This is a genomic window from Streptomyces tremellae, assembly GCF_039540215.1.
Lineage (GTDB): Bacteria > Actinomycetota > Actinomycetes > Streptomycetales > Streptomycetaceae > Streptomyces > Streptomyces tremellae.
Genome location: NZ_BAABEP010000021.1, coordinates 29,349 through 87,019 on the forward strand (window position 1 = coordinate 29,349; position 57,671 = coordinate 87,019).

Annotated in this window: 40 protein-coding genes, 4 pseudogenes and 1 CRISPR repeat array (1 of these 45 only partly in view); of the genes and pseudogenes, 21 read left to right on the plus strand and 23 right to left on the minus strand. The window is 72.3% G+C overall.

Going from position 1 to position 57,671, the window contains the following annotated elements; genetic code table 11:
- Nucleotides 1-379, minus strand: a pseudogene (locus tag ABEA77_RS16600) (hypothetical protein); the annotation flags it as partial.
- Between ABEA77_RS16600 and ABEA77_RS16605 the strand changes: the two are divergent.
- Together ABEA77_RS16605 and ABEA77_RS16610 are read left to right on the plus strand one after the other, a co-directional pair.
- Entirely contained in the window at nucleotides 318-854 is a 537-nt protein-coding gene (locus ABEA77_RS16605; protein ID WP_425588292.1) for an RNA polymerase sigma factor, read from the plus strand. The pseudogene ABEA77_RS16600 and the gene ABEA77_RS16605 sit on opposite strands and share 62 nt — an antisense overlap.
- Nucleotides 851-1,264, plus strand: coding sequence for a hypothetical protein (locus ABEA77_RS16610; protein ID WP_345647535.1), 414 nt, complete (start codon nucleotides 851-853; stop codon nucleotides 1,262-1,264). The genes ABEA77_RS16605 and ABEA77_RS16610 overlap by 4 nt, the downstream gene beginning before the upstream one ends.
- A 9-nt stretch (nucleotides 1,265-1,273) precedes the next feature.
- Here ABEA77_RS16610 and ABEA77_RS16615 read toward each other — a convergent pair whose 3' ends face one another.
- On the minus strand, nucleotides 1,274-2,149 hold the full coding sequence (locus ABEA77_RS16615; RefSeq protein ID WP_345647538.1) for a glycosyltransferase family 2 protein: 876 nt from the start codon (nucleotides 2,147-2,149) through the stop codon (nucleotides 1,274-1,276).
- A gap of 263 nt (nucleotides 2,150-2,412) precedes the next feature.
- Between ABEA77_RS16615 and ABEA77_RS16620 the strand changes: the two genes are divergently transcribed.
- Complete coding sequence (locus tag ABEA77_RS16620; protein WP_345647541.1) at nucleotides 2,413-3,288, plus strand: helix-turn-helix domain-containing protein; 876 nt, start codon at nucleotides 2,413-2,415, stop codon at nucleotides 3,286-3,288.
- 52 nt (nucleotides 3,289-3,340) lie between these two features.
- On the opposite strand, the gene ABEA77_RS16625 is transcribed toward ABEA77_RS16620, so the two are convergent.
- The 3 genes from ABEA77_RS16625 to ABEA77_RS16635 all read right to left on the minus strand — a co-directional run bounded on the left by ABEA77_RS16625 (nucleotide 3,341) and on the right by ABEA77_RS16635 (nucleotide 6,495).
- The gene (locus ABEA77_RS16625) at nucleotides 3,341-4,735 is read right to left on the minus strand and encodes an acyltransferase family protein (protein ID WP_345647544.1); all 1,395 of its coding nucleotides are present in this window, start codon (nucleotides 4,733-4,735) and stop codon (nucleotides 3,341-3,343) included.
- 117 nt (nucleotides 4,736-4,852) lie between these two features.
- Nucleotides 4,853-5,899: a zinc-binding dehydrogenase gene (locus tag ABEA77_RS16630; RefSeq protein ID WP_345647647.1), complete on the minus strand. Its 1,047-nt coding sequence runs from the start codon at nucleotides 5,897-5,899 to the stop codon at nucleotides 4,853-4,855.
- A 5-nt stretch (nucleotides 5,900-5,904) separates the two neighbouring features.
- Nucleotides 5,905-6,495 (minus strand): TetR/AcrR family transcriptional regulator, encoded by a 591-nt coding sequence (locus tag ABEA77_RS16635; RefSeq protein ID WP_345647547.1) that lies wholly within the window; start codon nucleotides 6,493-6,495, stop codon nucleotides 5,905-5,907.
- Nucleotides 6,496-6,707: 212 nt separating this feature from the next.
- Between ABEA77_RS16635 and ABEA77_RS16640 the strand changes: the two genes are divergently transcribed.
- Entirely contained in the window at nucleotides 6,708-7,562 is an 855-nt protein-coding gene (locus ABEA77_RS16640) for an alpha/beta fold hydrolase (RefSeq protein WP_345647550.1), read from the plus strand.
- Between the two features lie 9 nt (nucleotides 7,563-7,571).
- On the opposite strand, the pseudogene ABEA77_RS16645 reads toward ABEA77_RS16640, so the two are convergent.
- A pseudogene (locus ABEA77_RS16645) lies at nucleotides 7,572-7,961 on the minus strand (aldo/keto reductase); the annotation flags it as partial.
- A gap of 56 nt (nucleotides 7,962-8,017) precedes the next feature.
- On the opposite strand from ABEA77_RS16645, the gene ABEA77_RS16650 reads away from it, so the two are divergent.
- Nucleotides 8,018-8,158: a hypothetical protein gene (locus ABEA77_RS16650; protein WP_425588289.1), complete on the plus strand. Its 141-nt coding sequence runs from the start codon at nucleotides 8,018-8,020 to the stop codon at nucleotides 8,156-8,158.
- 116 nt (nucleotides 8,159-8,274) lie between these two features.
- Here the strand turns inward: ABEA77_RS16650 and ABEA77_RS16655 are convergent, their stop codons facing one another.
- Together ABEA77_RS16655 and ABEA77_RS16660 are read right to left on the minus strand one after the other, a co-directional pair.
- Nucleotides 8,275-9,144, minus strand: a complete 870-nt coding sequence (locus ABEA77_RS16655) for an arylamine N-acetyltransferase family protein (RefSeq protein WP_345647552.1) — start codon at nucleotides 9,142-9,144, stop codon at nucleotides 8,275-8,277.
- Between the two features lie 256 nt (nucleotides 9,145-9,400).
- The gene (locus tag ABEA77_RS16660) at nucleotides 9,401-9,859 is read right to left on the minus strand and encodes an SPW repeat protein (protein WP_345647555.1); all 459 of its coding nucleotides are present in this window, start codon (nucleotides 9,857-9,859) and stop codon (nucleotides 9,401-9,403) included.
- A 396-nt stretch (nucleotides 9,860-10,255) separates the two neighbouring features.
- Between ABEA77_RS16660 and ABEA77_RS16665 the strand changes: the two genes are divergently transcribed.
- Nucleotides 10,256-11,632: a S53 family peptidase gene (locus tag ABEA77_RS16665; protein ID WP_345647558.1), complete on the plus strand. Its 1,377-nt coding sequence runs from the start codon at nucleotides 10,256-10,258 to the stop codon at nucleotides 11,630-11,632.
- A 107-nt stretch (nucleotides 11,633-11,739) separates the two neighbouring features.
- Here the strand turns inward: ABEA77_RS16665 and proP are convergent, their stop codons facing one another.
- On the minus strand, nucleotides 11,740-13,302 hold the full coding sequence (gene proP, locus ABEA77_RS16670; protein WP_345647649.1) for a glycine betaine/L-proline transporter ProP: 1,563 nt from the start codon (nucleotides 13,300-13,302) through the stop codon (nucleotides 11,740-11,742).
- 805 nt (nucleotides 13,303-14,107) lie between these two features.
- Here proP and ABEA77_RS16675 point away from each other — a divergent pair.
- On the plus strand, nucleotides 14,108-15,499 hold the full coding sequence (locus ABEA77_RS16675; RefSeq protein WP_345647560.1) for a nucleobase:cation symporter-2 family protein: 1,392 nt from the start codon (nucleotides 14,108-14,110) through the stop codon (nucleotides 15,497-15,499).
- Between the two features lie 18 nt (nucleotides 15,500-15,517).
- A complete protein-coding gene (locus tag ABEA77_RS16680) occupies nucleotides 15,518-15,694 on the plus strand; it encodes a hypothetical protein (RefSeq protein WP_345647563.1) in 177 nt (58 codons plus the stop codon).
- A gap of 31 nt (nucleotides 15,695-15,725) precedes the next feature.
- Here the strand turns inward: ABEA77_RS16680 and ABEA77_RS16685 are convergent.
- Nucleotides 15,726-16,329 (minus strand): annotated as a pseudogene (locus ABEA77_RS16685) (HD domain-containing protein); the annotation flags it as partial.
- On the opposite strand from ABEA77_RS16685, the gene ABEA77_RS16690 reads away from it, so the two are divergent.
- The 3 genes from ABEA77_RS16690 to ABEA77_RS16700 all read left to right on the plus strand — a co-directional run bounded on the left by ABEA77_RS16690 (nucleotide 16,210) and on the right by ABEA77_RS16700 (nucleotide 20,783).
- Nucleotides 16,210-16,503, plus strand: a complete 294-nt coding sequence (locus tag ABEA77_RS16690; protein WP_345647660.1) for a hypothetical protein — start codon at nucleotides 16,210-16,212, stop codon at nucleotides 16,501-16,503. The pseudogene ABEA77_RS16685 and the gene ABEA77_RS16690 overlap by 120 nt on opposite strands.
- A 362-nt stretch (nucleotides 16,504-16,865) precedes the next feature.
- A complete protein-coding gene (locus ABEA77_RS16695; protein ID WP_345647565.1) occupies nucleotides 16,866-19,472 on the plus strand; it encodes an excinuclease ABC subunit UvrA in 2,607 nt (868 codons plus the stop codon).
- A gap of 411 nt (nucleotides 19,473-19,883) precedes the next feature.
- Nucleotides 19,884-20,783, plus strand: coding sequence for a S1 family peptidase (locus ABEA77_RS16700; protein WP_345647567.1), 900 nt, complete (start codon nucleotides 19,884-19,886; stop codon nucleotides 20,781-20,783).
- 74 nt (nucleotides 20,784-20,857) lie between these two features.
- On the opposite strand, the gene ABEA77_RS16705 is transcribed toward ABEA77_RS16700, so the two are convergent.
- The gene (locus tag ABEA77_RS16705) at nucleotides 20,858-21,103 is read right to left on the minus strand and encodes a hypothetical protein (RefSeq protein WP_345647570.1); all 246 of its coding nucleotides are present in this window, start codon (nucleotides 21,101-21,103) and stop codon (nucleotides 20,858-20,860) included.
- Nucleotides 21,104-21,665: 562 nt separating this feature from the next.
- Between ABEA77_RS16705 and ABEA77_RS16710 the strand changes: the two genes are divergently transcribed.
- From ABEA77_RS16710 to ABEA77_RS16725, 4 genes are all read left to right on the plus strand, one after another.
- Nucleotides 21,666-22,895: a sensor histidine kinase gene (locus tag ABEA77_RS16710; RefSeq protein WP_345647651.1), complete on the plus strand. Its 1,230-nt coding sequence runs from the start codon at nucleotides 21,666-21,668 to the stop codon at nucleotides 22,893-22,895.
- Between the two features lie 139 nt (nucleotides 22,896-23,034).
- Complete coding sequence (locus ABEA77_RS16715) at nucleotides 23,035-23,694, plus strand: response regulator (protein ID WP_345647653.1); 660 nt, start codon at nucleotides 23,035-23,037, stop codon at nucleotides 23,692-23,694.
- 420 nt (nucleotides 23,695-24,114) lie between these two features.
- On the plus strand, nucleotides 24,115-25,053 hold the full coding sequence (locus ABEA77_RS16720; protein ID WP_345647573.1) for a CPBP family intramembrane glutamic endopeptidase: 939 nt from the start codon (nucleotides 24,115-24,117) through the stop codon (nucleotides 25,051-25,053).
- A 50-nt stretch (nucleotides 25,054-25,103) separates the two neighbouring features.
- On the plus strand, nucleotides 25,104-26,129 hold the full coding sequence (locus tag ABEA77_RS16725) for a DUF2786 domain-containing protein (RefSeq protein WP_345647576.1): 1,026 nt from the start codon (nucleotides 25,104-25,106) through the stop codon (nucleotides 26,127-26,129).
- 40 nt (nucleotides 26,130-26,169) lie between these two features.
- On the opposite strand, the gene ABEA77_RS16730 is transcribed toward ABEA77_RS16725, so the two are convergent.
- The 9 genes from ABEA77_RS16730 to ABEA77_RS16765 all read right to left on the minus strand — a co-directional run bounded on the left by ABEA77_RS16730 (nucleotide 26,170) and on the right by ABEA77_RS16765 (nucleotide 38,177).
- Entirely contained in the window at nucleotides 26,170-27,843 is a 1,674-nt protein-coding gene (locus tag ABEA77_RS16730; protein ID WP_345647579.1) for an esterase-like activity of phytase family protein, read from the minus strand.
- Between the two features lie 122 nt (nucleotides 27,844-27,965).
- Nucleotides 27,966-28,133, minus strand: coding sequence for a DUF7919 family protein (locus ABEA77_RS34105; RefSeq protein WP_486389440.1), 168 nt, complete (start codon nucleotides 28,131-28,133; stop codon nucleotides 27,966-27,968).
- Entirely contained in the window at nucleotides 28,130-28,885 is a 756-nt protein-coding gene (locus ABEA77_RS16735; protein WP_345647582.1) for a hypothetical protein, read from the minus strand. The genes ABEA77_RS34105 and ABEA77_RS16735 overlap by 4 nt, the downstream gene beginning before the upstream one ends.
- 29 nt (nucleotides 28,886-28,914) lie before the next feature.
- Nucleotides 28,915-33,579, minus strand: a complete 4,665-nt coding sequence (locus ABEA77_RS16740) for a putative T7SS-secreted protein (protein WP_345647585.1) — start codon at nucleotides 33,577-33,579, stop codon at nucleotides 28,915-28,917.
- On the minus strand, nucleotides 33,579-34,238 hold the full coding sequence (locus ABEA77_RS16745) for a hypothetical protein (RefSeq protein ID WP_345647588.1): 660 nt from the start codon (nucleotides 34,236-34,238) through the stop codon (nucleotides 33,579-33,581). Before ABEA77_RS16745 ends, ABEA77_RS16740 begins: the two co-directional genes overlap by 1 nt.
- Entirely contained in the window at nucleotides 34,235-34,831 is a 597-nt protein-coding gene (locus ABEA77_RS16750) for a hypothetical protein (RefSeq protein ID WP_345647591.1), read from the minus strand. Before ABEA77_RS16750 ends, ABEA77_RS16745 begins: the two co-directional genes overlap by 4 nt.
- 70 nt (nucleotides 34,832-34,901) lie before the next feature.
- Nucleotides 34,902-36,110 carry an FAD-dependent oxidoreductase gene (locus ABEA77_RS16755; protein ID WP_345647594.1) on the minus strand — a complete coding sequence of 403 codons (1,209 nt, stop codon included), beginning with the start codon at nucleotides 36,108-36,110 and terminating at the stop codon, nucleotides 34,902-34,904.
- 136 nt (nucleotides 36,111-36,246) lie between these two features.
- Nucleotides 36,247-36,813: a GNAT family N-acetyltransferase gene (locus ABEA77_RS16760; RefSeq protein WP_345647597.1), complete on the minus strand. Its 567-nt coding sequence runs from the start codon at nucleotides 36,811-36,813 to the stop codon at nucleotides 36,247-36,249.
- 194 nt (nucleotides 36,814-37,007) lie between these two features.
- A complete protein-coding gene (locus tag ABEA77_RS16765; protein WP_425588290.1) occupies nucleotides 37,008-38,177 on the minus strand; it encodes a spore photoproduct lyase family protein in 1,170 nt (389 codons plus the stop codon).
- 372 nt (nucleotides 38,178-38,549) lie between these two features.
- Between ABEA77_RS16765 and ABEA77_RS16770 the strand changes: the two genes are divergently transcribed.
- Nucleotides 38,550-40,091 (plus strand): cryptochrome/photolyase family protein, encoded by a 1,542-nt coding sequence (locus ABEA77_RS16770; RefSeq protein WP_345647600.1) that lies wholly within the window; start codon nucleotides 38,550-38,552, stop codon nucleotides 40,089-40,091.
- 131 nt (nucleotides 40,092-40,222) lie between these two features.
- Nucleotides 40,223-41,584, plus strand: coding sequence for a C1 family peptidase (locus tag ABEA77_RS16775; RefSeq protein ID WP_345647603.1), 1,362 nt, complete (start codon nucleotides 40,223-40,225; stop codon nucleotides 41,582-41,584).
- Nucleotides 41,585-42,535: 951 nt separating this feature from the next.
- Here the strand turns inward: ABEA77_RS16775 and ABEA77_RS16780 are convergent.
- The 3 genes from ABEA77_RS16780 to ABEA77_RS16790 are packed head-to-tail and all read right to left on the minus strand — an operon-like array spanning nucleotide 42,536 to nucleotide 48,503.
- Nucleotides 42,536-47,230 carry a putative T7SS-secreted protein gene (locus tag ABEA77_RS16780; protein ID WP_345647605.1) on the minus strand — a complete coding sequence of 1,565 codons (4,695 nt, stop codon included), beginning with the start codon at nucleotides 47,228-47,230 and terminating at the stop codon, nucleotides 42,536-42,538.
- On the minus strand, nucleotides 47,230-47,892 hold the full coding sequence (locus ABEA77_RS16785) for a hypothetical protein (protein ID WP_345647607.1): 663 nt from the start codon (nucleotides 47,890-47,892) through the stop codon (nucleotides 47,230-47,232). The genes ABEA77_RS16780 and ABEA77_RS16785 overlap by 1 nt, the downstream gene beginning before the upstream one ends.
- A complete protein-coding gene (locus ABEA77_RS16790) occupies nucleotides 47,889-48,503 on the minus strand; it encodes a hypothetical protein (protein ID WP_345647610.1) in 615 nt (204 codons plus the stop codon). Before ABEA77_RS16790 ends, ABEA77_RS16785 begins: the two co-directional genes overlap by 4 nt.
- Before the next feature lie 1,710 nt (nucleotides 48,504-50,213).
- Here ABEA77_RS16790 and ABEA77_RS33995 point away from each other — a divergent pair.
- The 4 genes and pseudogenes from ABEA77_RS33995 to cas7e all read left to right on the plus strand — a co-directional run.
- A pseudogene (locus ABEA77_RS33995) lies at nucleotides 50,214-50,654 on the plus strand (hypothetical protein); the annotation flags it as partial.
- Between the two features lie 834 nt (nucleotides 50,655-51,488).
- A CRISPR array of direct repeats spans nucleotides 51,489-51,822; the repeat unit is 29 nt; unit sequence CTGCTCCCCGCACCCGCGGGGATGGACCC.
- Between the two features lie 371 nt (nucleotides 51,823-52,193).
- Nucleotides 52,194-56,831, plus strand: coding sequence for a type I-E CRISPR-associated protein Cse1/CasA (casA, locus tag ABEA77_RS16795; RefSeq protein WP_345647612.1), 4,638 nt, complete (start codon nucleotides 52,194-52,196; stop codon nucleotides 56,829-56,831).
- Complete coding sequence (gene casB, locus ABEA77_RS16800; protein ID WP_345647614.1) at nucleotides 56,828-57,535, plus strand: type I-E CRISPR-associated protein Cse2/CasB; 708 nt, start codon at nucleotides 56,828-56,830, stop codon at nucleotides 57,533-57,535. The genes casA and casB overlap by 4 nt, the downstream gene beginning before the upstream one ends.
- Nucleotides 57,532-57,671, plus strand: partial view of a type I-E CRISPR-associated protein Cas7/Cse4/CasC gene (gene cas7e / locus ABEA77_RS16805; protein ID WP_345647616.1) — the 5' end (the start) only. 1,129 nt of this gene lie beyond the right edge of the window; only the first 140 of its 1,269 coding nucleotides appear in the window; the start codon lies at nucleotides 57,532-57,534; the stop codon falls past the right edge of the window. The genes casB and cas7e overlap by 4 nt, the downstream gene beginning before the upstream one ends.

Consider the following 57,671-nt stretch of genomic DNA (forward strand, 5'->3'; position numbering starts at 1 on the left):
GGAAGGCCCAGCCCAGGCCGGTGCCCTCGGTCCCGGGGAACGCCGCCCCGAGGCCGGTGCCGTCCGCGCCGGGGAAGGCCCAGCCCAGGCCGGTGCCCTCGGTCCCGGGGAACGCCGCCCCGAGGCCCGTACCGTCCGCGCCGGGCAGGGCCGCCCCGGCCCCGGGCCACGCCGCCCCGGGCGCGTCCGCGCCGAGGCCGGTGCCGTCCGCGCCGGGCTCGCCCGTGTCGCCCGTGGCCGCCGGGCGCTGAGTGTCGGCGTCCGCCGCGTACCGGCCGGTCCCCGCACGCTCCCTCGTCGGGGGCGTGCGGGGCCTGCTGCTGCGCAGCCTCTCAGGGCGGCGCGAGCCCGCGCCCGTACCCCTCGCGGACACCGGCATCGACGCCCTGTACCACCACCGCAGGCTGCACCTCGTGCGGCTCGCGCTGCTGCTCGTGGACGATCTGCCGACCGCGGAGGACGTGGTGCAGGACGCGTTCGCCGCGCTCTACCGGCGCCACGGTGACCGGCTCGCGGAGCTCGACGACCCGGAGGCGTACGTCAGGCGCAGCGTCGTCAACGGCGCCAGGTCCGTGCTGCGCCGCCGCCGTACCGTACGGGCGTACGTGCCGGAGCGCGCGGGCCACGCGCCGCCGCCGGACGAGGACGTCCTGCTGCGCGAGGAGCACCGCGAAGTCCTCGGCGCGCTGCGGCTGCTGACGCCGCGCCAGCGCGAGGTGCTCGTCCTGCGCTACTGGTCGAACCTGACCGAGGCCCAGATCGCCGACACCCTCGGCCTGTCGCGCGGCGCCGTGAAGTCCACCGCGAGCCGCGCGCTCGACGCGCTGGCCCGCCGACTGGAGGCACCGCGATGACCGGCACGCGAAGCACCGCCACCGAGGACAGGCTGCGCGCGGCGCTCGCCGCGAAGGCCGCCACGGTGGACCGGGCCGACCTGCGCCGCGCCGCGCCCCCGCCCGCAGGGCCGCGCGTCGCCCGCAGGGCCCGTACGGCCCTGCTGTGCGCCCTCGCCGCCGCCGTGGCCGGCGCGGCACTCGCCCTGCCCGGCGCCCTCACCCACCACCAGGACCGGGAGCCCGCGACGCGCCCGCACGCCAGCACGCCGGCCCCCGAGCCCTCCGGGCCGCGCGGCCGCTCGCCCCTGCCCGTCCAGCCGGTGCCGGGCACCCCGGGCGCACCGGAGAGCGCCGCGCCGCCGGTAGGCAGCGGGGCACCGGAGAGCGCCGCGCCGCCGGTGAGCGGCGGCGCCCCCTCGCCCCGGTGAGCGCGCGGCTCAGATCACCGGCGGGCGGCCCAGTGCCGTCATCCGGCGCACCGTGCTCCACCGCATCGGGCGGCGCGTGCCGCACGCCGTGCGCACGCCCTCGCCGAATCCGGCGAACCAGGCGCGCAACCCCTTCACCGAGCGGGTGCGGGCGACGGTCAGCAGGATCCACGTGCCCAGGTAGAGGGGGACGAGCGGCGCGGGCAGGTTGCGCCTGGCCAGCCAGACGCGGTTGCGCGCGGTCATCCGGTAGTAGACCTCGTGCCGTGCGGGCGAGGTGCGCGGGTGCTGGAGCACCAGCTCGGGCTCGTAGCGGATCTTCCACCCCGCGTCGAGGGCGCGCCAGGCGAGGTCGGTCTCCTCGTGGGTGAAGAAGAACGCGTCCGGCCAGCCGCCGATCTCGTCGAGCATCGCCATCGACAGCGCGTGCCCGCCGCCGAGGAACGTGGTGACCTCGCCGCCGCGCATCGGGTCGTCGGCGCGCAGCCGCGGCACGTGCCGCCGCGCGGTGAAGCCCGTCTCGTCCGCGATGCGGAAGCTCACCACGCCCAGCTTCGGGTGCGTCTCGTAGAGGTCCGCGACCCGGGAGACCACGTCGGCGTCGATCAGCAGGCCGTCGTCGTCGAGGTCGACGAGGACGTCCACGTCGCCCGCCTTGCGCAGCTCCTCGATCGCCACGTTGCGCCCGCCCGCGACGCCCAGGTTCTCCGGGAGTTCCACGCCGATGACGCCCTCGGGCAGCTCGGGCAGCGGCGCGCCGTTGCCGACGACGACGGTCCGCCGTGCGGGCTCGCGCTGCTTGGCCACGGAGTCCAGCAGGGCCCGCAGTTCCGCGGGCCTCGTCCCCATGGTCAGGACGGCCACCCCCACACGTGGTCGCGTCACGCCGCATCACTCCGCTCTGTTCTGCTCCGGGCCCGGTCCTTCGAGCTTATCGGGCCCCCTCCACCGCGAGGTCACTGGAAGGTACCGTCCGCGACGCCGGAGGTTCACCTTTCCCACCGCGGACCGCTCTCCTTCCGTCACACCGCGACCGGCGCGGGAAGGCGGCGTGCCGACAAGCGGAACAATGCGCACCGCCCAGCTCTCCCCCTGGGCCCGCTGTGTCACACTGCCCGGGTGGCCGAGGGCGGAGTTGGGGTGGGGACATGAGCGAACCGCGTTCTGCACCGACGATCGGCCAACTGGTCATCAGCAGACAGCTGCGGGCCCTGCGGGAGGGCGCCGAGGTCAGCCGCGAGGAGGCCGCGAAGCTGCTGCATGTGACGGTCGCCACGATCCGCCGCATGGAGTCCGCCGAGGTCGCGCTGAAGATCCCGTACCTCCAGGTCCTGCTGCCCGCCTACGGTGTGCCGCCCGAGGATGTCGCCTCGTACGTCGAGCTGACCGAGGAGGCCAACAAGCCCGGCTGGTGGCAGCGGTTCCACGACGTCCTGCCCGGCTGGTTCGGCGGCTACGTGAGCCTTGAGGAGTCCGCCAAGACGATCCGCGAGTACGAGCCGCACTTCGTGCCCGGCGTCCTCCAGACCGAGGCGTACACCCGGGAGATCCTCACCACCACCGCCGTCGGCCAGCCCGACCCCGGCAGGGTCGAGCGGCAGGTCGCGCTGCGCATGCGCCGGCAGTCCCTGCTGACCAGACAGGAGAACCCGCCGAACTTCTGGGCCGTCATCGACGAGACGGTGCTGCGCAGGCCCGTCGGCGGCGCCGCGCTCATGGCCGAGCAGGTCGAGCGGTTGCTGGAGATCACCCAGCTGCCCAATGTCACGCTCCAGGTGGCGGCGCTCGCCTCCGGCCACCACCCCGGCACGTACAGCCCCTTCGTGCTGTTCCGCTTCGACGTCCCCGAGATCCCCGACATGGTCTACATCGAGTACCTGACCGGGGCGCTCTACCTGGACGAGGAGAACGAGGTCGCCGAGCACATGGAGGCCATGGACCGCATGGTCGCCATCGCCGAGTCCGCGACCCGCACCCGGCAGCTGCTCTCCGAGTTCCTCAAGGATCTGCGCCGGATGGCATGACGCCCGCGCCCCGGCCGCCCGCTCGGCCCGCGCCGCGCCGGCCACGCCCGGCCTACGCGGCCGTGGCCGTGGCGGGACGGCGCTCCCGGCCCACCGCCGCGTCGTCCGTGCGCCCCGCCCCCGGGCCGCGGACGGCCGCGGCCGGCCCGCGCCGCCGCCCGCGCCGGTTCAGCGGCCGCTCGACCAGGTAGTACGAGGCGGTCGCCGCGGCCGTCGAGGCGGCCAGCGTCGCCACCAGGTGCCCGCGCTGCACGCCCAGGTCGGCGAGGAGCCGGCCCAGCGGGTAGTGCCACAGGTAGAGCCCGTAGCTCAGGTTCCGGCCCACCCACGCGACCGGGGCGAGCGAGAGCAGCCAGGACAGCGCGGAGCGCGGCCGCAGTTCGAGCGCGGCGACCACCGTCGCCGACAGCAGCGCCGTCGCCAGGAAGCCGACCGTGTACCAGCTCTCGGTCCACGGGTTGTCCTCCGTCACGGGGACCTGCCAGACGATCAGCCCTAGCGCGCCGAGCGCCGGCCACGCGAGCCGCCCCGACCAGCGCCGCAGCGCCGCGAGCCGCGGGTCGTCCGCGCGCAGCCGCGCCACCGCGATCGCCAGCAGCGCCCCGGCGAGCAGCTGGTCGGCGCGGGTGTCGGTGCCGTTGTAGATGCGGTGCGCCTGGGTCGGGTCCCACAGCAGCCAGCGCCAGACCACCGGCAGGAAGCACAGCACACCCGCCCAGATCAGCACCGCGCGCGGACGCACCCGGCGCAGCAGGGCCCGCAGCAGCGGCGGCCACAGCAGGTAGAACTGCTCCTCGACGCCGAGCGACCAGTTCTGCGCGAGCAGCGCCGTGCCGTCCGAGTACGGCCCGGGCTGGGCCGCCCGCACGATGTTCACCAGGAACGTCACCGAGAGCAGTACCGACGTCCACGCCCCGTCGAAGCCGGCCAGGCTGGTGGCGCCCGCGAGCACCGCCGCCAGCGCGCACACCGTCAGCAGTGCGGGCACGAGCCGCAGCCACCGCCGCCAGTAGAAGCCGCCCATCGCGATGTCGCCGGTGCGCGCGTACTCCGCGACGAGCAGGCGGGTGATGACGAACCCGCTGATGGTGAAGAAGATGTCCACCCCGATCGAGCCGCCGGGCAGCAGACCGGGCTCCAGGTGGTAGACCATCACGATCCCGACGGCGAGCGTGCGCAGCCCGTCCACGCCCTGCACCCGGCTGGTGCGCCGGACCGCGGAGGGAAAGCCCCGCGTGCCGCCGGGCGCCGACGCCGCCAGCTTCGGGTGGACGGGCATGCCGTGGTGCGAGCCGCCCGCCGCCGCCCCGTCGGGCGCGTGCGCCGCGGGCGCGCTCCAGCGCGCGGGGAGTGTGTCGGGGGCGCGCCCCGGTCGTCTTCCGCCGGTGGCCGCCGCCTCGGTCGTACCGGCCGCCGCTGTCGTCTCGGTTCCAGGGGAGGGCTCCACGTCGTGCCCGTGCCCGGAATGCTCGATCCCACACGGCGCTCGCGAGCCATTAACTCAAAACTCAGATTGGGTAATCCGGTTGCCGTAGGGCTCGCCGCCCGGCTCCCCCGTACGACCTCACGACCGCGGTGTGACGACGGTCATCCCCGGCGAGGGCGCCCCGGTGCGCCGCCCCATCGCGGCCAGCGCGGCGGGCGCCGCGTCGAGGCCGATCACGGAGGTGACCAGCAGGTCGGGGCGGAGCGCGCCCGCCGCGACCTGCCGCATCAGCTCCGGATAGGCGTACGCGGCCATGCCGTGCGAGTCCAGCACGTCGATCTCGTACGCGACGACGCGGTCCATCGGCAGCGGGGTGCCGTCGCCCGGCAGCAGCCCCACCTGCACGTGCCGGCCGCGGCGGCGCAGGCACCGGACGGAGGCCGCCGCGGTGGCGGCCGAGCCGAGCGCGTCGAGGGAGGCCTGCGCGCCGCCGCCCGTCGCCTCGCGCACGGCGGCCGCGGTGTCCGCGACCGCGCCCGCGTCGACGGTCGCCGCCGCGCCGAAGGACCGGGCCAACTCCAGGGCGCGGGGCGCCACATCGACGGCCACGACCCGCGCGCCCGCCGCCGCGGCGATCATCACGGCGGACAGGCCCACCCCGCCGCAGCCGTGCACGGCGAGCCACTCGCCCGGCCGCACCCGCGCACGCTCCACGACCGCGCGGAACGCGGTCGCAAAGCGGCAGCCGAGCGACGCGGCCGTCAGGAACGACATCGCGTCCGGCACGGCGACGAGGTTGGTGTCCGCGTGGCGCAGCGGCACCAGCTCGGCGAACGACCCCCAGTGCGTGAAGCCGGGCTGCTCCTGCCGCTCGCACACCTGCTGCTCGCCCGCCGCGCACGCCGCGCACCGGCCGCAGGCGCACACGAACGGCACCGTGACCCGGTCGCCGGGGCGCCAGTTGGCGACCTGCGCGCCCACCGCCTCGATCCGGCCCGCCAGTTCGTGGCCCGGCACGTGCGGCAGTGCAATGCCGTCGTCATGGCCCATCCAGCCGTGCCAGTCGCTGCGGCACAGGCCGCTCGCCTCGACCCGTACGACGACCCCGTCGGGCGCGGGCGCGGGATCGGGCACCTCCCGTACCTCGGGGGCCGCCCCGAACTCCTCGAAGACCACGGCGCGCATCGCCGTCACGCCCCTTTCCGCTGTTCTTCGCCCACCGGTGCGCGCCCGGCATCGGCGAGCGCCCGCCGCACCGCGTCCTGGACGACCGCGCCCGCGGTGAGTACAGGTTCGACGTCGCGCAGGGCGCGGCTGAGCACGAACGCGCCTTCCAGCGAGCACACCATCGACGTCACCAGCCGCCGCGCGACGTCCTCGGGCAGCCCGTGCCGGGTGAAGCGCTCGGTGCCGGTGGCGAGCCAGTCGGCGAAGACGTCCGCGGTCGCGGCGCGCAGCGGCTCGTGGGTGCTCGCGACCTCCAACGCGACCGTCTCGATGGGGCAGGCGTCGGCGTAACCGGTGGCCTCCAGGGTGCCCGCGGCGCCGACGAACACCATCCGCACCCCCTCGACCAGGCTCGGCGCGTGGTCGAGCACCGCGAACACCAGGTCCCGGAACTCCGCCCCCGACCTGCGGACCACCTGCTCGCCGAGGTGCGCCTTGCCGCCGGGGAAGAAGTGGTAGACGGAGCCGAAGGGCGCGCCCGACGCGGCCACGATCTGCTTCAGCCCCGTGCCGGTGTAGCCGTGGCGGCGGAACAGCTCCGCCGTCGCGCTCATGATCCTGTCCCTGGTGTCCGCCGCCACGGTCCCGCCCGCCCGTCTCCCGCGCTTCGCTGTCGGTTGCTGCCTGCTGCCTGCTGCCTGTGTCGTTCCGCCGGGCCCGGTACCGCGCGTTGTGCCGCCCGGACCCGGTGCCTACTCTAGTACGCGTACCGAGTAGAGCGATCTATCCATTCCCTTCCCGTCTCCCGTCGTACCGGAGGGCCGCGATGCCGGAAGTCACCCTGTCCGCGGGCACGATCGCGTACGAGGACACCGGGGAAGGGCCGGGCGACCCGCGGCCCACCCTGGTGCTGCTGCACGGCCTCACCATGGACGGCTCGGTGTGGCGCGAGGTCGTCGCGGCGCTGGGGCCCCGCTACCGGTGCGTCCTGCCGACGCTGCCGCTGGGCGCACACCGCACCCCGATGCGGCCCGACGCCGACCTGACGCTCCGCGGGATCGCCCTGCTGGTCGGCGAGTTCGTCGAGGCGCTCGACCTGCGGGACGTGACGCTCGTGCTGAACGACTGGGGCGGCGCGCAGCTGCTGCTCACCGAGGGGCCCGCCGACCAGATCGACCGGATCGGCCGGGTGGTGCTCACGGCGTGCGAGGCGTTCGACAACTACCCGCCCGGGCTGCCGGGCCGGCTGATCGGCGTCGCCTGCCGCACCCCCGGCGGGCTGCGGCTGCTGATGAGCGCCCTGCGGCTGCGCGCGGTGCGCAGGGCGCCGGGCGGCTGGGGCTGGATGAGCAAGCGGCCCGTGCCGGGCGCGCTGATGGACGCGTGGTTCGCCCCCGCGCGCACCGACCCGCTGGTCCGCCGCGACCTGGTCGCCTACGCCCTGAGCCTGCCGGACCGCCCCGCGCTCCTCGCCCAGGCGGAGCGGCTGCGGTCCTTCCCGAGGCCGGTGCTCGTGGTGTGGGCCAAGGAGGACCGGCTGATGCCCCGCGCGCACGGGCCCCGTCTCGCCGCCCTCTTCCCCGACGCCCGGCTGGTGGAGCTTGACGACACGTACACCCTGATCCCCGTCGACCAGCCGGACCGGCTCGCCGCGCTGCTGCGCGACTTCGTACCGGCCTGAGCTGCTGACCGCGGGGGCTGCCGGATCGAAGACCGGGTTCCCGGTCTGGAGGACGGACACCGGGAAGGCGGGGTGGGCGCGGCGGATGGTGTCGGGCCCGGCTTCGCTCAGCCCGAGGTACCGCACCTTGCCTTCGGCGATCAGCTCGCCGACCGTGCACGCCACGTCCTCGACGGGCACATCCGGGTCGACACGGTGCTGGTAGAGCACGTCGATGTGGTCGGTGCCCAGGTGGCGGAGGCTGTTCTCGGTGACTTCGCGGATGTGCTCGGGACGGCTGTCGGAGGAACCCCAGAGGTCGGTGGGATCGCTCAGGTCGAAACCGAACGTGGCGGCGAGGGGGATGTCGTCGCGGAAGTCCTGCACGGCGCGGCCGAGCAGCTGCTCCAGGAGGCCCGTCGGCGGCCGGCCGCGGGCGACACCACCGCGGCCAGGCCGCACGCGCGGTCGGGTACGTGAGCACGCCCCAGTTCAACCGCGAGTACCGCAGCGCGTACGGCCTGCCGCCGGGGCAGGACGCGACCCGGCTCCGCTCCGGGCTCACGTCGCGCGCGGAAGCGGGCGCCGCGCGCGGCGCCCGGCGGAGCAGCGGGTAGCGCCCTCCGCCGGGGGACGCGGCCGGCGCCCGGCGTCGGCTTCCGGCCGCGGCACCAGGGCGAGCGGACGTGCGCAACGGGCCGCGCTGGCGCGCACCGGGTGCGGCGCGCGGGCGTCAGCCGGCCGTCATGCGCACGTCGGCGAGGGTGAGTCCGGCGGGCGGCACGATGCCGAACTCCTCGTCCAGCACGCGGCGCAGCGCGCCGTCGGTCCGCACGTCCGCGGTCCTGACGACCGCGCCCGCGCGGGTCTGTGTGAGCCGGCCGTCCGCGAGCGCGCGGTGGACGCCGCCCGGCAGGGCGCGCTGCACGAACAGCCGATGGGAGAACGGGGAGCGCGGGTTGGTCGCGATGTTCCAGTTGATGCCGTCGAAGTCCACCCGTTCGAACGGCTCGCAGGTGAACGCGTACTGCCTCTCCCAGCCCCCGGCGCCGTACGCCTCAAGGATCCACAGCGGGGAGGGCCCCTCGTGCGGGACCCGCACCAGCCGGTGGCGTCGGTACTCGGCCGCGTGCTCGGTGTCCGCGGTCAGCGGCAGCGGCTCGATCAGCGCGCCCGGCGTGCCGAAGCCGACGTCCGCGAGGTAGGGCCCGTCCCCTTCCGGGGGGCGGACGAGCAGCGCCATGTGCGTACGGGGCCGGGACGCGATGACGTCGGCGCCGACCAGGACCCGTGCGGTCAGCAGTGTCACACCGAAGCCGAGCGCGGTGAGCGCGTCGGCGAAAAGGGTGTTGTGTTCGTAGCAGTAGCCGCCGCGCCCACCGTGCACGAGCTTCGCGTCCAGGTCCGCGGGGGCCAGGGAGGGCACGGTGCCGCGCACGGGGTCGATGTTCTCGAAGGGCAGCGCGTAGCTGTGCGCCCGCTGGACGGCCGCGAGGGTGGCGGCGTCCGCCGCGAGGCCGTCGGCGCCCGGCAGGCCGATCCGCCGGAGGTAGCCGTCGAGCCGGTCGGCCGCGGGCGCGGGGGAGGGACGGTCGGCGTTCATGCCCTCACCGTAGGCCGCGGCTCGGACCCGCGTACTCCGCCCGCGGGTCCGACCGCCCTGGTCCTCCGGTCCTGGTACCCGGCGAGAGAACGGTGCCCGGCCGCCCGGTCGCCGGCCCGGACAGGCGGCCGGGCGCCCGCCGTACGCCGCACCCGGCGGTCCGGCCCCGGCGGCCACGCCACGCCCCGCGCACGCGATGCCGGCGGCACGCGCCCGTGCCGCCGGCTGTGGGGGACCACCGCACGCGAGGGCGCCGTCAGCCCCGTCGCGCACCGCCCGCGCCCATGGCCGCGGTCACCAGCGCGAGGCACACCATCACGCCGCCGACGACGCAGTTGCTCCAGATCGTGCGGGTCGTGTCGAAGTTCCCCCGCACCACCCACGGCGCGATGATCGTGAACACGCCGATGCCGAGCGCGGCCCAGCTCATGCCGTGCGTGCGCTCGTAGGCGGAGTTGACGAACCCCATGGTGAACAGCACAAAGGCGATCCCGAGGATCAGGTTGGTGATCGTCAGAGCCGTGAAGCCGCTGAACCCGGTGATCCAGGCGGACGCTGCCAGATAGAGGCCCGCCAGCAGGGCCAGGCCCTCGACCGCCTGTGCCATCGGCGTGGACGTCCTGCGCTCCGAGTGGGCGCGCAGGGCCACGATGTCCGGGTGCTGGTCAATGCTCTGCGTATGCGATGACGTGCCGGGTGACGTGTGTGCCGCCATCTCGGCCACCTCCTTCGATGTGGCGTGTGACCGCAATCGAGTGACCTGCCCGTACCGCCTCAATCAGGGCGGAAAGGAATTTTCTGGTGATTAATGCATTTGTGACCTGGCCTCTTCGTCCGGGGCGCCCGGCCCGGGACCGGTCGCCGGAACCGGTCTCCGGGACCGGACAGGGCCCCGAGCCGTGCGCCCCGCGCACCGTTCCGCCGACCGGCGTAATCGCGCGCCGCCCCGCGCCGGGCTCCTTGTATCGCACAGCGACCTGACGATCTGATCGTCACACCGCACGTGCCGTACGTGCCCGTACGTGCCCGCATGCGTACGCCGCGCACCGCACACCGCACACCGCACACCGCGCGGCACACCGCACCGATCCACCCGACGCGAGGAGCGCCCATGCACAGAGTCCTCCCGGCCGCGCCACGGACGAGAGCCGCGGCCCTGGTGGCGGCCCTCGCCGCCCTCGTCGCCTGCGTTCTGGCCCCTGGGGCGGCCGCCCGCGGCACCCGGGCCCCCGCCGCGCTCCCGCTGCCCGTGCCCGCCGTCGCGGGGCACCAGGTCGTGCGCGGCGCGAGCGGCCCGCTCACCACCGCGCAGTGCGAGGACCGCTACGGCATCGCCTGCTACACGCCGACCCAGTACCGGCAGGCGTACGACCTGGCCCCCCTCTACCGCAGGGGCATCACCGGCAGGGGCCGCACCATCGTCGTCGTGGACTCCTTCGGCTCCCCGACCGTCCAGCACGACCTCGACGTCTACAGCAGGCAGTTCGGCATCAAGAGCACCCATGTCGACGTGGTCAGGTGGGGCAGGGTGCCCCCCTTCGACCCGGCCGACGAGACCATGGCGGGCTGGGCCGGCGAGACCAGCCTCGACGTGCAGATGGCGCACGCGATCGCGCCCGACGCGCACCTCGTCCTCGTCGAGACCGGCGTCGCCGAGACCGAGGGCACCACAGGCCTGCCCGAGATGATGGACGCCGAGCGTGACCTCGTGGACCGCGGGGTCGGCGATGTCGTCACCCAGAGCTTCGGCGCCACCGAGGACACCTTTCCCGGCTTCGCCAAGGGTGACTTCTCCAGCATCAAGGACCTGCGGTACGCCTTCCGCGACGCCGAGCGCCACGGCGTGACCCTGCTCGCCTCGTCGGGCGACGGCGGCGCCACCGACTCGACCGAGGACGGCGTCGGACACTACGACCACCCGGTCAACTCCTGGCCCTCGGCCGACCCGCTGGTCACCTCGGTCGGCGGCACCCAGCTGCACCTGGACGAGCAGGGCCGCCGCACCGCGCCCGACAGCGTCTACAACGACAACGGCGCGAGCGGCGGCGGCAGGTCCCATGTCTTCCCGCGCCCCGCCTACCAGGACACCGTGTGGCGGACCGTCGGCGCGCGGCGCGGCACGCCCGACGTGTCCCTGTCCGCCGCGGTGGACGGCGGCGCCTGGACGTACACCAGCTACGACCCGAAGCAGACCGGCTGGAGCGTCTCGGGCGGCACCAGCGAGGCGAGCCCCCTCTTCTCCGGCATCGTCGCGCTCGCCGACCAGCAGGCGGGGCGCCGGCTCGGCGACATCCACCAGGCGCTGTACACCCTCTCCGCCGAGGCGCCGTGGAACCCGCTCACGGGCATCGTCGACGTACGGGACGGCACCGACAACTCGTACCAGGGCGTGACCGGTTACCGGGCCGTGCGCGGCTACGACATGGCGACGGGCGTCGGCACGGTCGACGCGGCCAGGTTCGTGCCCGCGCTCGCCGCCACGGGCTGACGGCGCGGCGCGGCGCGGCGCGGGCGGCGGGCGGCCCACACCCCGGGGCCGGGGCCGCCCCCGGCCGTCAGCGCCGCCCGCGCACGCGGGAGCCGCCGAGCCCTCCCTCACTCCTCGTCAGAGCTGTTGGCGTCACCGTTCATGTGCTGACGTCCCGGATGGCGCACCCGCATCCACACGTCGCGCGCCTGGCGGCTCGCCTCCGTCCTGCTGCGCGCCACCAGGCTGCGCGCCTGCTCCTCGGTCTCCACCATCGGGCCAGAGCCGCGCAGCGGCTTGCCCGCCGTCTCGTGCAGGAAGAACGTCGAGATCAGGCCGATGAGACCGGCGATCATGAGGTAGTACGCCGGGACCATCTTGTCGCCCGTGCTCTCCACGAGCGCCGACGCGATCAGCGGCGTCGTGCCGCCGAACAGGGACACCGAGACGTTGAACGCGATCGACAGCGCGCCGTAGCGGATACGGGTCGGGAACAGCGCGGGCAGCGTCGAGGCCGACGTGCCCGCGAAGCAGACAAGCAGCAGGCCGAGGATCAGGCAGCCGAACGCGGGCATCAGGATGCCCCCCTGCCGGATCAGCAGGATCGCCGGGATGGCCAGCACCACCATCGCGATGCTGCCCGCCATGAACATCGGGCGCCGCCCCCACCGGTCCGATGAGCGGCCGACCGTCGTGATGGTCAGGGCCACCACGACCATGGTGCCGAGGATCAGCAGCTGCGCGGTGACGTCGCCCTGGTGCAGGGTCTCCGTCATGAACGTCGGGAGGTAGGACGTCACCATGTAGTTGGTGACGTTGTAGAGCAGCACGAGGCCCATGCAGATCAGCACGGCCTCCCAGTGCCGGGTGAAGATCTCCTTCAGCCGGCCCTTGCCCGACTGCCGGGCGCTGCTCACCAGCTCGTCGTCGGCGCGCGCGGCCTCCGCCGCGCCGTACCCGCTCTCCTGCGCCTCGGCGGCGTCCGCCTCCTGCTCCCGCAGGAACGCCGGCGTCTCTTCGAGGCGCAGCCGCATGTAGAGGCCGACGAGGCCGAGCGGTCCCGCGACGAAGAACGGCACGCGCCAGCCCCAGTCGACCATGCCCTGGCTGCCGAGGACGGCCGTCAGCAGCGTGACGATGCCCGAGCCGAAGGCGTAGCCGACGAAGGTGCCGAAGTCGAGCCAGCTGCCGAGGAAGCCGCGCCGCTTGTCGGGGGCGTACTCGGCGATGTACGTGGTGGCGCCCGCGTACTCGCCGCCGGTGGAGAAGCCCTGCACCAGACGGCAGATCAGCAGCAGGATCGGCGCGGCGAACCCGATGGCCGAGTAGCCGGGCAGGAAGCCCACCGCGAAGGTGCTGATCGCCATCATGATCATGGTGATGGCGAGCACCCGCTTGCGGCCGATCCGGTCGCCGAGCGGGCCGAAGACCAGCCCGCCGAGCGGCCGTACGAAGAAGGCGGCGGCGAACGTCGCGAAGGTCGAGACGACCTGGGCGCCCGGCGAGCTCGACGGGAAGAACACCTTCCCGAGCGTGCTCGCCAGATAGGCGTACACGCCGAAGTCGAACCACTCCATCATGTTGCCGAGCGCCGCGGCCGAGACCGCCCTGTGGACCTCTGCCTTGTCCGTGACGGTGACGTCCGCCTCGGTGAGCGCCTGTTTCCGCCGCCGCAGGAGCGAGCGGAGCAGCCGGTCGTTGAGCGAACGGTCGGGGCTCTGCGTCATGCGGCCCTGTCGCGCGGAAGTCGATCGACGGGGGCGGCCGATATTCATTGCGTCCTGTCCGTAGGCGTCGGATTTCGCCCATTATCACCACCCGGGTCCCCGCCGGAGTGAAGCCGGCGGCCGGCCCCGCGTGGCGCCGATGAGCCATGCGCGCATACCCCGTGCGGCGCCGTCCGATGCAGGTGTCCCCCACCACGTCCGGGGTGCTGCCGCCACCGCCCGGGCCCCGGGCGGTGCTGCCGGGCACCACCCGGGCCCCAGGCCCGGCGGCGCGGCGCGCCTCCCGCACGGTCGCGGTCTCCCGCTCCGGCCCGCCGCCCCGCTGGACCGCGTGGACGGCATACGCGCTCGCGGCGGTCGCCCCGGCCTCCGTGTCGTCACTGTCCTTCCGTACCGCCCCGCGCTGTTCTTCCGCACCGTCCCGCGCGCTTCTGCGCGGCGAACTGCCTGGGGCACCACCGCGCCGACGGGCGCGCTCCTCAGCCAGGGGCTGCCGGCCCCGGGCGTCGCGGCGCCCCGCGCGAGGCCGCGCTCCCCGCCGCTGAACGGGCCCCGGGGCGCCCCGGCGGCGGCTCGACGAGCCCCGGCCGCCGCAACTGCCCCGACCGCCCGGGGAAACCCCACGGAAACAACTTCAACGGAAAGTTGAAGCGCACCTCTTGCGCCGCGCCCGCGATCCCGCGTACACATACGCGTCCTCGCCGGCGCGGCGCCCGTACGACGCCCACACCCACACCGCCTCTCCCCTTCTCTCCTCCCGGAGGCCGACGTGCCACCCAAGTCCACGGCAGCAGCCGAGCCGCCCGCGCCCGTCGTGGCGCAGGATACGGTCGACACCAGGCCGCCGCTGCCCCGGCTCGGCCTGCTCGGACTCCAGCACGTCCTGGTGATGTACACCGGATGCGTCACCGTGCCCCTGGTGTTCGGCGCGGCGGCGAAGCTCGACACCTCCACCGTGGGCCTGCTGATCAACGCGGACCTGCTGGTGTCGGGGCTGATCACCCTGGTCCAGTCGCTGGGCGTGGCCCGGGTGCTCGGGGTGCGGCTGCCGGTGGTGGCGGGTGCGACGTTCACCGCCGTGACCCCGATGGTCCTCATCGCGGGGCAGTACGGGCTCACCGCGGTGTACGGCTCGATGATCGCCGCGGGCGTCTTCGGGCTGCTGGCGGCCGTGCCGTTCGCCCGCGCCGTACGGTTCTTCCCGCCGCTGGTCAGCGGCATCGTCATCACCGTCATCGGCCTCTCACTCATCGGCGTGGCCGCGGGTCTTGTCGCGGGCGACGACCCGGCGGCCCGGGACTACGCGGCCCCCTCCCACCTGGCGCTCGCGGCCGGGATCGTGGTGCTGATCGTCCTGTTCGGCCGGTTCACCCGCGGATTCCTCTCCCAGATCGGGGTGTTGGTCGGCCTGGTCGTCGGTACCGGGGCCGCGGCCCTGATGGGCCTCACCGACTTCTCCTCCGTGGGCGGCGCACACTGGGTCGGGATCGGCGCGCCTTTCCACTTCGGGACGCCGACGTTCCCGGTCGCGGCTGTCACGTCGATGTGCGTGGTGATGCTCGTGACGTTCACCGAGTCCACCGCCGACATGCTCGCCGTCGGCGAGATGACCGGCCGCCGCCCCACGCCCTCGGCCCTGGCGCGCGGCCTCGCCGCCGACGGCGTCTCCAGCGTGCTCGGCGGCGTGTTCAACGCCTTCCCCGACACCGTCTTCGCGCAGAACGTCGGCCTCGTCGAGATGAGCAAGGTCCGCAGCCGGTACGTGGCCGCCTGCGCGGGCGCCCTGCTCCTGGTGCTCGGGCTGATACCCAAGCTCGGCGAAGTCGTCGCGTCGCTGCCGGGCCCCGTGGTCGGCGCCGCGGGCCTGGTGATGTTCGCGACGGTGACCGCGGTCGGTATCAGGACGCTGCGCGCCGTCGAGTTCGAGGGCACGAACAACCTTCTCGTCGTCGCGGTGTCGATCGGTGTGGGCATGCTGCCGGTGGTCGCGCCCACCATCTACCACGCCTTTCCCGCCTGGGTGCAGGTCATCGGCGGCAGCGCGATCACCAGCGCCACACTGACCGCGTTCGTCCTCAACCTCGTCTTCCACCACACGCGCAGGCGTGTTCCTGTGGAGACGGGGCAGAAGAAGACCCCCAGTACCACGGCCCGTTCCTGACCCCAAGGGGAGTGTGTGATGGAGAAGAAGATCCTGGCCAGGTTCCCCGCGGGCGCACCGCGCGGCGCCTGGCCCGCCGAGGAGTACGCGGCCCGCAGCCGAGGCGAGGGCACCCCCGCGACGGTCGTCATGGACCTCGAAGAGGACTCCTTCCTGGTCGTCGCCCCCACCGACCGCAACCCCCTGCCGGACTGACCGCCCCGGGGCACTGACCCGGTCGGGAGGACTGCTCGCCGAGGGCGCCCCGCGGCCGGTCGAGCGGGTCCTGCGCGAGCAGTTCGCCGACGAGGGGCCGCGCCGACTCCGTGACCGGGCGCCCCTGCCTTTGTCGATCCACCGCCGCACGTGGGCGCAGCCCCGCGCCCGGTACTCGACGCCCCGGAGCAGGTACTCCGGGCGCCGGAGCAGGCACTCCAGCTCGTCCGCGCCACGGGCGCAGACCGCCTCGGGCGTCTCCCGGTCCTCGCAGTCGTCGACGTGCTCGTCGACCGCGTCGCGGACCGCCCGGCCGAGGAGCGCGGGCCTGCCTTCGCCTGGTCGGCGGTCACCGCCCGTGGGCCCGCGCCCGGCGCGTACTTCCTGCCGAGGTGGTTCACCTCCCCGGGCCGCGTCTCCCGGGTGTCGTGCCATGCGGCGGGGAACGCCGCGCGGTTCGGGCCGGCGCCTTCGAGCTGCGCGACGACCGTCGCGAGGAGCGCGGTGCGCCACGAGTGCCCGGCCACACTCCCCGGCTCGCGCACGCCCGCCATCCACCACCCGGCGCGCCGCGCCTGCTCGCGCGTCCCCGCCTCGAACGGACAGCGAACCACTGCCGCCAGGCCCTCGGCCACGACGCCCCCGGCCCCCGCACGGCGTACGCGGGCGGCCTCGAACGCGGCTCGACCGTGCGGGTCCTGTGGGCCTGCGCCCGACACCGCAACCAGGCCGAGGCCGAGGCCCGCCCGGCCGAGGCCCAGGAGGCATGCCTCCTCACCCTCGCCGGGCGCGAGGCGCCCGCCCCCTGAACCGCTCCTGGCACGGAACGCTCCACGCCCGAACTCCCGTGTGCGGCGGGCTCCGCCCCGCGATCCGCGTCACGGCAGGTGGGCGGGGGTGGCGTGGGCGAGAATGGCGGGTGCCGGTGGCGGGCGTCGCGCGTCGGCTCCGTACGGTCCGCGAGGGACCGGGGCGGGCGGGCACGGCGCGGCGGAGGCGGCATGAGGAGCGGGCGGCGATGAGCGCGGAGGCCCCCACCGGGTCCGGCGCGCCCGGTGCCGGCGGGCCTGGGCCCGAGGCAACCGGGCCCGAAGGAACCGGCGTTCGTGCGCCTGGGCCCGGCGCGCCCAGTACCGGTGTCGGCGCGCCCGAGGCCGGGGCCGCGCCCGGTGTGACCGGGCCCGACCCGTACGTGCGCGTGCGTGGCGCGAGCGAGCACAACCTCAGGGGCGTCGACACGGACATCCCGCGCGACGCGCTGACCGTCTTCACCGGTGTCTCGGGTTCCGGCAAGTCCTCCCTCGCCTTCGGGACGCTCTACGCCGAGGCCCAGCGCCGCTACTTCGAGTCGGTCGCGCCGTACGCCCGACGGCTGATCCAGCAGGTCGGCGCGCCTAAGGTCACCGAGATCACCGGGCTGCCGCCCGCCGTGGCGCTCCAGCAGCGCCGCGGCACGCCCGGCTCCCGGTCGTCCGTCGGCACCGTCACCACGCTCTCGAACCTCCTGCGGATGCTGTTCTCGCGCGCCGGCTCGTACCCCGAGGGCACCACGGAGCAGCTGGACTCCGACGCCTTCTCGCCGAACACCGTGACCGGCGCCTGCCCCGAGTGCCACGGCCTCGGCCGGGTCCACCGGGTCACCGAGTCCTCGCTCGTGCCCGACCCCTCGCTGAGCATCCGCGACCACGCCGTCGCCGCCTGGCCCGGCGCCTGGCAGGGCAAGAACCTCCGCGACGTCGTCCAGGCGCTCGGCTACGACATCGACCGGCCCTGGCGCGAACTCCCGCAGGCCGACCGCGACTTCATCCTCTTCAGCGATGAGCAGCCGGTGGTGACCGTCGAGCCCGTGCGCGAGGCGGGCCGCATCCAGCGGCCGTACCAGGGCACGTTCATGAGCGCCGAGCGGTATGTGATGCGCGCGTTCTCCGAGTCGAAGAGCCAGGCGACGAGGCGGCGCGTCGCCCGGTATCTGGAGAGCGCCGAGTGCCCGGTGTGCGGCGGCAGGCGGCTGCGGCCCGAGGCCCTCGCCGTCACCTTCGCCGGCCACGACATCGCGGCGCTGACCGCCATGCCGCTGAGCGCGCTCGCCGACGTGCTGCGCGCCACCGCGCGCCTCACCGACCCGGACGCCACCGTGCCGGCGTCGGACTCGGGCGAGACGACCGAGGCCGCGGTGGCGATCGCCCGCGACCTCGGTGCCCGCATCGGCGTGCTCACCGGCCTCGGCCTCGGCTACCTCAGCATGGACCGCACCGCGCCCACGCTCTCGCCGGGGGAACTCCAGCGGCTGCGGCTCGCGACCCAGCTGCGCTCCGGGCTGTTCGGCGTGGTGTACGTGCTCGACGAGCCCTCGGCGGGCCTCCACCCCGCCGACACCGAGCCCCTGCTCGACGTCCTGGAGAGGCTGCGCGCCGAAGGCAACACGCTGTTCGTCGTCGAGCACGACATGGACGTGGTGCGCCGGGCCGACTGGGTGGTCGACGTGGGGCCCGGCGCGGGCCGCTACGGCGGGCGTGTCCTCTACAGCGGCCCGGTGCCGGGCCTCGCCGCGGTGGAGGAGTCCGCGACCCGCCCGTATCTGTTCCCGGGTACGCTCCCGGCCGCACTCCCGGGTGCCGAGGGGGCGGGGGACGCCGCCGTACCGCACGGGCCGGACGGCAGCGCGCGGCCCGCGCGCGCCCCCGGCGCCTGGCTGCGGCTGCGCGGGGTGACCCGGCACAACCTGCGGGACCTCGACGTGGACGTGCCGCTCGGCGTGCTCACCGCGGTCACCGGGGTGTCGGGCTCGGGCAAGTCGACCCTGGTGGGCCAGGTGCTCGCGGAGACCGTCGCGGCCCACCTCGGCACCGGCGCACAGGCCCCGCCCGCGGACGGTGAACACGAAGCGGACGGCGGCGACTTCGCCCCGGACGCCGAGAGCGCCGAGGACGCCGGCACCGGCTCAGGGGTACGCGCCGTGGAGGGCCTCGACGCGGTGCACCGTCTCGTCCGCGTCGACCAGAAGCCCATCGGCCGTACGCCGCGCTCCAACCTCGCCACGTACACCGGCCTCTTCGACACCGTGCGGTCCCTCTTCGCGGCCACGGACGAGGCCCGCAGGCGGGGTTACGCGCCCGGCAGGTTCTCCTTCAACGTCGCGTCCGGGCGGTGCGAGACCTGCCAGGGCGAGGGGTTCGTCGCCGTCGAACTCCTCTTCCTGCCCGGTACGTACGCCCCCTGCCCGACCTGTCACGGCGCCCGGTACAACCCCGGGACGCTGGAGATCGCCTACCGGGGCCGCAGCATCGCGGACGTGCTGGCCCTCTCCGTGGACCAGGCCGCCGCGTTCTTCGCGGACGTGCCTGCCGCCGCGCGCGCCCTGCGCACCCTCCAGGACGTGGGGCTCGGCTACCTCCACCTCGGCCGGCCGGCCACCGAGCTGTCCGGCGGCGAGGCCCAACGCATCAAGCTCGCGGCCGAGTTGCAGCGGGCCCGGCGCGGCCACACGCTCTACCTGCTGGACGAACCCACCACGGGCCTGCACCCCGCGGACACCGACCTGCTGATGCGGCAGCTGCACGGCCTCGTCGACGCGGGCAACACGGTGGTCCTCGTCGAGCACGACATGGCCGTGGTCGCCTCCGCCGACTGGGTCCTCGACCTCGGCCCCGGCGCGGGCGACGAGGGAGGCCGCGTGGTGGCCGCAGGACCGCCCGCGCGGGTCGCCCGCACGCCGGGCAGCAGGACCGCCCCGTACCTCGTCAGGCGCCTGCCCGACACGGCCCGCGGGGACGCCTGAGCCCGAGGCTCCGCCCGCCGGAGCGCACCCGCGCGCCGGAAACCCGGAGCGGTCGAGGCATCCGGAGCGCCCGGAGCGCCCACAGATACAGGAGTGCCCGGAGAGCCTGGAGAGCCCACAGATACAGGAGTGCCCGGAGAGCCCATAGACGCAGGAGTGCCCGGAGAGACAGGGGAACCTGGAGAGACAGGAGAACCTGGAAAGCGCGGAGAGCCCGGAGCGCCCGGGAAGGCCGGAGAGGTGGGAGAGGTGGGGGAGCCGGAAAAGGGCGGAAAGAGCCGTAAGGCGCCGGAAAGAGGCGACGTGCGCCCTGCGGGGTAGCGGCGATGTTGTCCGTACACCGACAATGCATCGACCGTTTTCGCCCCGGCGCAGGTCGGTTCGCGGACCGACCCGAGAGGAACGACCCCCATGCGCAAGCCGCTCCTGCTCACCCTCACCACACTCGCCCTCGGCGCGGCCGCCGTCGCCCTCCCCACGGGCACGGCGGCCGCCCTCCCCACGGCGCCCGCCGCCGCACCGGCCACCGCCCACCAGGCCGCCGCCCCCGCGACGGCACCCGCCCCTGCCGCGCCCAGAGCGACCTCCTTCGCCGGCACCGTCGCGCTCAGCAACTGTTCCGGCTCCCTGATCCGCCTGCCCGACTCCCAGCCCACGGACCCCGGTCTCGTCCTCACCAACGGCCACTGCATCGAGTCCGGCTTCCCCGGCGCGGGCGAGGTCATCACCAACCAGGCGTCCACCCGCAGCTTCACGCTCCTCAACGCCTCCGCCGGCACGGCGGGCACGCTCAAGGCCAGCAAGGTCGTCTACTCGACGATGACCGACACCGACGTCACGATCTACCAACTCACCCAGAACTACAGCCAGATACAGAAGTCCACCGGCATCGCCCCGCTCACCCTCTCCGCGAGCCACCCGGTGCAGGGCCATGCGATCGACGTCGTCTCCGGCTTCTGGAAGCAGGTCTACTCCTGCTCGATCGACGGCTTCGCGTACCGCGTCAAGGAGGACCAGTGGACCTGGAAGGACTCGGTCCGCTACACCCCTGAGTGCCAGGTCATCGGCGGCACTTCGGGCTCGCCGGTCATCGACACCACCACCGGCCAGGTCACGGCCGTCAACAACACCACCAACGAGAGCGGCGAACGCTGCACCCTCGACAACCCCTGCGAGGTCGACCAGCAGGGCGCCGTCACCATCCACAAGGGCACCGGCTACGCCGAGGAGACCTACACCATCCCCGCCTGCTTCACCACGGGCAACAAGCTCAACCTCGCGGCCTCCGCCTGCACCCTCCCCAAGCCGTAACGCCGCCACCCCACGCACAAGGCCCCGTACGGACACCCGTACGGGGCTCCCGCGCGTCCCTGCGGCGACGCTCGTCACCGCCTCCGCCGCAGCGCGCGGGTGGCCAGGGCGGTCGCGCCCGCGAGGCTGATCAGGCCGCAGACCAGGTGGGTGGCGGTGTGGGCACCGCCGTACGAGGCGATCGCGTTGATGGCGACGCTGACGATGACCACGGCCCACAGCAGGACGCGGAGGACCGCGTCGCCGGTGACGGCGCCTGCGGGGGCGTGCGGGGCGTGCGCGGTGGTGGTGTCCAGCGGGCGGGAGTCGGTGTGCGCCATGGTGTTTCTCCTGGGGATCGCGGTGGGGTGTTGCCTGTGGTCATGACGCTAGGCGCCGGCACCCGGGCCGGACGATCCCGTGCGCTCCCTGGTGCGAGGTACAGCAGGCTGTACTTCTCGCCGCCGAGGGCCCTGCGGAAGGGGTCGCGCCTCTAGGGTTGTCGGCGAATCCGGGTGGACCCGAGCGGCTCGGGGCCGACCCGAGCGGCTCGGGGCGGAGCCGACCGGTGACGCGGGACGGGGCGGGTTCTGGCCGGGTTCGGAGGGGCGAGGGAGACTGATGGCAGTGCGGCGGAGAAATCGTGACGTGGGGGACCCGGCGGGCGCGCTCGCGTCGTCCGCCCCCTGCGCGGTGGCGGCGGGAGCGCCGCTCGGCCCGCACCGCCCGCATGCCTGCGAGGTGCCGCACGGCCCGGATGGCGCCCACGGCTCCCAGGCGCCGCTCGGCCCGCACCGCCCGCATGCCTGCGAGGTGCCGCACGGCCCCCGCAGCCCGCAGGCCTCCAAGCCGCCGCCCCGCCCCGATGCGCCCCGTGGCGGCGGGCCGCTCGCCGGCGACGGGCTGCGGCAGGCGGTCGGGCGCACACTGCGGGCCTCGGGGAGCGCGACCGGTCGGCTCGCGGGCGGGCTCACCACCGCCGCGGGCGCCCTCGCCCTGCTGGCCGTGCTCGCGGTGACGGCCGCCACCGCGGTGGCCGGTGTCGGACTGCTCATGGCGCCGCTCGCGCTGCGCGCCCTGCACGCGCTGGCCCGGCGGGAACGTGAACGGCTCGGCCGTACGGGCCCCGAGGTCATCGCCCCCGAGCCGCCGCCCACCCGGCCGCGGGCAGCGCTCGCGGACCCCACTACGCGGCGGGAGCTGCGCTGGCTGTGCCGGCACGCCACGGTGGGGCTGCTGCTCGGCCTCGTCGGTGTGTGGCTGCCGGTCCTCGCCGTACGCGACACGGCCTTCCCGCTCTACTGGCGGCTCATGCCGCAGAACGCCTCGGCCACCTCCCTCGGCTTCGGCACGGCGCACTCCTGGCCCGACGCCCTCGCGGTGACCCTGCTCGGCGTGGGCTGGATCATCCTCATCCTGGGGCTTGCGCCCGGCATGGCAAGGCTCCAGGAACGCCCGGGACGGCGCCTGCTCGCCGCTGGGCCCGATGTCGATCTGTCCCTGCGCGTCGCGGAGCTGACCGCCACCAGGGCCGCGGCTCTGGACGCGCACGCCACCGAGCTGCGCCGCATCGAACGCGCGCTGCACGACGGCACCCAGAACCGGCTTGTGTCGGTCAGCGTGCTGCTCGGCGCCGCGCGGCGGCAGGTGGCGCGCGACGCGTCGCGCGCCGACGAGATCCTCGAACGCGCCCAGGCCGCCGCCGAGCAGGCGCTCGCCGAACTGCGCGAGGTCTCCCGCAGCATCCTGCCGCCCGTGCTCGACGACCGGGGCCTCGCGGGCGCCCTCTCCGGGCTCGCCGCCAACTGCGCGGTGCCCTGCGCCCTCGACGTCGACGCACCGGGGCGCTGCGCCGCCGCCGTCGAGGCGACCACCTACTTCGTGGCCGCCGAGGCGTTGACGAACATCGCCAAACACAGCGGCGCCGCCCGTGCAGCCGTCGAGGTCCGCGTGCGCGACGGCCGGCTGCGCCTCACCGTCAGCGACGACGGGCGGGGCGGCGCGGAGGATGCCGGTGGCTCGGGACTCACCGGCATCCGCCGCAGGGTGGCGGCCCTTGACGGTACGCTCCGACTCGCCAGCCCGCCCGGCGGTCCGACAACGCTCGAAGTGGATCTCCCCTGTGGAACGTGACCTGCGGACGGAACGCGCCCCGCGAACGGAACGCACCCCGCGAACGGAACGCGCCCCGCGAACGGAAGACACCCCCCGGACCGGCCCCGCCACCGGCACCAGCCCCCAAGCGGAAGCCGCGCCGCGAGCGGAACGCGCCCTGCGGATCGTCATCGCCGAGGACGACCCCCTGCTGCGCGAGGGCCTCGCGCTGCTGCTGCGTGCGGAGTCCCTCGACGTGGTGGCCACCACCGGCACCGCCGAGGGCGTGCTCGACGCCATCGACGCACACGCCCCCGACATCGCCGTGCTCGACGTGCGCATGCCGCCCACCCACACCGACGAGGGCATCCGCGCCGCCGTGGAGGCCAGGCGCCGCAGGCCGGGGCTCGCCGTCCTGGTGCTGTCCGCGTACGTCGAGCAGAGCTTCGCGACGGAGCTGCTCACCGGCGGCGTCGGCGGCATCGGCTACCTGCTCAAGGAACGCGTGGGCCGCGTCGAGGAGTTCCTCGACGCGCTGCACCGGGTCGCGGCGGGCGGCACCGCCATCGACCCGGAGGTCGTGGCGCAGCTGTTCACCCGCTCCCGCGAGGACACCAGGCTGGAGCGCCTCAGCCCGCGCGAGCGCGACGTACTCGCCCTGATGGCCGAGGGGTTGGGCAACAGGGCCATCGCGGAACGGCTGTTCGTCACCGACGGCGCCGTCCACAAGCACATCCGCAGCATCTTCGCCAAGTTGGACCTCGCCCCGGCCGACCGGGTGGACCGCCGGGTGGCCGCGGTCCTCCACTACCTCCAGGACGCCAGGCGGCGCGGCTAGAGTCCGTTGTGAAAGTGCTGGGCCAAGCCGTTCGTTGCCGGCTCGGCCCCGGCGTTGTCGCCACCCGGGTGCTCACCGCAGGTGCCGGCGGCGCGCCGCGGCAGTGTGCCCGGCCCGACCTCGGCACGGTGGCCCCGGCAAGCGTGCCGGTCTCCTCGTGCTGAACGCCGATCCCACCGCGGACATCGGCAACCTCCGCGACCTCAGCATGGTGGCCCCCTACGGTCGCCACACCGTCGACAAGCGCCGCCGCGCTACCAACGGGGCCCAACCCGCCCTGGAGGCAGCGGCGTAGAGAGGGCCGTGAGGTCCGGGTACAGCAGGCTGTACTCCCAGGTGGGGCGCGCGCGGCAATGATCTGCGGACGCCGCGCTGGTGTGCTGGGGGTATCACATCAGCCCCCGTCCGAAAGGACCCGCGGTGAGCATCCACCCGCCCGCAGGCATCGAGACCCACCCGCTCGACACGACAAGGCAGCCGGGGCCGGGGAGTCCGGCCGGACTGCGCGGAGCCCTCCGGCGTACGCCCTTGACCTGGTTCTTCGTGCTGACGTACGGGCTCAGCTGGCTCGCCTGGACACCGTACGTGCTGTCGGAGAACGGCCTCGGCCTCTGGCACTTCTCGTTCCCCGTCATCGGCGGCAGCACCCAGCTCCTCGGTGTGCTGCCCGGCGCCTACCTCGGCCCGATCACCTCGGCACTCCTGGTGACCGGTGTGACGGAGGGCCGCGCGGGACTGCGGGTCTGGCGGCGCCGGATGACCAACTTCCGCGCGGGGGCGGGCTGGTACGTCCTCGTCCTGCTCGCGGTGCCCGCCGTGCTGACCGCCGCGTCCGCCGCGCTCGTGGGCAGCGTCCCGCTGGCGCCCTCCGCGGCCTTGCTGGCCGCCTATCTGCCCGGCCTGCTGCTCCAGATGGTCACCACGGGCCTCGCGGAGGAGCCGGGGTGGCGGGAGTTCGCCATGCCGCGCATGCAGAGCAGGCACAGCCCGGCGAGGGCCAGTCTGGTCGTGGGCGTCCTGTGGGGCGTCTGGCACCTGCCGCTGTTCCTGACCGAGTGGGGTGGCTGGCCGCACGTCGACCCGACGAGGCCGCTGGAGTTCGTCGCCACCACGATCGCCTTCAGCTACGTCATGACCTGGGTGTTCAACCGCTCGGGCGAGAGCATGCCGCTGGTGATGCTCCTGCACACGGGAGTCAACAACTTCTTCTCCCTGGCGTTCAGGCCGATGTTCCCGTCCCTCCCGACCTCCGCGATCACGCACGCGTTCCTGATCGCCTCCGTGGCGGCCGCCCTGGTCCTGCTGCTCGCCACCCGCGGCAGGCTCGGCAAGCCCGCCCCCGTACTCGCCGGCCCCTGAGGGGCCCCGCGCGGCGCGCCCCCTCCACGCGGCGGCGGGACAATGGCCGGGTGAACGACTTCGAGCGGGCGTACCGGAAGACCCTCGGCGCGGGCACCGGGGAGGCCGAGACGGACGCGGCCGCCTCGGTCCTCGCCGCGCTGGGCGACGGGTGGGCGGCGGCCGCGCAGGAGACCGCGGGCCGCGTCGTACGGGAGTGCGAGGACCGCGGCTGGGCCCCCGCCGACCTGGTGCGGATGGCGGGCCGCGAGCTCACCGCCCGCCACCACCGCCTCGCCGCCGCGCTCGCGGACGGCGGGGACGTCGCCGACTTCGCGGGCGCCGAGCGGCTCGACCGGTTCAGCGCGGCCACCACCGTCGTCGAACTCCTGCGCCTGTACGGCGGACTGCCCCCTGTCCCGGCCGTCGTCCCACCGGCCGAGGCCCCCGCCGGGGAGGCGGGCAAAGTGCTCGGCCGGGTACGGGCCCTGCTGGCCAAGGCCGAGTCGACGGGCTTCCCCGAGGAGGCCGAGGCGCTGACGGCCAAGGCACAGCAGCTGATGGCACGGCACCAGGTCGACACGGCGCTGCTGCGCCCGGACCGCGCGGGCACGGGCGAGGGCCCCGGCTTCCGGCGGATCGGTGTCGACCGCCCGTACGAGGACGCGAAGGCGCTCCTGCTGGACGCGGTCGCCGCCGCCAACCGCTGCGAGGCGGTGTGGTCCGCCGACTTCGGCTTCTCCACGGTCGTCGGCCACGAAAGCGACCTGGAGGCCGTCGAACTCCTCTACACCTCGCTGCTCGTCCAGGCCGACAGGGCCCTGGCCCGCGGCCCGTCGAGGCGCCGCGACTACCGGCTGTCGTTCCTGATCGCCTACGCCTCCCGGATCCGCCAACGCCTCGCCACCGCGGCGGCGGACGAGGTGGCGGCCCGGCGGGAGAGCCCCGGCCTGCTGCCCGCGCTCGCCGCCCGCGACCTGGCGGTCCGCACCGCCACCCGCCGCCTCTTCCCGCACACCACCACGGCCCGCCTCAAGGGCCGCGACGCCGAGGGCTGGCGCGAGGGGGAGTCGGCCGCGGACGACGCCCGGCTGTGACAGCGGACCGGCCCCGGCGCAGGCCGCGGCCTCCCGAAGGTCACCGCACGTGCACGGTGACCTTCACCGTCTTCAGCACCGCGGGCAGCTTGGCGGTGTCCACCTCAAGGATCTCGCCGTTGTCGGTCTGCCCCGTCGACGGCAGTGTCTTCTGGTGGACGGTCCACTTCCCGCCGGGGTCCACGGCGATGGTGTCGATGCCGAAGTCGTCGTCGTTGGACAGGTACAGCGTCCTGCCCGCGTCCGCGGTCGCCACGCCCTCGACCTTGTCGTGCGGGAAGAACCCGCCGGCCGGGTCGAGTTGGCTGAGCAGCGAGCCGACGTCGAGGTACGGCTGCTTCTGCGCGACCTGGACGCCCGCGCCCGTGAGGGCGGCCAGCGCCTTGTCCGTGCCGTCGGCGCCCACCAGCGCCTCGGGCGACCTGCCGCCGATCTCCAGGCCGCTGACGTCCGTGGCGCCGTTGGTGTCGACCTCGTACAGCGTCTTCTGCGCGAACGGCTCGAAGCCGCCGTCGCGTTCGTCCACCAGGAACTTCGTCGCCGACAGCGCGGTGATCTCGCTGTTCGCGTCGCCCGTAGCCGCGGGGTCGTCCAGCAGGTACAGGTACTGCCTGGTGCGGTACGTACGCAGGTCGACGGTGACGATCCGGGTGGCCGCCACGCTGCCCGCCTTGATGCTGCCGAGGTCGGGCATCTGGAGCGCCGACTGCGCCACACCGACCAGTGTCTTCCCGTCCGGTGTGACCGTGAGGCCCTCCATGCCCTTGTTCTTCACCCGGTGGGCGAGCTCGGCGGGCAGGTACCCCACGATCGTGTGGTGCGCGTTGTCCGCGCTGTCGCGGTACGGGGTGAGCCGGCCGATCTCGTACCCGCGCGCGTCGAAGTGCGTGATGTAAGGGCCGTACTCGTCCGACACCCAGAACGTGCCGTCGGGCAGCGCGACGAGGCCCTCGGAGTCGTAGCCGTTCGGGTCCGCGGCGACCGGTACGGGCGTGCCGCCGTGCGCGTTCGTCGCCGCGACGTCGTCGATCACCTCGTCCGTGTCGTGCGGTGGCCGCCCGCTGTACGGCGTGCCGCCGAGCCGCTTCGGGCCCTTCAGCGTGACCTTCCCGACCAGTTCGGCCTTGCCGCCGACAAGCGTGAACTCGCCGATTTGCGGGGTGAATCCGGGCACCATCTCGGACTTGTTGCCGTCGGGCGCGTCGGCGTTGGGGCCACGGTCGGTGAGCCCGTAGAAGCGGCCCGGCCTGCCCGGCACCGGCGCGAGCGACGAGCCGAAGCCCTCGCCGGAGAGCTGCGTGGTGGTGCCGCCGGGTCCCGCGACCTTCCCGAGCGGGGGCAGCGGCTTCCCGTTCGCGGCGGCGTCCTTGAACAGCCGCACCGCGTCGGTCGCCGTGTAGGTGAACGTGTCCGTGCCGCGGAAGCCGGGCTTCGGCGTATAGGTGAACGTGCCGTCGGCGTTCACGTCCGCCGTACCGTGCGACGGCGCGGTGTGCCGCACGACGGCCGTCGCGCCGGTGTCGTTGCGCAGCACGTCACCGGCCACCCTGCCGTGGCCCGCGTACGAGTCGGCCGCGGCGCGGAAGTCGTGCGACGGCGCGGAGAGCCAGCCGGCGGCCTGCGCGCCCGCGGTACCCGCCCCCACCGCGGCGAGCGAGGCGGCGACCGCCACGGCGATCCGGACACGCTTACGAGAAAGGGGTCTTGAAGCCATGCCCCCGAACCTGTCGCTCACCGATGAACACCACCCCACCCCCCGGTGAACACCACCCCCGAAAACCCCGAATCCCCGCACCCCGCCGCCCTCGTGGCGGCAAGGGAAGGAGGCGCCAGGGTCTACTCCGATGCAAGCACAGCCTCGCAGAATTCATCGGGTGGCAGGTAGCCATGTTGTTCCACGTAGTGGACGATCATGGCGGGTGACGCGTAGGTGGTTCCCCGGCGGCGGCGCTCGTCACCGCCACTGGTAGGTCGGCACAGAAGCGCCCACGGGGCGCCCGTCACGTCCCCGAGCCACGGCGGAATTCCTCCCAGGCCTCTTCGATCCCCGCGCGTAGCCCGGCATCCGACAGGTCGCCGGGTTCGGCGAGTGCCGGATCGATCGGGTAGTCCTCAAGGAGCATGAACACGCGCCCGAACAACTCGGCGAGCGACCCCCGCACCCGCTCCCCTCCGCGCTGCGCCTCACGCCTGGCCTGCCACCACGCCTTCGCGAACTCCGGCGCGCCGAGCGCCCCATTCCGCAGGTGCTCCAGCAGTGCGAGTTGCTGCCCCGTCGAACTCGCCGGGTCGACGTCCTCCGCCCGCTGCCAGGCCGGCCGGGCGGGCGGATACGACGCTGCCAGCTCCCGCAGCCCCGGATGCCGGTCCGCGAGGGCTCGCGCGTGGCGGCCGAAGCTCGCGCGCGCCGCGTCCACCCCCTCGGGGACCGCCCCGGCCAGGAAGCGCCCGTCGCCCGCGACGACGGCGGAACCAGCCGCACGGAAGAGTACGGCTCCCTCGCGGCCCGGTGTCATCCAAAGGGCGGGCGGACGCGCCACCGCATGGCATCCGCCGAGCGGCAGCCGTACGTCCGAGGCGGCCGACCCCGAGAGGTCGGCGAAGAAGATCCGGTCCGCCTCCACGGCCCGGCACCCGGCCTCGATCCTCTGTCGCAGCGCGCTGTCCAGCTCCGCCCCCGCGGGCACGGGAGTCACCTCTTTACCCCGCAGCCACCACGAGGCGAACCAGCCGTCCTCGCCGAGAATGTCCGTCACAGGGCCAGAACCTTTGTCAGTCGAATCCGTCAAAACAAGAAACCTCGATCGATGATTCCCTGGAACTGTCTGTCGCCCAGCCTCCACGCGGACCAAAACCTACCATCCGAATGAAGCATCACCATCTTCTGGGAAGCTGGATCGATAAACCCGACTGCCGGTCCCTGGCTTCTGTAATTGAAACGATATATCCTTGTGTCATCTGCGGTCATGTGCTCGCGCATGGCGCCTTCGAAGCGTTGCAGGTTGACCTTGTTGAGGTTTCCCGGGTCGTCCAGGAAATCCCCCGCATGGGCGTGAAATTTTTTGCTCATGACTTTCTGGCTGGAGAAGTCTGCCTTGTTCTCCCAGCCGCCTCGCGGACAGGGAGAGAGTCCCAGGGGGTCGGCCCAGGACTGGGGATTGTCGACGTAGGTTGCCGGGTTGGGCGCGGGGGCCAGCCCGAGCGGGTCCGTCGTCAGGTACCGGCCCGTCTCCGGGTCGTAATGGCGGAAGTAGTTGTAGTGCAGCGCTGTTTCCGGGTCGTAGTACTGCCCGGGGAATCGCAGCGGCGTGTAGGTGGTGCTTTCGGTCGCCCAGGCTGTTTTTCCCCACAGGGTGCTACGGGCGCGCCAGGCGATGGCGCCCCGCTCGTCGACGAGTTCGCTGGGGGTGCCGACGAGATCGGTGACGATGGCGAAGAAACGCGAGTCGACCTCGGCGTCGGGCAGGTCGGGAGCGTGTGTCGCGCCGACGCGTTCCGTCTGGGTCAGGGGACTTCGGCCCTGGTGGTCCCAGGTCAGTGTGACCGGTTCCGGCAGTTCTGGGGCTCTGGTGGTCTGCTCGCAGAGCGTGGTGCTGTCCCAGGTGAAGACCGTGCGTTCGACGACGGTCTCCCCGTCGGCCGCGATGCGGAGCTTGGCGGTGCGGCGGCCGAGGGGGTCGTACGTGTACCGCCAGCGCGTACCGTCCGGGGTGACGACCGCGGCGAGGCGATCCTCCGCGTCCCACTCGTAGCGCCACGTGTCCGGCTTGCGGGAGAGACGGGTCTTCTGCCGGAGGGTGATGCGTCCGAGGGCGTCGTGTTCGTAGCGCACGTTGCCCGCGCGGACGATGGCCGTGCCCGTGTAGGAGCGGGGACCCACGGCCTCCTGGCCCGGATGGCCGGCCGGCCAGCGCGCGTGCGTCTGGTTCCCCGCGGCGTCGTACGCGTATGCCTCCGTCCACTGCTCCGCTCGTACGGCCGTCACGCGACCCGATGCGTCCAGGTCGTAGCGTCGGCCGCCGGAGAGTATGTCGTCGACGGCTGTGACGTTGCCGTCGACGCGGTAGCGGTACGTGCGGTGCTGGATGGTCCGACCGCCGGTCCCGGTCACCGACTGGGAAGCCAGACGTCCGCCGATGTCGAAGGTCTGCCGCAGGGTGACGATCTCCCCGAGACGGCGGCTCTGCTCCCGCCCCGTCGCGTCGTACGTGAAGTCGATGCTCCGTCCGGAGACCACCATGCCGACCTGGCGACCCGCGCCGTCGTACGAGTACGTGGTCGTGGCGCCGGCGGGGGTCCTACGGCCTGTCCGGCGGCCCATCGCGTCGTACGCGTACGACACCGTCCGGCCGTCGACCGTCTCCGAGCGCAGGCGGCCGTGCCGGTCGCGGAGGAGAGTGACGGTGGTGCCGTCGGGGCCGGCCGCCTGTACGAGGTTGCCGGCGAGATCGTATGCGTAGGTGGTGGTTTCGCCCGCCACCTCCTTGTGGAGGACCTGGCCAAAAGCGTCGCGTACGAACGCGACGGTCACACCGAGCGCGTTCGTACGGGAGGCCAGGCGCCCCGCTGCGTCGTGGCAGTAGGCCAGTTCGCGGCCGTCGAAATCCGTCTCAGTTCTCAGGTGCCCTGCCGCGTCGTACGCGTAACTCCACCGAAGGCCCTGCGGGTTGGTGACTCCGGTCAGCCGCAGTTCGGAGTCGTGCGCGAACTCGTACCGCGCGCCGTCGGCCTCCGTGCGTGCCGTGAGCAGATCGAAGTGGGTGTACTCGTAGCGGACGACATTGCCGAGGGCGTCGGTGTGGCTGGTGCAGTTGCCCTCACCGTCGTACGTCCAGGACTCGCTGGTGCCGTCAGGGTTCGTGCGTCGGGCCGGGAAACCTTCGACCGTCCACTCCAGCCGTGTTGTGGCCCCCAGCGCGTCGGTGACCGAGGTCGTACGGCCGAAGGCGTCCCTTCCGTAACAGGTGGCTGCGCCCAGCGGGTCCGTGACACGCATGGGCAGACCTGCCGCGTTCGTCACGAACGTCGTCGTACACCCTGACGGATCGGTCACGGCGACGACGTGTCCCGTCTCGTCGTAGGTGAAGCGGGTGACCTGCCCTGCCGGGTCGGTCACGGAGATGCGGTTGCCCCGCTCGTCGTAGCTCTGCCGGATCACACTGCCGTCCGCGTGCACCAGCACTGTCGGCAGGCCGAGGCTGTTGTACTGCGCGGTCGACGCCCTGCCGTCCGGCCGTACGACTCCGAGCAGGTTGCCCGCGGTGTCGTAGCGGAACGACGTGGTGTGCCCCAGCGGGTCCGTCAGTGCGAGGAGCCGATTGCGCCGGTCGTACTGACAGCGCGTGACCGCGCCGAGCGGGTCGGTCTCCGCGACCACCTGGCATCGGCTGTTGACGAGGTAGTGGGTGCGCTGTCCGAGCGAGTCGGTGACGGTGGTGGTGTGCTCCCCCGTCACCGGGTCTGCCGCCCCGTAGGTGAAGTCCGAGCGCAGGTGGCCCGCGGCTCCCGACTGGTGCGTGCACCGGTCCTGGTCGTCGTAGGCGTAGCTGAAGCGGCTGCCGTTGGTGTCGGTCCACGACGTGATGCGGCCACATGTGTCGTATGTGAAACGTGTCGCGAGACCTGAGGAGTTGGTGACCTCGGTCAGGTTGCCGTCTGTACAGCCGTAACGGATCAGTTCCTGGTCGCCGCCGTCCTGGGCGGCACCCCTGAGATGAATCGCGGCCACACGCCCCTGCGCTGTGGACACCCGCAGGCAGTAGCCGCCGCTATGGGCCAAGGAAAGCGGGGTGTCGTCCGTGTCGTACTCGAATGCGATCCAGTTCCCGTTGCGGTCGTCGAGCTGCGCGAGGAGCGCACGGTCGTCTGAGCGGTCTTCGAAGTGCCGCGTCGTCCCGCTTTCCGGATCGGTGACCGTGTAACCGCCCTCGGTCCTGTCGAGAGGCCAGGCGGGGCCGTGGTGCGGCAGCACCGGCACACCGGGTGCAGGATGCGGATAGGCGAGCACGAGGCCGTCCTCGCCGACGAGCACGACACCCTGCGCGTCGATCTCCAGGCGCTGGTCGAGCGTGGAGGACCAGGCCGGGCCGAACCAGCCCCCCAGCCGGTAGGACGACTCGAACTGCCGCCTGAACACCAGGGGCAGGTGCCCCGGGAGCGTCACGTCCGTCGCGGGCAGCACCATACGGCCAGTGGCGACATCGACGGGGTCCTTGGCGGTGACCTTCTCCCCTGCCCGCCGGGAGACGTCCTCCGCGCCGTCCTCGACCGCGGCCCGCGCGCCCTTGCGCAGCCCCTGCCCGGCTGCCTCCTTCGCGCCGTCCGCGAGCGCCAGCCGCAGCCCGCCCCGAGCCAGCCCCGCGCCCTTGGTGCCGACGAGTTCGGGGATCAGACGGCCGACGAACTCGGAAGGGTCCTTCTTGAAACCGTCGACGGCGGCTTGCACGACGCGTTCCGGGTGCGCCGCGGTCGACACGAGGCCCGACAACGTCATGCTTGCGTTCCGCAGGTACGCGGCAGGGTGGGTGAGGTTGTACGGATCTGTGGGGTTCAGGCCGCGGGCGAAGTCCACCAGACCCGCGGTGCCCTTGAGGATGCCGCCCGTGACGTGCGTCAGCTCGGTGTTGGCTGCTTGGTAGCCGTCGTGGAGGTCGTTGCCGAGCCTGTCCAGGGGCGGCGGTTTTGCGGGGGCATGAGCGAGGGCGGTCCTGATCTTCCCCTGCGCCTCCGAGGCGGCCGTATTGCGCTGCCTGCGTGCTTCCGCGAGCTTCTCCCGCGCCGCCTTGACGTCGGCCTTGCCGGGGTCGACGAAGGGGTCAGGTCGTGGCCCAGGGTCCTCGTCCGCGTCGATTCTTGCGTTGTACGCGTCGACCTTCCTGTTGTAGGTGTCCGTCGCGTCCCTGGATGCCTTTGTGCCCTTCTTGTAGAGCGCAATGGCTTCTTCGGCCTGGCTCTGGGCCCAGGTGACGGTGTGCGCGTACGAGTCAAGGGCGTGCGCGGCCGTCTCGCACGCCGCGGACGCCTGGGCCCACTTGGCAGGGTGGAGGTCGAACTTCTCCCGGAACGCGTCGCCGCCCTCGCCCTTCCATCCCGAGGAATCGACCTTCCTCATCCCCGAGGACACCTTGTCGAAGGCCGCGTGGAAGCCTGTCAGGTGCTGTGCACTCGCGCGGATCCTGCCGGGGTCGCCGTGAATGAGTTCGTTCGCCTGGTCGCTCTGTCCGAGCTGCTGTTCCCCCGGGGTGGCGCCGAGATCCGAGGCGACGCCGTCTCCCCAGTCCTCGACGTCGTCGGCCCAGTCGTGCAGACCTACGCGGTCAAGCCCGTCCCCGACCTTGTCGGTTCCCCAGCCGACGCCCTGCCCGACTTTCTTCCTGCCCTCGTCAATCAGGTGCTCGCCGTAGCCGAGGCCCTTGTTGAGGCCGTCACCGATGTCCCCGAGCAGACCCACTAGCTCTCATCCCCGCGGTGCCGCCGGCCGGTCGACTCCTGGCGTGTCTCCGGCGAGGGCCCGAGAGTCTCGTCGAGCAGGTGGTCGTACTGACGGTCCGAGGCGCCGAGCGCGCGGTGCACGTCGGCCGGACTCAGGCCCGGAGGCGCCAGCGTGTGCGAGCTCAGCACATCCCTGCCCGCGTCCTTCCACCCCTGCTCACTGCTGTCCAGCGCCCGGTCGAACGAGTCCTTGCCGTAGTCCACCCCGGCGCCAGAGCCGGCGATGTCGCTCCAGCCCATCTTCTCGACGTCGTCCTCGGAGGCATCCGGATTGCCGACGGCGGCATTGGCGACGACCTTGAACGTGCCCTCCAGGTACTGCTCGGTCTCATAGTGCGTCCCGGCGGACATCCCGGTCTTCCCGGCAAGCGCGTTCCCCTCGGCGACCAGATCCCGCACGCCCCACTCCCATCGGTCACAGAAGGTCTGGAACTCGCCCGTGAGCCCGTCGTGACCGAGCTGAAGGCCCGACAGAGCGATGTCGCTGAAACCCCTCCCGGCTCCTGCCTCACCGACCATGCCGAGTTCCTGCAACTCGCCCAGCGCGCCCGTCAGGCCCTGGGCGATCAGGCCGAGGCCCTCGGTCTGCAGGTCCTTGTTCCTGCCCTCACCGCTCACGGCCGCCCCTCCGTGTCCTCATCGCCCTCGTGGAAGTCCACCGCCACACTGTCAGGGACGATGCCACGCACCGGGGGAAAGACCATCCCGTCCTCTCCGTCCGCGCAGTCCAGGGCGACCCCGCACGGGACGCCCGCCGCCGGCACGGCGACATCCAGCAGCCGCGCCCCGAGAACGGTCCGATAGGCCCACTCCCGCGCCCCGTCCCCCCGCGCGAGTGCGTAGCGGGCGAGCGCCGCCTCGTCGGAGAAGGCCAGCAGGAACCGGACTCGGTTGAGATCGGCGCACAGGAAGCCGCGTTCCTCCTCCGACCCCGGTCCTTCGCCCAGGGGCGCCAGCACCGCCGTACGGCGGAACTCCCCGAGCAGCTCGGCCAGGGCACGCCTGCGGCGCGCCACCGCCGTGGCGGCGAGGGGGCCGGTGGTCGCGGACGCCTCACGCCCCGCGAAGGGCCCGTGCCCGCCGGACAGGTCATCCTTGCGACCGGCCGGGCTCCCCGCGGCCCCGTCCTGCGCCGCCTCCACGACATCCGCCAGCCGCAGCCGGCCGGCAGGGTCCGGAGGCTGTACGGCGTCATCCCCGTTGTCGGACATGCCGACATCCTCTCCACGGTTGGCCTGAAGTGGCAACGAGGTCGGGCCCAGAGGGTGCTGCGACGCAGCGTCAGCCGCGCGGCACCTGTCCCTCCCAGATCCCCGTGTCCCAGTCCAGCAGCCGCGCCAGGGCGTCGTCGCCAGGTCGGGCGGGCGGCGGCGCGCCCCGGCCGCTCTGGGGGCCTGGGGCCCGAGGGCCGGGGGACGGCGGCGGGCCGCCGCGGGACGCCTGGCCGCTCGCGGTGATGTTGTGCTCGGCGCGGGGCCGCCGCAGCGCCTCGTAGAGCTCCAGCGCGCGGTCCGTGTCCGGCGCGTCCCGCAAGGACTTGGCGAGGACGACGGCGTCCTCAAGCGCCATCGAGGCGCCCTGCCCGGTCGCCGGGGACGCGGCGTGCGCGGCGTCGCCGACGATCAGCGCCCGGCCCGAGCGCCAGGCCGTGCCGAGCGGCATCTCGGTGGAGTTGGTGACCATGATGCGGCCGCCGGTGGCGGCGACGAGGTCCGCGGCCGGTGTCGCGTCCGCCCGCAGCAGCGGCACGAGCAGCTCGCGCCACCGCTCAGGCGTGCCGCCCGCCACCTCGTCGGCGGTCAGCGGCTCCCCGCCCACCCGGGCGAACCAGTACGCCTCCCCGCCGGGCGACACCGCGCACCCGAAGGCGGCCGCGCTGCCGCGCACCATCGTGATGCACCCCGGGTCGCCCGCGGGGGCCGCGCCCGCGGGGGCGTACCCGTAGAACACCTTCTGCCCGGCGTAGCCCGGCTCCGCGCCCGGCGCGATCCCGCGCCGCACCGTGGAGCGCAGCCCGTCCGCGCCGACGAGCAGGTCGCAGGTGACGGAGGTGCCGTCCGCGAACCGTGCGGTCACACCGCCGCCCGCGCCCTCGTCGTACGACACCAGCCGCGCGCCGTGCCGTACGGGAATGCCCCTGCGCACCACCTCGGACTGGAGCGCCGCGTTGAGCTCGCCCCGCCGCAGGCACCTGAACCGCAGCAGCGGATCGCCGGCCTCGCCGAGCGGCCGGTGCGCCAGCTCCGCGCCGGAGGCGTCCAGTACGCGCATCGTGGTGAGCGGGAAGCCGGTCCTGGCCACCGCCTCGGACGCGCCGACCTGCGCCAGCGCCCGCATGCCGTTGCTCGCGAGCGTGAGGAAGGCCCCGATGTCCTCGGCCCCGTCCTCGTACGCCTCGTACACCTCCACGCCGAACCCGGCCTTGTGCAGCGCGAGCGCGGCCCCCGCACCCGCGATCCCGCCACCGACGACAACGATCCGCCGCGCCACCGCGCCTCACCCGTCCCCGCTCGACACCCCCGTACCACCCCGTAGAACGCCCGGCCACCCCCCGACGTTCCGCCCAGGTCCCCGGCGCGCCCGGATCCCCCACGACCGGCCAGGCCCCAGAGCCAGGCCCGTATCCCTACGCCCCGCCCGCGCCCGACGCCCACTGCTCGGCCGTCATGCGCCAGATCACGCGGACGCCGCTCTCGCCCGGGGCCTCGGGGCCCTCGGGGGCGGGGGCGCGGGACACCTCGGTGAGGCCGAGGCGGCGGGCGACGGCGCCGCTCGCGGGGTTGGCCGCGTCGTGGTGGATCTCGACGCGGTCGGTGCCCGCGAGCGCGAACGCCTGGCGGACGAGGGCGCCCGCGGCCATGGTGGCGAGGCCCTGACCGGTCCAGCGGGGGTGGAGCCAGTAGCCGATCTCCAGGCCGCCAGGGCCGATCCTGCGCATGAGCCCGCAGCTGCCGACGACGGCCGAGCCGACCGTGATGGCGTAGCCGAAGCCCTCGCCGGTCCGCCACTCGACCTGGTTGCGGGCGAGGAACTCCGCGGTCTGCTGCCTGTCCTGGCTCGCGGCCCAGGGCATCCAGGGGATCAGATGCGCCAGCGACTCGGTGGTCGCGCGCGCCAGGGCCTCCAGGTCGGCCGTACGCCATCGCCGCAGCTCAACCCGGTCGCAGGAGAGGATTTCCGCAGGCTTGTCCATGCGCCGCATGCTTCCCCAGCGGGGCGGGAGGCCACAAACGCATTACCGGCGGCCGAGCGCCGGCGCCCGGGCGCCGAGCGTCGAGCGCCGACCCCGGGCCCCGTGTGCCGCCCCGGGCCGCGAGCCCTCGCCAGCCCCGGCGACCCGCGCGCCCGGCGCCCGCGCCCGGCGACCCGCGCTCACGCGCCCGCCCGTCAGAACGCGTACCGCACCCGCAGCCACGGCGCGTGCGCCGCGATCAACTCCCGCAGACTGGCCAGGGCTTGGCGCTTGACGCCGCGGGTGTAGCGGACGTTGAGCGCGCCGTTCTCCGAGCGCTTGGACTCCTGGGCGTCCGGCTGCCACAGCACGTCCTCGGCCCGCGGATGCCACCCGAGGTTGACCTCGTGCAGCCCCAGGTTGTGGGTGAGCATGATCACCTCGGCCCCCGCCTGCTCCTTCACCCGGCCGGGCAGCACGTCGTCGAGGTGGGTGAGCAGCTCGGCCCAGTCCCGCTGCCAGTCGGGCCGCAGCACGACGGGGGAGAGGTTGAAGTGGACCTCGTACCCCGCGTCGAGGAAGTCCGACGCGGCGGCGATGCGTTCCGCGACCGGGCTCGTACGGAGGTCGAGCAGGCGCGAGTCGTCGGGCGGCATCACAGAGAAACGCACCCGCGTGCGACCCCGCGGATCCAGCGCGAGCAGGTCGGGGTTGACGAACTTCGTCGCGAACGACGCCTTCGCTGTGGGCAGTTCACGGAACGCCGCGATCAGGTCGGCCGTGTTGTCGCAGACCAGCGCGTCCACCGAGCAGTCGCCGTTCTCGCCGATGTCGTACACCCACGACACGGGGTCACACTGGTTCGGCTCACGCTTCGGCCCCTGCGCCCGCACATGCGCCCGTACGCGGGCGACGATCGCCTCGATGTTGGTGAAGAGTGTGATCGGGTTGGCATACCCCTTGCGGCGCGGCACGTAGCAGTACGCGCACGCCATCGCGCACCCGTTGGACGCGCCCGGCGCGATCCAGTCCGCCGACCTGCCGTTGGGCCGGATCGCCAGGGACTGCCTGACGCCCAGCACCAGCGTCTCGGTCTTGATCCTGGTCCAGCGGCCGACGTTGCCCTCGTTGCCGTGCAGCGAGGGGATGCGCCAGTGGCCGGTCACCTCGGTGACGGGCACCCCGGGCGGCAGCCCCGCAAGGATCTGCCGGCCGCGCGGCGAGGCGAGCGCCGCGGGCTCCGCGTACACCTCCCGGACGTCCAGCATCCGCCGCGCGCGCGGGCTGTCCCGGAAGCCGCCGCCCGGCGGCGGCCCGTCCTCCCACTCGAACAGCGGCGGCTGTTCGGGCGCACCCGGGGGACGGTCGCCTGGACGGTCGTGCACGCCACCACTCCTGTCGTACGCCCCCGTGGGCCCGCCCCCGTACGCCTCCGCGGCGGCCGGAAGCCGACCCTACGGCCCCAGGGCGCGCGCCCGGCGCAGGCACGGCCGGAGCGTCGCCGTGCACCCACGCGTCGCGGCTGACACCATCGCGGGTACGGCCGCCGGCCGCCCCGCACCCCCACCCCGCCCCCACACCCGACACACCGCGACGCCGACACGCCACACTGCACCACTCCACACCGCGACACACCACGCCGCGACCCCGCACCGCGACACACCACGCCGCGACCCCGCACCGCGACACACCACGCCGCGACCCCGCACCGTGACACACCACACCATCCCCCACGCCCCGAGAGGCGGACCGCGCCCATGGCACCGCGCCCCCACTGGATCTTCGGGGACCAACTCGGTCCGCACTTCCTCGACCCGCGCCACGGCGGCCCCGACGCCCACGCCCCCGTGATCATGATCGAGGCGCGTTCTGTGCTGCGCAGGCGCCGCTTCCACCGCGCCAAGGCACACCTCGTCCTCTCGGCGATGCGGCACCGCGCCGCCGAACTCGGCGACCGGGTCACCTACGTGAGGGCCGATACGTACGCCGAGGGCCTCGAACGCGCCCTCGGCCGGCCGGTTCCCCTCGCCGAGCCCACGGATGAGGGCGACCGCCTGACCGTCCACCACCCCACCTCCCGCCGGGCCCGGGACTTCGCCGCCGCGCTGGACGGCGTGGAGATCCTGCCGGCGCGCGGCTTCCTCGTGCCGCACGCCGAGTTCGCCGCGTGGGCAGACCGCCACGCCGGCACGTCCCTCCGGCTCGAAGGCTTCTACCGCGCGGTGCGCGAGCGCCACGGCCTGCTGATGGACGGCGACGGGCCGGCCGGCGGCCGGTGGAACCTCGACCACGACAACCGCGAACGCCCGCCCCGCGACCGGGACACCCTCGGCGTCAAGGGGCCCTGGCGGCCCCGCGAGGACGCCATCGACGAGGAGGTGCGCCACGACCTCGACCGCTGGGAGCGCGCGGGCGACGTCTCCTTCGTCGGACGTGACGGCCCGCGCCGCTTCCCCGCGACCCGGCGCGAGGCGCTGGCCGCGCTGCGCCACTTCATCACCCACCGCCTCCCCGGCTTCGGCGGCCAGGAGGATGCGATGCTCGCGGCCGATCCGGTGATGAGTCACAGCCTGCTCTCCGCGCCCCTCAACCTCGGCCTGCTCGACCCGGCCGAGTGCGTGGAGCGCGCGGAGCGCGCCTACCGGGAGGGCGACGCGCCCCTCAACAGCGTCGAGGGGTTCGTCCGGCAGATCGCCGGCTGGCGCGAGTACGTGTGGCACCTGTACTGGCACTTCGGCGAGGACTACCGCGACCGCAACGCACTGCGGCACACCGCCCCGCTGCCCGGATGGTTCCTCGAACTCGACGCCGGCGCCGTCACCGCGAACTGCCTGTCCACCGTGCTCGCGCAGGTACGGGACACCGGCTGGACCCACCACATCCCCCGGCTGATGGTGCTCGGCAGCCGGGCCCTCCAGGACGGCTGGGACCCCGCGGCCGTCACGGACTGGTTCCACCGCTGCTTCGTCGACGGCTACGACTGGGTGATGCTGCCCAACGTCGTCGGGATGTCGCAGTACGCGGACGGCGGCCTGATGACCACCAAGCCGTACACCTCGGGCGGCGCGTACATCCACCGGATGAGCGACCTGTGCGGGCCCTGTGCGTACCGCCCCTCCGACCGCACGGGCGAGCGCGCCTGCCCCTACACCGCGGGCTACTGGGCCTTCCTGCACCGCCACCGCGAGCGGCTCGCCGCCAACCACCGCACGGCGCGCGCCGTCCACGGCCTCGACCGCCTCACGGACCTCGGCGAGCTCCTCGACGAGACGGCCCGCCGCGGCGACGCGCCGCCCTGACCCGGATTCCGTGTCCGGACCGCCAGGGCCCGTGTCCTGGCCGGGGACACGCCGTTGACTCCACCCGAACAGCAGTGCAACGTGGAGGCAGCGCTCCGCCCGGGAGCACGGGGAACTGGAGGCAGGCTGCCGTGACCTTCGGACATGACGACTCCCGACCGGCCGTACCGCGTGCCCTCACGCCGGACCAGATCGAGGCATACGAGAAGGACTTCGCAGCCCGCCCGGCCAACCAGCTCATGCAGAACGCCGTCACGCGGACCTCCGTCGACGACGTCGCACTCGACCGCCGCGTCCTCACCGGCATCGACCACTCGGTCTCCCACCACCTGGACGACTGGAAGGCCACCAACCAGAAGCAGAGCGGCCGCTGCTGGATGTTCGCGGGGCTCAACCTGCTGCGGGCCGGCGCCGCCCGCGAACTCGGCGTGAAGGACTTCGAGTTCTCCCAGAACTACCTGCTGTGGTGGGACAAGTTCGAGCGGGCCAACCACTTCCTCGAAGCGGTCGTCGAGACCTCGGACCGCGCCGTGGACGACCGCACCATCGCGCACCTGCTCACCGACCCGATCGGCGACGGCGGCCAGTGGAACATGTTCGTGGCGCTCGTCGCCAAGCACGGCCTGGTACCCAAGTCGGCCATGCCGGAGACCGACAGCTCCTCCGCGACCCGGGCGATGAACAGGGCCCTGAAGACCCTGCTGCGGCAGGGCGCGGCCGAACTGCGCGCGCTGGCGCCCGCGGGCGTCGAGGCGCAGCGTGAGCACAAGCGCGAAGTCCTCGGCGCCGTCCACCGGGTGCTCAGCATCCACCTCGGCACGCCGCCCCGGCGCTTCCTGTGGCAGTGGGAGGACAAGGACAAGGAGTTCCACCGCGACGGCTGGCTCACCCCCGCCGAGTTCGCCGCCTCGTACGTAAAACTCCCGCTCGACGAGTACGTGTGCCTGGTGCACGACCCGCGCGAATCGAGCCCGGTCGGCCGGACCTTCACCGTCGAGTACCTGGGCAACATCGTGGACGCCCCGCCGGTCGTCTACCTCAACGCCGAGATGGAGCTGCTGAAGCGGCTGGCCGCGGAGACGGTCGTCGGCGGCGAACCGGTCTGGTTCGGCTGCGACGTGGCCAAGATGATGCACGGCGACGCCGGCGTCTGGGACGCCCGCCTCTTCGACTACGCCGGCGTCTACGACGCGCCGTTCACCATGGACAAGGCGACCAGGCTGCTGCACCACGACACGCAGATGACCCACGCGATGCTGTTCACGGGCGTCGACATGGTGGACGGCAGTCCGCGCCGCTGGCGGGTGGAGAACAGCTGGGGCGAGCAGAAGGCCGACAAGGGCTTCTGGACCATGAACGACTCGTGGTTCGGCGAGCACGTCTTCGAGATCGCGGTCCGCCGCTCCGCCCTCCCGCCCGACCTGGCCGCCGCCCTCGACCACCCCCCGATCCCCCTCCCCGCCTGGGACCCGATGGGCGCCCTCGCCCGCTGACGACGCGCCCGCGCCGGAGCCGGCTGGGCCCCGGACGAGGCCACGGATGGCACAGCGGACTGCCCTGTCCCGTTCCTGGGCCACTGAAGGGGTTTCGGCCTGCGCTTTCCTGTCGCGCGGCGTAGACGGCTACGGTCTGCGGAAGCCGCCTTTGACGTACTGCGGGTGCTCCACGCTGTCTCGCCGCAAGGTCGCCGGGTGCGCGGGGGCGTTGCCGGCACCGCGCAGGCGTGCCTTCTGAAGGCATGCCCTCCGGCCGGCGCCTCAGGCGTACTCTCCTGCCGTCACGACGCGTAGTCCTCGATCAGCCGGCCGACGACCTCATGCAGGACCTGTGCGCGATGCCGGTCCTCGTGTTGGTGACGGGGTGGGGTCGGGTTGGGCGAAGCGGGTCGTGAGGTAGCGCGTCGGGTCGTTGAGTTCACAGGCGATCATGCGCCCGTCTCGCACCAGGAGAGCCACGTCTCTGCGATTGTGGTGGCCCAATGGTCGGGGTCGTCTGTCGCTGATCGCGATGAGAAAATTACCGAAGGAAGGCGGACTGGCTGTTTTTTCGCGTCGCGGGACCCTGTGCATGTCATGAGGACGACAGGATGGCTTGCCTCTCCGTTTCGTAGACCTCAATAGCCCGCGGATCGTGATCGTAATAAGATTCCCAGAATCCGATTTGGTTCCATGACTCCGGGCACAGGGAAAGCGAGCCGGTATCGGACTGGAAATATCGCCAGGTCGGCGGCAGTCGATGTGACGTAACGGTGAACACCCTACTGTCGAAGAGTGCTGATTGTCTCAAACCCCCTTCTGTGAACTCGACGCGGAAGAGTGCACTCTTCCCGTGACCCACAGAGACCTCAAAAACCACGTACTCCTCCTCTTCCCTGAGTGCGTCGATGCCCTGGAGGATACGAGGGTCGGGATTCTTTGGGCGTTCAAATCGGGCTCGCATATTCTTCACCTTCTGTTCAGGATGACCTTGTAGTCATAGTTCAAAACTCGTCCCGTCTCGGGATTATAATAGTAGTGGACTTGGAAGTCGCCGTAGGGTGATTGGTGCGTCTTCGTTGTGTATTTTCCCCAATCGCCGAGGTTGCTTCCGTCTGAAGTCATGGCCTCGCGTACTGCAGGGTTGCCGATTTTCTCGCCGTCGATCACCCGGCGGGAGTCCGTGATGGCCTGGGGGGTCAGCCACCCGTTCTCGTTGAAGATCGATCCGGCTGAATCCCTGCGCAGTTGATCGGCCAGCCTCTGTGCTTCGGCTGATCCCGGTACGAAGTTCTCGTTTGTGTCCCTGCCGTCCTCGCCAGTTTCATTCAGGCATCGTGGGGCCAGACCCAGCGGATCGCTCCACGTGTGCGGATTGTGCACGTAGGTGGCGGGATTGGGGGCAGGGGCCAGTCCGAGCGGGTCGGGGGTGGTGTAGCGCGCGGTTTCCGGGTCGTAGTAGCGATGGTGGTTGTAGTGGAGGCCGGTTTCGGGGTCGTGGTACTGGCCCGGGAATCTCAGTGGTGTGTGGGCGCGGGCGTCCGAGCGCCATGCCGTGATGCCCCAGAGGGTGGCGCGGGCGTGCCAGGCGACTGCACCGTGTTCGTCGACGAGCTCGGTGGGGGTGCCGACGAGGTCGGTGATGATGGAGAAGAATCGTGAGTCGATCTCCTCATGGGGTGCCTCGGCTGTGGTGATGCGCTCCGTCTGGGAGATCGGGTGGAGTCCGCGGTGGTCCCAGGTCGTGATGACCGGGTTCGGCATTTCCGCGGAGGAGGAGGTCTGTTCGCACAGCGTGGTGCCGTCCCAGGTGAAGGTCGTGCGCTCGACGACGGTCTCGCTGTCGGCGGCGAGGCGGATCTTTGCGGTGCGGCGGCCGAGGGGGTCGTAGGTGTAGCGCCAGCGGGTTCCATCGGGGGTGACGGCTGAGGCCAGGCGGTCCTCGGCGTCCCATTCGTAGCGCCAGGTGTCCGGTTTGCGGGAGAGACGGGTCTTCTGCCGGAGGGTGACGCGGCCGAGGGCGTCGTGTTCGTAGCGGACGTTTCCGGCGCGCACGAGGCTGGTGCCGCTGTACTCGCGTTCGCCGGTGGCCTCGTGGCCGGGGTGGGTGGCGGGCCAGGTGGCGCCTGCCTGGTTGCCGGCGGCGTCGTAGGCGTACGTCTCCGTCCAGTTCGCGGCGCGTACCGCGGTCACTCGGCCCATCACGTCGAGGTGGAACTCGCGCTTCCCCGCCAACAGGTCATCCATGGCCGTGAGGTGGCCGTCGGCGCGGTAGGTGTAGGTGCGTTGCTGGACCGTGCGGCCTTCGGCGACGGCGGTCTGGGCGGTGAGGCGTCCCGAAGGGTCGTACACGCGGGCCGTGGTGAGAGCGCCTGCGACGCTGCGGGAGACCTCGCGGCCGCTGCCGTCGTGGGCGAAGGTGATCGGACGGCCGGAGACGGTCATCCCCGTGACGTTGCCCGGCTCGTCGTACGACCAGGTCGTGGTGGCGCCGCCCGGTGTGGTGCGTGAGGTGCGCCGGCCGAGGGCGTCGTGGGTGAAATGGAGGGAGCGGCCGTCGACCGTCTCTGTACGGACGTTCCCTGACCGGTCGCGAAGGAGTGTGACCGTGCTGCCGTCGGGCCCGGTGGCCTGAGCCAGTTGGTCGGTCAGGTCGAAGGCGTAGGTGGTGACACGTCCGTCGACGGTCTTGCTGACGACGCGCCCGAGTACGTCGCGCTCGTACTGGATCGTCTGGCCGAGATGGTTCACGCGCGAGGTCAGCCGGTCCGCCGCGTCGTGGGCGTAGCCGACGACGCGGTTGTCGAAGTCCGTCTCGGATACCAGCCGTCCCGCCTCGTCGTACGTGTAAGTCCAGGTCTCACCCCGAGGGTTGGTGACCCCGGTGAGGCGCAGCTCCGTGTCGTGGGTGAACTCGTGGCGGACACCGTCCGGGTCGGTGCGGGCGGTCATCAGGTCGAAGTGCGTGTACTCCCAGAGGGTCGTGCCGCCGAGTGGGTCGGTGTGGCTGGTGCAGTTGCCCTCTCCGTCGTACGTCCACGACTCGGTCGCTCCGTCCGGTGCCGTGCGACGGGCGAGTTGGCCCTCGACGGTCCACTCCAGACGTGTGGTCGCGCCCGACGGGTCGGTGATCGATATCGGGCGGCCGAACGCGTCGCGCTCGTAGAGGGTCGACGCACCGGTGGGGCCGGTGACCCGCAGGGGCAGCCCAGCGGCGTCACAGAGCACCATGGTCCTGCCGCCCAGGGGGTCGACGACGGAGGTGAGGCGGCCTGCCTCGTCGTACGTGAAGGCCGTGGTCATACCTGCGACGTCGGTGTAGGAGGTGCGATTGCCGCGCTCGTCGTAGGAGGAGCGCTGGGCCGAGCCGTCAGTGCCGATGATCTTCACGGGCAGGTTCTGCTCGTTGTACTCCGCGTGGATCTCGCCGCCGTCGGCGCGCACGGCGCGGGTCAGGTTGCCTCGATCGTCGTACGAGTAGCGCTGCGTGTGGCCGAGGGGGTCGGTCCGGGACAGGAGGCGGTCGCGCCGATCGCGTGCGAAGCGGGTGACGCCCCCGAGCGGGTCCGTCTCGGCGACCACCTGGCAGGAATCGTTGACCACATAGCGACGGGTGTGCCCCGCTCCACTCGTCGTCGTGGTGACCCGCAGACCGGTTCGGGGATCCGTGTCGTCGTACGACAGGCGCAGGCTCACGTGGCCTTCGGTACCGCCCTCCGCCGTGCAGCGGTCCTGCTCGTCGTACGTGTACGCGTAGGAACGGTCGTTGCTGTCGGTCCAGGAGGTGACGCGGCCGCGGTCGTCGTAACTGAACCGGAGAGCCCTGCCGGCGGAGTCGGCCACCTCTACGAGGTCGCCCTCTCCGGAGTAGCCGTAGCGCTTGATCACTTGGCCGGTGCCACCGGGAGCCGCGCCCGCGAGGAGGAGAGCGGTGACTCGACTCTCCGCGGTCGTGAGCAGGAGTCGGTAGCCGCCACTCGACACGATGGCGGTGGGGGTCCCCTCGCTGTCGTGCTCGAAGGCGGTCCAGTTGCCGTTGCGGTCGTCGATCTGCTCCAGGAGAGCGATCGACCCGTCCCGATCGGCGAAGTGCCGGACGTGACCGGTGGCCGGATCGGTCACGGTGTAGCCGTCGTCGACGCGATCGAGCGGCCTTTGTGGCCCGTGGTGCGGCAGGGTGGGCACGCCCGGGGCGGGGTGCGGGTAGTCGAGCAGTAGGCCGTCGGCACCGACGAGGACGACGCCTTCGGCGTCGATCTCCAGACGTTCGTCGACCGTTGAGGCCCACGAGGGACCGAACCATTTCCCGAGCCGATAGCCGGACTCGACGCGACGCGTGAACCCCACCGGTAGGTTTCCGGGGAGTTCGATGTCGGTCTGCGGCAGGTACATCATGCCGGTCGTCAGGTCCACGGGGTCGGTGGGGTCCCGCTCGACCTTCTCGGCGGCCTTCCCGGCACGCTCCTCCGGTGCATCCCGCAGCGTCTTGCGTGCGGCGCTTTCCGCTCCGTCCTCCAGTCCCTCCTTGACCGCGGTCTTCAGGCCGAGGCGCAGTCCGCCCGCGGCGAGCCCGGCGCCGTCGGTGCCGACGAGTTGTGGGATGAGGCGGCCGACGAATTCGGAGGGGTCCTTCTTGAAGCCGTCGACGGCTGTCTGGACGATGCGTTCGGGGTGTGCGGCGGTGGAGACGAGGCCGGACAGGGTCATGCTGGCGTTCTGGAGGTAGGCGGCGGGGTGGGTGAGGTTGTAGGGGTCCACCGGGTTGAGGCCGCGGACGAAGTCGACCAGGCCCGCGGTGCCCTTGAGGACGCCGCCGGTGACGTGGGTGAGTTCGGTGTGGGCGGCCTGGTAGCCGTCGACGACGTCGTCGCCGAGGCGGGAGAGCGGCGGGGGTTCGGCTGGGGCGTGCGCGAGGGCCGCCTTGATCTTGCCCTGCGCTTCGGAGGCGGCGGTGTTGCGCTGCTTGCGGGCCTCGGCCAGCTTCGCCCGGGCTGCTTTCACGTCGGCTTTGCCGGGGTCCACGAACGGGTCGGGTTTCGGGCCGGGGTCCTGGTTCGCGTCGATCTTCGCGTTGTACGCGTCGACCTTCTTGTTGTACGCGTCGCTCGCGTCCTTCGACGCCTGGACGCCCTTCTTGTACAGCGCCACGGCCTCCTTGGCCTGGCCCTGTGCCCACGTGACCGTGTGAGCGTATGCGTCCAGCGCACCCGCGGCTGTCTCGCACGCGGCCGACGCCTGGGCCCACTTGGCGGGATGCAGATCGAACTTCTCCCGGAAGGCGTCCCCGCCCTGGCCCTTCCACCCGGAGGAGTCGATCTTCTTCATCCCCGCCGAGACCTTGTCGAAGGCGGTGTGGAAGTCGCTCAGGTGCTTGGCGCCGTCGCGGATCTTGCCGGGGTCGCCGTGGACGAGCTCGTTGGCTTCCTCGGTCTGTCCGAGCTGCTGTTCGCCGGGGGTGGCGCCGAGGTCGGAGGCGACGTCGTCGCCCCAGTCCTCCACGCTGTCGGCCCAGTCGTGCAGTCCGACGTGGTCGAGGCCGTCGCCGACCTTGTCGGTGGCCCAGTCGACACCCTCGCCGACCTTCTTCTTGCCCTCGTCGACCAGATGCCCGCCGTAGCCCAGGCCCTTGTTGATGCCGTCGCCGATATTCCCGAGCAGGCCCATCAGCCGTCACCGCCGGTATTGCCCTGCCCGGCCGCTTCGGCGTGGGCCTCGGGGGAGGGGCCGAAGGTGTTGTCGAGATACTGGTCGTACCGGTCGTCGGAGACGCCCGCGATGGTGTGCAGATTCCCGGGGTTCAGCCCCATCGGCCCCAGGGTGTGGGAGGTCATCACGTCGCGGGCCGCGTCCTTCCACCCCTGCTCGCTGTTGGACAGGGCCTGGTCGAAGGACTCCTTGCTGAAGTCCGTACTCCTACCGGAGGTCGCGATGTCGCCCCAGCCCATCTTCTCCACGTCCTCCTCCGACGCGTACGGATTACCGACCGCCGCGTTGGTGACGACCTTGAAGGTGCCCTCCAGGTACTGCTCGTTCTCGTAGTACGTGCCCGCGGACATCCCCGTTCCCCGGGCCAGCGTGTTGCCTTCGTCGACCAGCGCCCGCACGCCCCACTCCCACCGGTCGCAGAACGTCCGCAACTCACCCGTCAAACCCTCGTGCCCGAGCTCCAGCCCCGACAAGGCGATACCGCTGAAGCCACGCCCGGCCCCTGCCTCTCCGACCATGCCCAACTCCCGCAACTCACCCAGCGCCCCGGTCAGGCCCTGTGCGATCAGGTCGAGCCCCTGGGTTTCCAGATCTTCGCCGCCGCTGCCACCACCGCTCACGCCGCGCCCCCCGGATCGTCGCCGTCCACGTCGATGTCCACCGCCACCGCATCGGGCACGATGCCCCGCACGGGCGGAAAGACCATGCCGTCCTGCCCGTCCGCACAGTCCAGCGCCACCCCGCACGGCACCCCCGCCGCCGGCACCGCCACATCCAGCAGCCGCGCACCCAGAACGGACTGATACGCCCACTCGCGCGCCGCACCGCCACGCGCCACCGCGTAACGCGCCAGTGCCTGTTCGTCGGAGAACGCCAGGATGAAGCGGAAGCCGTTGAGGTCCGCTGTCAGGAAGCCCCGCTCGTCCTCCGTAACGCCTCCTTCGCCCAAGGGGACGAGAACCGCGGTACGCCGGAACTTCCCTAGCATCTCGGCGAAGGCGCGCCGCCGCGAGGCCACGTCCACCGCGGGCTCAGCGGCCACGTTCGCCACCGGCACCGGCCATGGTTCCCGATGCTCCGGTGGCGCCGCTGTCTCTTCTCCGTGGGAGGCCCCCGCTCCCAGTCTGGCGGCCGTCGCCTCCGTGCCTGCAGCCATCTTCGCCACATCGGCGAGACGCAGTCCGCTCCTGTCGCGACCGTGCCGGGCTGCCTCGTTCCCGTCCTCGGACATGCGTGCATCATTTCAACGGCGGCGATGGCACGGCAACGACCGTCCACGATTCCCGGTCACGGAGAGCGCAGGCGCCGCCTGCCCTGGCGTGCCAGCGACCACCCTCCCGGGGCGGACCGGGCCGTCTGGGGCATGCCCCGACGGCCTCCGAGCGCGAGGGCCGCGGCATATATGGGAGGTGGCACACCCTGTGGCGAGCAGTGCCGCGACGACCGCCGCAGCACGGCTGCCGGGTGCCTGTGTCTGCTCAGTTCAGTACCTCGCCGGCGGTGTCCGCGACGGGTACGCCGCAGCGCCGAGCGTCCACCCGAGAGGCAGGAACCACGACCTGGCGGTGCCGGTCGCGGCCGCTCCCGTAACGGTCAGGCCCAGCAGACCCGCCGTGTCGCGCAGGACGGAGCCGAACGGCCCGGCGAGGAGTGTCTGGCCACACGGAGCCCGAGCACGCATCCCGGGGAATCGCCTGTAGCACCTGCCGCAGCAGCGCCTCCTCAAGGCCCTGGACGACGTGGCTCGCCATCACCTCGTCCTCGGCGCCCGGCACGGTCTCCTCGACCAGCGCGGCGGCCGGCCCCCGTTCCTGCCGGGGGTGCCGGCGGATTGCGTCGACGAGGCGGTTCGCGCCGATCGTCGAGAGGGGCCGACCGCGCTGCGCTCGGCTGCCGACCCCGCCTAGCTCCCGGGCCGCCCGCCACACCGCGAGGCTGGTCTCCTGCGGCATGTCGGCCACGACATCGTCATCAGCGCGTCGGCGGCGCAGCCGCACCGCCGGCCAGGGCGCGGTACGCCGGCACACCTCGTCGAACGCTGCCCTCTCACGCCCGGCGACCCGCCGCGCAGCCCCTGCCGCGTCGAGGTCTCCGATGCCTTCCACACCCGGCAGGACGACGCGCCCACTGATCCGGGTTCTCAACCACCTCGACGCCGAGGCCCCAGGGCGCGAGGCGGACGCCACCTGTGTGGGCAGCCGTCCCCTTCCCGTACGGTACGGTCCTCGCCCGCCGGACCATCGGGGCCCCGGAACACGCGGTCGCGGATGCTCGGCCTCTTCACAGGCGGGGACCACCAGGCCGGCAACCAGGCGGCATCCGCGGACCTGTGACTCCGCGTACGTGAGGATGGTGTGAGGTGGGCGACGGCAGGTCACGGCAGCGAAGCCGTCCGCCCTTCGGCACCGCACATGGGCCTGCCGTGTCGACGGCCACCTCATGCAAGCCGACGCCCCCGGATTCCCCGCACCCCGCCGACCACCACCACGCCTACGTGGCCGACCCGTTCACCCGGTCCGGCGCGCGGCCTGCGCCCGTCTGCATCGCTGACGCAGACCAAGGCGCGGGCGCTGCGCGACGCGGGGTATCCCCGGGAAGAAGCGGCCTTTCGATGTGATCGAGGTGGTGCCTACCACTGGCCCGGAGTACACAGGGCGAGACAACTCCTCGACGAGAATGATCAGCCCATCTTCTACACACGGGAGAATGGCACGAGGCCCCATCGGCCGATAGCGTGGCGTAGCAAGATCACTGGTTCGGTCATCAAAGCCCCGGCGATCCCGGTTATCGACCAGTGCATATTCGTAAGGTCGCATGGAAACACCCGGAATGGGTAAAAGCGGGGAGCAGAGGACGCTACTGCTATGACCCTTCGCTGGATTGACCTGATGCGCAACGGGAAGGAAATTTTCCAGCTGTACGAGTCGCCCCCTCGCTCGATCGCGTGAGGCTCCGGTCCGCGCATCTCGACTGGCGCGGCCCGGCCGTCACCCTGAGGGCCAATTTGCCGACCTTCCCTGACGAACCACCCGCGGAGTGGGCGGAGGCCGGACGCGACACCTGCCGGCTGCACATTGGGCTCATCGCCGTGGAGGATCTCGTCATCCATGAATGGCCCATGGGCGATCACGCGGGTGTTTCACTCGAAGCGCCGATCGGGCGAAGAGTTCGAGCCGATGTCGTGAGGAGCGGCACGCAAGTGATGTCCTTCACCGCGAGCGTGAAAGTCCGCACAGCAACCTGGAATTCCATCTGTCCTTCCGGGGGTTGCGGAACCTCAGCGTCGCGGGCTGGTGCCCGCCATCATCAAAAGAATTGGATTTCTCGGCGTCTCCGACAGCCGGAATGTTCGTCACGGTGTCTTCTGACGGCAGCTTGCTGAGTTTCGCAGCGGCGTCGGCCCGGCTGGAGAAAGTCAGCGGCGCACTGGTGCAGAGGGGCCATCAACCGAACCCGCGGGTGCCGGGGCGGCCTCGCCACGGGTGACGAGAACCAAACTCGTGCTCTCGACTTGTGAGTTACGTGCCCCAGTGGCGTCGCCAGCGCGGGAGGAAGGCGTCTTCGGCTCTGCTGTGCCCGGGGCGGACGGCGCGGGCGAGTGGTCCGGGCTCTTCGGCAGAGGCCTCCGACACGCTCATGGAGGTCGATGTCGAGCGCGGTGCCGACCTCATGACGTACCTCGCGGACGATCTCGTCATACCCGGTCGACTTCGTCGCCGACGTGAGCCCGGACGCCGGGGCGTCCGAATCGAAGAGTTACCGGAAGCACTACCGAACCACGTGTCGCCTGCATTCCCCTCTTCATCTACCGTGCGGCGGCGTCCTATCGAATTGGGACAGGCGCCCACGCGAATGCGCCTCTTTCCGAGCCGCCGGGCCGTAACCGTGTCTCACTCCATGACGATGGGCTGTCCCAACCCGCCGTCTCCAGGAGAAGACATGGGATACCAAGTCAAGTGTGGATCAACGAAAACCAAGACCGGTAAGCCTTGCCGGAGGCCGGCCATGATCGGCTACTCTCGCTGCCAAGCGCACCGAGGTGACTGGACTCCGAAGCAGAAGAGGAAGACAAAGAAGCGCTGAACGGCCAGAGGAGACGCCTTTGTGTAGTGCGGAGTCGACGTGCATGTCCGCCGACACAATGCACCAAATGTCGCTTTCTCTGCAGTTGGCTCAAGGCGACCCGCCCCTCCAGGAAACCTGCAGGTCACTGAGACTGCTCCCCGCACCCGCGGGGATGGACCCTCGTACGCCTCACCAAGACTGACGACGACTACCTGCTCCCCGCACCCGCGGGGATGGACCCCAAAAGTGCGACACAACCCAATCCTGCGAAGTCTGCTCCCCGCACCCGCGGGGATGGACCCTTCGCGGACTCGGGGTGGCCCGTGAGGTGGAGCTGCTCCCCGCACCCGCGGGGATGGACCCATCTCGGCGGCCTCGGCGGCGTAGTCCTCGGCCTGCTCCCCGCACCCGCGGGGATGGACCCCAGCGCGTGGCGGCTCTTGTGCGCAGCATGAACTGCTCCCCGCACCCGCGGGGATGGACCCCTCCAGATGCCCGACGGGTCACTGCTGCTGGACTGCTCCCCGCGCCCGAGGGGTGGACTTCTGCCTCATCGGTCCGAGAGCGAAGCGCAGATCCTTCAGTCGTCTGATCTCACTCGTGATGCAGTGCAGTGCGCTTCTGGCGGTCTGAGGGCGACGGTGAGCCTGTCGGCGGCTTGTGCGTGCTCAGCCCCGCATGAGCGGACAACCCCGAGGGCTCGCCTCTCGCGAGGTGGGATGTCCGTCTTCTTTCTGAATCTGGTCGATCCTGTTCCTTCTGGATGGATTTTGATCACTTCGCGCTACTGCCTCGTAGGAGCACCCGCCACCCTGTTGAATGGCCGCCGTGCGGGGCGATGAAGGCAGGACGGACAATGCCACTTGGAGATCTGCTGACCGGTGCAGCCAGGACCGTGTGGGCGAAGCACGACCGGGACACCGACAAGTGGCTGCCGCTGTGGCGGCACATGGCGGACAGCGCTGCCGTCGCCGGGCTGCTCTGGGACAACTGGCTGCCGCGCAACGTGAAGGAGTTGATCGCGGAGCCGCTTCCCGGCGGAGAAGCCGATGCCCGAAGGCTCGGCGTATGGCTCGCGGGGACGCACGACATCGGCAAGTGCACGCCCGCCTTCGCCTGCCAAGTTGATGGCCTTGCCGATGTAATGAGCCGCGCCGGGCTTTTGATGCGGACGCGCAAGCAGTTCGGCGACGACCGGCGGATCGCGCCGCACGGTCTGGCCGGGCAACTGCTGCTGCAGGAGTGGCTGGAGGAACGGCGCGGGTGGACGCGCAGGGCGTCGGCCCAGTTCGCTGTCATGGCAGGCGGTCATCACGGGGTGCCGCCGGACCACACCCAGATCCACACCCTGGACGCACATCCTGAGCTGCTGCGGGCCCCCGGCCCGGCCGAGGCCGTGTGGCGACGGGTGCAGACCGAGTTCCTCGACGCCTGTGCCGACGCTTTCGGGGCGGAGGACCGGCTCGGCGACTGGCAGCGGGTGAAACTGCCCCAACCCGTACAGGTATTGCTCACCGCGCTCGTCATCGTGTCCGACTGGATCGCCAGCAACCCCGATCTCTTCCCGTACTTCCCCCAGGAGCATCCCCTGGGGGAGAGCGAGCGGATTGCCGCAGCATGGCGGGGACTTCAGCTGCCGCAGCCCTGGTCACCGGCCGAACCACGCGAGTCGGCCGCGGAGTTGATCGCCGCCCGGTTCGATCTGCCGCCTGGAGCCCGGGTCAGGCCCGTACAGGAGCAGGCTGTCGCCATGGCCCGGGCCATGCCCCACCCTGGAATGCTGATCATCGAGGCGCCGATGGGCGAGGGGAAGACCGAGGCTGCGCTCGCCGTCGCCGAGATTTTCGCGGCCCGTTCAGGGGCGGGCGGATGCTATGTGGCGCTGCCCACGATGGCGACGAGCAACGCCATGTTCCCTCGCCTGCTGGCCTGGCTCGACCGGCTGCCGACCGCCGCTCCCCTCGCGGCGTCCTCCGGACCTGACCAGCACTCCGTACTGCTCGCCCACGCCAAGGCGGCCCTCCAGGAGGACTACGCCCTCCTGCTGCGCGACAGCCACCGCACGATCGCCGCGGTCGACGCGTACGCCGACGCGCACGCACACCCGGGCAAACAGGTCGGCGAAGGCGAACGAGCCGCGACAGCGTCGGCTGCCCTCGTCGCCCACCAGTGGCTGCGGGGCCGGAAGAAAGGCCTGCTCGCGTCCTTCGCCGTCGGGACGATCGACCAGCTCCTGATGGCCGGCCTCAAGAGCAGGCACCTGGCCCTGAGGCACCTCGCGATGGCGGGCAAGGTCGTCGTCATCGACGAAGTCCACGCCTATGACGCCTACATGAACATCTACCTCGACCGCGTGCTGTCCTGGCTGGGCGCCTACCGCGTGCCGGTGGTGGTCCTGTCGGCGACGCTTCCCGCGCACAGACGCCGGGAGTTGGCTCAGGCGTACGCGGGGGCGGGCGCGGAGAAAGTGGCCGAGGCCGCGGGCTATCCGCTGCTGACCGCTGTCGTCCCCGGCGAGGCGCCCGTGATGGAGTCTCCCGCCGCCTCGGCTCGCCGCACCGACGTGGTGCTTGAGCCCCTGTCGGACGACGATGCCGTACTGGCCGACCGGCTGGCCGCAGAACTGGCCGACGGCGGATGCGCGCTGGTCGTGCGCAACACGGTCGACCGCGTGATGAGCACGGCGTCCGTGCTCCGGGAGAAGTTCGGCGCCGAGCAGGTCACCGTCGCGCACGCGCGGTTCATCGATGTCGACAGGGCCCGCAAGGACGCTTCGCTCCTGACCCGCTTCGGACCACCGGGCCGCGACGGCACCTCTCCGCACCGGCCACAGCGGGCGCACATCGTCGTCGCCAGCCAGGTGGCCGAGCAGTCGCTCGACGTGGACTTCGACCTCCTGGTGACCGACCTGTGCCCGGTGGACCTGCTGCTCCAGCGCATGGGCCGCCTGCACCGGCACCCTCGTGGCGAGCGGCAGGCTGACCGTCCCGTTCGACTGAGGAAGCCGCGCTGTCTGGTGACGGGCGTCGACTGGCAGTCGCAACCGGCTCCCGAACCCGCCCGCGGCTCCCGCACCGTGTACGGCGCCTATCCGCTGCTGCGCTCCCTGGCCGTCCTGGCCCCCCACCTGGAACCGTCGGGCCGTCCGGTACGTCTGCCGGAGGACATCAGCACGCTCGTCCAACTCGCCTATGGGGACGGCGAACCCTGTCCGCCGCAGTGGGCGGAGGTCGTCGGCCCGGCCCGCGCCGCCCACGAGGAGAGTCGCGCGAAGCAGCAGCAGAAAGCCGAAGTCTTCCGGCTCGATGTCGTGCGCAAGGCGGGCAGACCGCTCATCGGATGGGTCGACGCAGGCGTCGGTGACGCGGACGACACGCCGGCCGGACGGGCGCAGGTGCGGGACAGCCAGGAGAGCCTTGAAGTCCTCGTCGTCATGCGCCGGGTGGACGGCACCCTGTGCACGCTGCCCTGGCTGGACAAGGGGCGCGGTGGACTCGAACTGCCCACTGACGCAGTGCCGTCCGCCCGTGCCGCCAGGGCGGCAGCAGCCAGCGGGCTGCGCTTGCCGTACCACTTCTGTTTCCCTGAGAAGCTGCGCCAGGCGCTCGCCGAGCTGGAGGAGCTGTACATCCCTGCGTGGCAGGAGAAGGAGAGCCACTGGCTCGCCGGTGAACTGATTCTCGCGCTCGACGAGGACTGTCAGACCCGGTTGGCAGGCTGGTACCTCGCCTACGACCCGGAGGAGGGCCTGCTGGTGACCCGTGACGAGCCGAGCAAGAGGGCGGAGGCGGCAGGGACGCTCACTACGACGCCCGCCTTCGACCTGACCCACCGTCCTTGGCTGCCCGTGCAGTTCACCGACGGTACGGAGCGGGAGCTGTCGTTGCTCGAAGTGTTCGACCAGGCGCGTGACATCCGCAGGCTGGTCGGTGACCTCCCTACGCAGGAATTCGCCGTCCTGCGTCTGCTGCTGGCGATCCTCCACGACTCACTGGGCGACGACCCGGAGCGCGAGTCGGCACCCGCCGACGCCGAGGAGTGGGAGGAGCTGTGGCTTGCCGCGGACAACCCGTTCGCCCCGGTCGCCGACTACCTCGACCGCCACCGCGGACGGTTCGACCTGCTGCACCCGCAGCAGCCGTTCTTCCAGGTCGCCGGGTTGCACACGGCGAAGGACGAAGTCTCCTCGCTCAATCGTCTCGTCGCCGACGTACCCAACGGCGACCCCTTCTTCAGCATGAGGAGGCCGAGCGTCGGCCGCCTCGGGTTCGCCGAGGCGGCCCGGTGGCTCGTGCACGCCCAGGCGTTCGACCCGTCCGGCATCAAGTCCGGCGCGGTCGGCGACCGGCGGGTCAAGGCCGGCAAGGGCTATCCGCTGGGTGTCGCCTGGGCGGGCAACCTGGGCGGTGTCCTCATCGAGGGGGACACCCTCCACGAGACGCTGCTGCTCAACCTGGTGGCGGGCGACACCCCCTGGCTGCGCTTCGGCGCGTCCGACAGACCGGCGTGGCGGGCCGAGCAGTGCGGAGCAGGCCAAGCCGACGATCTGGCCCAGCGCCCGTACGGCCTGCGGGACCTCTACACGTGGCAGTCGCGGCGGATCCGGCTGCACCATGACGCAGACGGCGTGCACGGTGTGGTCCTGGCCTACGGTGACCCGCTCGAACCGCACAACAAGCACGGGTACGAGCCGATGACGCGCTGGCGCAGGAGCCCCGCACAGGAGAAGAAGCGCGGGGAGCCGCTCGTGTACCTGCCCCAGGAGCACGATCCGGCACAACTGGCCTGGCGCGGCATGAGGGGCCTGCTGGCCGGCCGGGACGAGGGAGCCGACCAGAGGCAGGACGGTGCCGCCCGCCTGCGGCCGCAGATCGTGGAGTGGGTCGCCAGGCTGACCACTGAGGGTTTCCTTCCGCGCCGGCACCTGATCCGTACCCGGATCTTCGGCGCGCGGTACGGGACGCAGCAGTCGGTGATCGACGAGGTCGTGGACGACGGGGTACTGATGTCCGTCGTGCTGCTGCACCAGGGCGACGAGCGCTACGGACAGGCGGCCCTCAACGCCCTGGGCGACGCCGAGGACGCCGTGAGAGTCCTCGGGGAACTGGCCGCCGATCTCGCCGTCGCGTCCGGCGCCGATCCCGGTCCGCGCAGGAACGCCGCCCTCGACACCGGTTTCGGCACGCTGGACACCCAGTACCGCCGTTGGCTGCGCGACGTGGGCGCCGCACCCGATCCGTACGAGGAACGGGACCGCTGGAAGCGGCAGGTGCACCGGACCGTGCTCGACCTGGGTGCCGGGCTGCTGGACGACGCCGGTCTCGCCGCTTGGGAAGGGCGCGTCGTGGACGGGAGCGGTGGTCCCCGCTGGCTGAACGACACCGCGGCCGAACTCCGCTTCCGTACGCGTCTCAACCGGCTCCTCACCACCGCACCCGAAGATGCCACCGTCGCGCAGATCGCCCAACCCGCCCCCGTGGAGTCGCCGGTATGACCACCGCCCCTTCCGCAGCCTCCGAATCCGCCGTCCGGCAGGCACCGCTCGGCTCGGTCGGCGCCGCCGTGCACCAGCACATCACCAGGCTGCAGCGCGGCTACCTCGACGACCGCGGCGACTGTGTCGGCGCCCTGGCCCGACTGCGCCGCGGCATCGGCCGCCCGGCGGGTGAGACCCCCGACCTGTGGGGCCTCATCGGCACAGAACCGCTCTACGAGCGCTACGAGCGCGCCGACCTCACCGAGGAGGCGATGGGCCGGGCGGAGGAAGCGGCGCACGCCGCCGTCACGTTGTGGTCGCTGCACCAGCAGTCTCACCACATCACGCGGATGCACCGCAGGCCCGGCCCTGAACTCGGCGCCGCGGTACGCCGGTTGCACCCCGGTTCCGAGATCGACGAGCCGACTCGCAAGCGTTTCGTACGCGCCGGGACAGCTGCCACACCCGCGGTGCTCGCCAGCCGGCTGCGCGACCTGGTCCTGCTGCTGCGGCGCGACGCCATCCCGCTCGACTACGGGTTGCTCGCCGACCAGTTGTACGCCTGGCAGCAGACCGACGGCACGCAGCGCGTGCGCCGCTCGTGGGGCAGGTCCTACCTCGCCGTCCGGCCCACAGCGCCGGACGGCGACACGGCCGGCCGGGCCGGGGACAGCACGGCTGACGAACCCGACACCACCATCCCGGAGGACGACACCCCGTGAGCCGCACCATCATCGACGTGCACGTGCTGCAGACCGTGCCGCCGAGCAACCTCAACCGCGACGACACCGGGACCCCGAAGACCGCGGTGTACGGAGGCGTCCGCCGGGCACGGGTCTCAAGTCAGGCGTGGAAGCG

Coding starts and splice junctions, on each gene's coding strand:
- ABEA77_RS16610 (WP_345647535.1), top strand. CDS start 851: ATGACCGGCACGCGAAGCACCGCCACCGAGGACAGGCTGCGCGCGGCG.
- ABEA77_RS16620 (WP_345647541.1), top strand. CDS start 2,413: ATGAGCGAACCGCGTTCTGCACCGACGATCGGCCAACTGGTCATCAGC.
- ABEA77_RS16630 (WP_345647647.1), bottom strand. CDS start 5,899: ATGCGCGCCGTGGTCTTCGAGGAGTTCGGGGCGGCCCCCGAGGTACGG.
- ABEA77_RS16635 (WP_345647547.1), bottom strand. CDS start 6,495: ATGAGCGCGACGGCGGAGCTGTTCCGCCGCCACGGCTACACCGGCACG.
- ABEA77_RS16640 (WP_345647550.1), top strand. CDS start 6,708: ATGCCGGAAGTCACCCTGTCCGCGGGCACGATCGCGTACGAGGACACC.
- ABEA77_RS16655 (WP_345647552.1), bottom strand. CDS start 9,144: ATGAACGCCGACCGTCCCTCCCCCGCGCCCGCGGCCGACCGGCTCGAC.
- ABEA77_RS16660 (WP_345647555.1), bottom strand. CDS start 9,859: ATGGCGGCACACACGTCACCCGGCACGTCATCGCATACGCAGAGCATT.
- ABEA77_RS16665 (WP_345647558.1), top strand. CDS start 10,256: ATGCACAGAGTCCTCCCGGCCGCGCCACGGACGAGAGCCGCGGCCCTG.
- ABEA77_RS16680 (WP_345647563.1), top strand. CDS start 15,518: ATGGAGAAGAAGATCCTGGCCAGGTTCCCCGCGGGCGCACCGCGCGGC.
- ABEA77_RS16700 (WP_345647567.1), top strand. CDS start 19,884: ATGCGCAAGCCGCTCCTGCTCACCCTCACCACACTCGCCCTCGGCGCG.
- ABEA77_RS16705 (WP_345647570.1), bottom strand. CDS start 21,103: ATGGCGCACACCGACTCCCGCCCGCTGGACACCACCACCGCGCACGCC.
- ABEA77_RS16730 (WP_345647579.1), bottom strand. CDS start 27,843: ATGGCTTCAAGACCCCTTTCTCGTAAGCGTGTCCGGATCGCCGTGGCG.
- ABEA77_RS16750 (WP_345647591.1), bottom strand. CDS start 34,831: ATGTCCGACAACGGGGATGACGCCGTACAGCCTCCGGACCCTGCCGGC.
- ABEA77_RS16760 (WP_345647597.1), bottom strand. CDS start 36,813: ATGGACAAGCCTGCGGAAATCCTCTCCTGCGACCGGGTTGAGCTGCGG.
- ABEA77_RS16770 (WP_345647600.1), top strand. CDS start 38,550: ATGGCACCGCGCCCCCACTGGATCTTCGGGGACCAACTCGGTCCGCAC.
- ABEA77_RS16780 (WP_345647605.1), bottom strand. CDS start 47,230: ATGGGCCTGCTCGGGAATATCGGCGACGGCATCAACAAGGGCCTGGGC.
- ABEA77_RS16790 (WP_345647610.1), bottom strand. CDS start 48,503: ATGTCCGAGGACGGGAACGAGGCAGCCCGGCACGGTCGCGACAGGAGC.
- casA (WP_345647612.1), top strand. CDS start 52,194: ATGCCACTTGGAGATCTGCTGACCGGTGCAGCCAGGACCGTGTGGGCG.
- casB (WP_345647614.1), top strand. CDS start 56,828: ATGACCACCGCCCCTTCCGCAGCCTCCGAATCCGCCGTCCGGCAGGCA.